38 protein-coding genes are annotated in these 43,752 nt (G+C 68.8%); 35 read left to right on the forward strand and 3 right to left on the reverse strand.

The window, feature by feature from the left end:
* Nucleotides 1-277 precede the first annotated feature (277 nt).
* From EFAMC1_RS07345 to EFAMC1_RS07410, 14 genes are all read left to right on the forward strand, one after another.
* Complete coding sequence (locus tag EFAMC1_RS07345) at nt 278-1,018, forward strand: SDR family NAD(P)-dependent oxidoreductase (protein ID WP_154053647.1); 741 nt, start codon at nt 278-280, stop codon at nt 1,016-1,018.
* 207 nt (nt 1,019-1,225) lie between these two features.
* The gene (locus EFAMC1_RS07350) at nt 1,226-2,215 is read left to right on the forward strand and encodes a 2-keto-3-deoxygluconate permease (RefSeq protein WP_154053648.1); all 990 of its coding nucleotides are present in this window, start codon (nt 1,226-1,228) and stop codon (nt 2,213-2,215) included.
* Nucleotides 2,216-3,060: 845 nt separating this feature from the next.
* Entirely contained in the window at nt 3,061-4,272 is a 1,212-nt protein-coding gene (dpaL, locus tag EFAMC1_RS07355) for a diaminopropionate ammonia-lyase (protein ID WP_154053649.1), read from the forward strand.
* A 105-nt stretch (nt 4,273-4,377) separates the two neighbouring features.
* A complete protein-coding gene (locus tag EFAMC1_RS07360) occupies nt 4,378-5,787 on the forward strand; it encodes a YgeY family selenium metabolism-linked hydrolase (protein ID WP_154053650.1) in 1,410 nt (469 codons plus the stop codon).
* Between the two features lie 184 nt (nt 5,788-5,971).
* Entirely contained in the window at nt 5,972-7,171 is a 1,200-nt protein-coding gene (ygeW, locus tag EFAMC1_RS07365; protein WP_154053651.1) for a knotted carbamoyltransferase YgeW, read from the forward strand.
* 3 nt (nt 7,172-7,174) lie between these two features.
* Nucleotides 7,175-8,116, forward strand: a complete 942-nt coding sequence (gene arcC, locus EFAMC1_RS07370) for a carbamate kinase (protein ID WP_154053652.1) — start codon at nt 7,175-7,177, stop codon at nt 8,114-8,116.
* Nucleotides 8,117-8,124: 8 nt separating this feature from the next.
* The gene (locus tag EFAMC1_RS07375) at nt 8,125-9,135 is read left to right on the forward strand and encodes an NTP transferase domain-containing protein (RefSeq protein WP_154053653.1); all 1,011 of its coding nucleotides are present in this window, start codon (nt 8,125-8,127) and stop codon (nt 9,133-9,135) included.
* A 201-nt stretch (nt 9,136-9,336) separates the two neighbouring features.
* A complete protein-coding gene (hydA, locus tag EFAMC1_RS07380) occupies nt 9,337-10,704 on the forward strand; it encodes a dihydropyrimidinase (RefSeq protein WP_154053654.1) in 1,368 nt (455 codons plus the stop codon).
* A gap of 104 nt (nt 10,705-10,808) precedes the next feature.
* Nucleotides 10,809-11,192, forward strand: coding sequence for a Rid family detoxifying hydrolase (locus EFAMC1_RS07385; RefSeq protein WP_154053655.1), 384 nt, complete (start codon nt 10,809-10,811; stop codon nt 11,190-11,192).
* Nucleotides 11,193-11,766: 574 nt separating this feature from the next.
* On the forward strand, nt 11,767-12,168 hold the full coding sequence (locus EFAMC1_RS07390; protein ID WP_154053656.1) for an acyl-CoA dehydratase activase: 402 nt from the start codon (nt 11,767-11,769) through the stop codon (nt 12,166-12,168).
* Between the two features lie 269 nt (nt 12,169-12,437).
* Entirely contained in the window at nt 12,438-13,472 is a 1,035-nt protein-coding gene (gene selD / locus EFAMC1_RS07395; protein ID WP_154053683.1) for a selenide, water dikinase SelD, read from the forward strand.
* A gap of 83 nt (nt 13,473-13,555) precedes the next feature.
* Complete coding sequence (gene yedF, locus EFAMC1_RS07400; protein ID WP_154053657.1) at nt 13,556-14,182, forward strand: sulfurtransferase-like selenium metabolism protein YedF; 627 nt, start codon at nt 13,556-13,558, stop codon at nt 14,180-14,182.
* Between the two features lie 4 nt (nt 14,183-14,186).
* Nucleotides 14,187-14,552 (forward strand): DUF3343 domain-containing protein, encoded by a 366-nt coding sequence (locus EFAMC1_RS07405; RefSeq protein ID WP_154053658.1) that lies wholly within the window; start codon nt 14,187-14,189, stop codon nt 14,550-14,552.
* The gene (locus EFAMC1_RS07410; protein ID WP_154053659.1) at nt 14,549-15,697 is read left to right on the forward strand and encodes an aminotransferase class V-fold PLP-dependent enzyme; all 1,149 of its coding nucleotides are present in this window, start codon (nt 14,549-14,551) and stop codon (nt 15,695-15,697) included. Before EFAMC1_RS07405 ends, EFAMC1_RS07410 begins: the two co-directional genes overlap by 4 nt.
* A 79-nt stretch (nt 15,698-15,776) precedes the next feature.
* Here EFAMC1_RS07410 and yqeC read toward each other — a convergent pair whose 3' ends face one another.
* Nucleotides 15,777-16,580, reverse strand: coding sequence for a selenium cofactor biosynthesis protein YqeC (gene yqeC, locus EFAMC1_RS07415; protein WP_154053660.1), 804 nt, complete (start codon nt 16,578-16,580; stop codon nt 15,777-15,779).
* A 118-nt stretch (nt 16,581-16,698) separates the two neighbouring features.
* Here yqeC and yqeB point away from each other — a divergent pair, with 118 nt between their 5' ends.
* The 12 genes from yqeB (at nt 16,699) to EFAMC1_RS07475 (ending at nt 30,907) form a co-directional block, all read left to right on the forward strand.
* Complete coding sequence (gene yqeB / locus EFAMC1_RS07420; protein ID WP_154053661.1) at nt 16,699-17,493, forward strand: selenium-dependent molybdenum cofactor biosynthesis protein YqeB; 795 nt, start codon at nt 16,699-16,701, stop codon at nt 17,491-17,493.
* Between the two features lie 2 nt (nt 17,494-17,495).
* On the forward strand, nt 17,496-18,473 hold the full coding sequence (locus tag EFAMC1_RS07425) for an XdhC family protein (protein ID WP_154053662.1): 978 nt from the start codon (nt 17,496-17,498) through the stop codon (nt 18,471-18,473).
* A gap of 324 nt (nt 18,474-18,797) precedes the next feature.
* The gene (gene modA, locus EFAMC1_RS07430) at nt 18,798-19,688 is read left to right on the forward strand and encodes a molybdate ABC transporter substrate-binding protein (protein ID WP_154053663.1); all 891 of its coding nucleotides are present in this window, start codon (nt 18,798-18,800) and stop codon (nt 19,686-19,688) included.
* 98 nt (nt 19,689-19,786) lie between these two features.
* On the forward strand, nt 19,787-20,461 hold the full coding sequence (gene modB / locus EFAMC1_RS07435) for a molybdate ABC transporter permease subunit (protein WP_154053664.1): 675 nt from the start codon (nt 19,787-19,789) through the stop codon (nt 20,459-20,461).
* Nucleotides 20,458-21,669: a sulfate/molybdate ABC transporter ATP-binding protein gene (locus EFAMC1_RS07440; RefSeq protein ID WP_154053665.1), complete on the forward strand. Its 1,212-nt coding sequence runs from the start codon at nt 20,458-20,460 to the stop codon at nt 21,667-21,669. The genes modB and EFAMC1_RS07440 overlap by 4 nt, the downstream gene beginning before the upstream one ends.
* Nucleotides 21,662-22,612 carry a GTP 3',8-cyclase MoaA gene (gene moaA / locus EFAMC1_RS07445; protein WP_154053666.1) on the forward strand — a complete coding sequence of 317 codons (951 nt, stop codon included), beginning with the start codon at nt 21,662-21,664 and terminating at the stop codon, nt 22,610-22,612. The genes EFAMC1_RS07440 and moaA overlap by 8 nt, the downstream gene beginning before the upstream one ends.
* Before the next feature lie 30 nt (nt 22,613-22,642).
* Complete coding sequence (gene moaC, locus EFAMC1_RS11495; RefSeq protein WP_410054786.1) at nt 22,643-23,761, forward strand: cyclic pyranopterin monophosphate synthase MoaC; 1,119 nt, start codon at nt 22,643-22,645, stop codon at nt 23,759-23,761.
* 62 nt (nt 23,762-23,823) lie between these two features.
* Nucleotides 23,824-24,846: a molybdopterin-binding protein gene (locus EFAMC1_RS07455; protein WP_154053667.1), complete on the forward strand. Its 1,023-nt coding sequence runs from the start codon at nt 23,824-23,826 to the stop codon at nt 24,844-24,846.
* Between the two features lie 73 nt (nt 24,847-24,919).
* The gene (locus EFAMC1_RS07460) at nt 24,920-26,173 is read left to right on the forward strand and encodes a molybdopterin-binding protein (RefSeq protein ID WP_154053668.1); all 1,254 of its coding nucleotides are present in this window, start codon (nt 24,920-24,922) and stop codon (nt 26,171-26,173) included.
* Between the two features lie 170 nt (nt 26,174-26,343).
* Nucleotides 26,344-26,748 carry a hypothetical protein gene (locus EFAMC1_RS07465; protein ID WP_154053669.1) on the forward strand — a complete coding sequence of 135 codons (405 nt, stop codon included), beginning with the start codon at nt 26,344-26,346 and terminating at the stop codon, nt 26,746-26,748.
* Between the two features lie 6 nt (nt 26,749-26,754).
* The gene (locus EFAMC1_RS07470; RefSeq protein WP_154053670.1) at nt 26,755-28,677 is read left to right on the forward strand and encodes an ABC1 kinase family protein; all 1,923 of its coding nucleotides are present in this window, start codon (nt 26,755-26,757) and stop codon (nt 28,675-28,677) included.
* A 313-nt stretch (nt 28,678-28,990) separates the two neighbouring features.
* Nucleotides 28,991-30,907, forward strand: a complete 1,917-nt coding sequence (locus tag EFAMC1_RS07475; RefSeq protein ID WP_187324603.1) for a BglG family transcription antiterminator — start codon at nt 28,991-28,993, stop codon at nt 30,905-30,907.
* A 187-nt stretch (nt 30,908-31,094) separates the two neighbouring features.
* Here EFAMC1_RS07475 and EFAMC1_RS07480 read toward each other — a convergent pair whose 3' ends face one another.
* Nucleotides 31,095-32,285, reverse strand: coding sequence for a MalY/PatB family protein (locus tag EFAMC1_RS07480; protein ID WP_154053672.1), 1,191 nt, complete (start codon nt 32,283-32,285; stop codon nt 31,095-31,097).
* Between the two features lie 355 nt (nt 32,286-32,640).
* Here EFAMC1_RS07480 and EFAMC1_RS07485 point away from each other — a divergent pair, with 355 nt between their 5' ends.
* The 9 genes from EFAMC1_RS07485 (at nt 32,641) to htpG (ending at nt 42,149) form a co-directional block, all read left to right on the forward strand.
* Nucleotides 32,641-33,687: a M20/M25/M40 family metallo-hydrolase gene (locus EFAMC1_RS07485; protein ID WP_187324604.1), complete on the forward strand. Its 1,047-nt coding sequence runs from the start codon at nt 32,641-32,643 to the stop codon at nt 33,685-33,687.
* A 129-nt stretch (nt 33,688-33,816) separates the two neighbouring features.
* Nucleotides 33,817-34,143: a PTS lactose/cellobiose transporter subunit IIA gene (locus tag EFAMC1_RS07490; RefSeq protein WP_154053674.1), complete on the forward strand. Its 327-nt coding sequence runs from the start codon at nt 33,817-33,819 to the stop codon at nt 34,141-34,143.
* A gap of 147 nt (nt 34,144-34,290) precedes the next feature.
* Complete coding sequence (locus EFAMC1_RS07495) at nt 34,291-34,653, forward strand: PTS sugar transporter subunit IIB (protein ID WP_154053675.1); 363 nt, start codon at nt 34,291-34,293, stop codon at nt 34,651-34,653.
* Nucleotides 34,654-34,689: 36 nt separating this feature from the next.
* Nucleotides 34,690-36,069: a PTS sugar transporter subunit IIC gene (locus EFAMC1_RS07500; protein WP_154053676.1), complete on the forward strand. Its 1,380-nt coding sequence runs from the start codon at nt 34,690-34,692 to the stop codon at nt 36,067-36,069.
* A gap of 245 nt (nt 36,070-36,314) precedes the next feature.
* Nucleotides 36,315-37,388 (forward strand): M24 family metallopeptidase, encoded by a 1,074-nt coding sequence (locus EFAMC1_RS07505; protein WP_154053677.1) that lies wholly within the window; start codon nt 36,315-36,317, stop codon nt 37,386-37,388.
* 2 nt (nt 37,389-37,390) lie between these two features.
* Nucleotides 37,391-38,002, forward strand: a complete 612-nt coding sequence (locus EFAMC1_RS07510) for an RDD family protein (RefSeq protein ID WP_154053678.1) — start codon at nt 37,391-37,393, stop codon at nt 38,000-38,002.
* A 130-nt stretch (nt 38,003-38,132) separates the two neighbouring features.
* Nucleotides 38,133-38,405 carry an HPr family phosphocarrier protein gene (locus EFAMC1_RS07515; RefSeq protein ID WP_154053679.1) on the forward strand — a complete coding sequence of 91 codons (273 nt, stop codon included), beginning with the start codon at nt 38,133-38,135 and terminating at the stop codon, nt 38,403-38,405.
* 335 nt (nt 38,406-38,740) lie between these two features.
* Nucleotides 38,741-39,349 (forward strand): AbrB family transcriptional regulator, encoded by a 609-nt coding sequence (locus tag EFAMC1_RS07520; RefSeq protein ID WP_154053680.1) that lies wholly within the window; start codon nt 38,741-38,743, stop codon nt 39,347-39,349.
* Between the two features lie 781 nt (nt 39,350-40,130).
* Nucleotides 40,131-42,149, forward strand: a complete 2,019-nt coding sequence (gene htpG, locus EFAMC1_RS07525; protein ID WP_154053681.1) for a molecular chaperone HtpG — start codon at nt 40,131-40,133, stop codon at nt 42,147-42,149.
* A 500-nt stretch (nt 42,150-42,649) separates the two neighbouring features.
* On the opposite strand, the gene EFAMC1_RS07530 is transcribed toward htpG, so the two are convergent.
* Nucleotides 42,650-43,396 (reverse strand): acyl-[acyl-carrier-protein] thioesterase, encoded by a 747-nt coding sequence (locus tag EFAMC1_RS07530; protein WP_187324605.1) that lies wholly within the window; start codon nt 43,394-43,396, stop codon nt 42,650-42,652.
* Nucleotides 43,397-43,752 lie beyond the last annotated feature (356 nt).

Raw genomic sequence — 43,752 nt, forward strand, 5'->3', positions numbered from 1 at the left:
GTTGGCGGTCGCGCGTTGGCGGTCGCGCGTCGGCTTTGGCGCGGGGGGCACAGGGCGAAGCTTGGGGCTGGCGTGTGGCGCGCCTTGGGTGCGTCTCCACAATTGAGCTGTTTACCTCTGTCTTCTCCACGAGTTGAACACCAATGGTCAGCGAATAGTGGCCATATGGCCGCAAATTGCCGCGATATAAGCGCATTGAGCCGTTTGCGGACAACTACCTACTGTCCACGGAAAAACTCGCGGTGTGGGTACGGCAGCGTGCCACCAGGCTCCTATCATGTCGAGTCGCAGGGTGTCCGGCCACTCGGAGGCGGGGACGGGCCCCAAGGGCGCGGCCAAGCTCATCGACGAGGGCGGCGGCCACGTGGTGCTGCTGGCCCGTCACGAGGAGAAGGGCAAGGAGGCCCTCGACAAGCTCGGCGACGAGGGCAGCCGCTTCTACAAGCTCGACGTCTCCAACGCCACCAAGGCCCGCGAGACCGTCGACAAGATCTTCGAGGAGGTACCGGGCGTCAACATCCTGATCAACTGCGCCGGCGTCATCTCCACGAAGAAGTTCGACGAGATCGACGACGCCGAGTGGCGCCGCACCATCGACATCAACCTCACGGGCACCTTCACGATGATGAGCGCCGTGTACCCGCACTTCAAGGCGGCCCACGCCGGCTCGATCGTGAACGTCTCGTCCGTGGCCGGCAAGATCGGCGGCGGCCTTCTGGGCGCCGCGGCCTACGCCAGCTCCAAGGCCGGCGTGAACGGCCTCACCAAGGCTGTGGCCAAGGAGGGCGGCAAGTTCGGCATCCGCACCAATGCCGTCTGCCCGTCGCTCACCCTCACGGACATGACCTCGATCCTGTCCGACGAGAACTCCAAGCGCATCATCGCCGGCATTCCCCTGGGCCGCGCCGCGCAGGCGAGCGAGCCGGCGCAGATGGTGCTGTTCTTCGCGTCTGACGCCGCCTCCTTCGTGAATGGCGAGATTGGCGACTGCGACGGCGGCATCGTGCTGGACGGCTAGGCTGACAGCCTTGCCGCTTCGGGCCTGCACCCTCGCTTCGCTTCGAGCCTGCGAAAATCTCCGCTTCGCGAGGGCGGAGGCCCTTCGCTTATCCGTGGCCTAGCCGGCGGCACGAGAGCCGTCGCGGGCCATCGGGTCGCTGGGCTTCCTTGATGTTGTGCGAGGTCTTGCTTGATGCGGGGATTCACTACGAGAAAGTGGGTTTGTATGAGTGATGCTGCTGTGGCTGGGGAGAAGGAGCCGTTCTTCAAGCTCTCTAAGATTCCCGGCGCCAACATTCTGATTCCGTTGCTTCTGGGCTGTCTGCTCAACACGCTGTTCCCTGACCTGTTCAAGACGCTGGGCAGCTTCACGCTGGGCATGACGCAGCAGGGCGCGAGCCCGCTCGTGGGCGCCTTCCTGCTCATCGTGGGCACCACCATCTCGTTCAAGAGCGCGCCCGCCGCGGCCGCGCGCGGTGCGATCATCATCATCGCCAAGCAGGTCGTGGTCATCGTCGTGGCCCTGCTCGTGCTGTACCTGTGGGGTGATAACCTCTTCGGCCTCTCCGCGATGGTGATCCTCGCCGCCTGCACCGGCGCCAACAACGCCATGTACGCCGGCCTCATGGGTGACATGGGCTCCGAGGTCGAGCGCGGCGCCGTGGCCATCACGACCCTCGTCGTGGGCCCGCCCGTCACGATGGTCGTGCTGGGCGCCGCCGGCCAGGCCCCCATCGGCTGGACGCTCGTAGGCGCCATCCTGCCCATCGTCGTGGGCATCATCCTCGGCAACGTCTTCCCGAGCTTCAAGCGCATGATGGCCCCCGCCCTTGGCGGCATCGTCGTCCTTGTGTTCTTCGCCATGGGCTCCACGATGACGTTTGGCCAGCTCATCGCTGCCGGCGCTCCGGGCATCCTGCTTGGCGTGCTGTGCTCGGTCGTCTTTGCCATCCCGGTCATCTTCGCCGATCGCCTCACGGGCGGCTCGGGCGTTGCCGGTGCCGCCATCTCCAGCTGCGCTGGCGCCAACGTGGCCACGCCTGCCGCCATGGCGACGGTCAACGAGGCCGCCTTCGGCGGTGCCGTGCTTGCCACCGCCACCGCGCAGGTCGCCGCGTGCGCCATCGTGACGGCCATCCTGACCCCGCTCGTGACCGCTTGGGTGTACAAGAACTTCAACGCCAAGCCGGGCACAGCTGTGAAGGCCAAGGCGTAGGCCCCGTCGGTCGCATCCCCGCTTGCGTTTCAGCTCGCCTGTCCCATCTTGAGCCGCGCGCCTCTCTGGTGCGCGGCTCTTTTTGTGATAAGGCAGCGTTCGGCGATGCCCAGTCCACATTGGTTTTCCGGTTGTTGGTCACGAGAGGCGATTTACTGGTTATTACTTGCTACTCCCCGGCCGGTCTTTCGCCTTCCGCGGTCCGTGGGGGGGGCGAAAATGCGGCGGCCGGGGCCCTTCCTCACGGTCAATGGCCGGCGTGCGCCTCCTTTGGGCCTGTGTGCCGGGCGGGAGGTGCAGGGTAAGTCGCCGTGCGTGACCACTTGGGCGAAAACTGGGAGTTCGGGTGGTTGTCGAAGACGCCGAAGCTGGCGTCGCGGGGCCACGAAGCGCTCGAGGCGTGCCTCCTTCCCGTAGGCGCACGTGTGGAGGATGGGTATGCGCACGGAAGACAGGCATGCGCGCGGAAGGCGGGCGTGCGTGCGGGGAGCGGGCATGCGTGCGGTGGGCGGGAATGCGCGCGGAAGACAGGCATGCGTGCGGGGAGCGGGCGTGCGCGAAGCCGGCCCGCGCGCCCTACCGCTCGCGGGCGTAAACGCAACGCTCGCAGAGCGCCGCCAAGGTCGCGGAACTTATGACTTGCGCACCCGTGCGCCCTGCTGTACAAATGGGATAACAAACTTTTTGTTTGGTAAGCGAACAGTAAGTTTGTCTGCTTGGAAACGCCCGGGACATACGCGTGACACACAGGCCGCGCAAGGTATCGGGTGTGCCGGGCACGCGCCTCGGGCGGCGGGGACCTGTCCGGGGCAAACGCAGGACGTCGAGCGAAGGAGGTCGCGCACGTGAGCGAGAAGATCGAGTGGGTCGCCAACAAGATGCCGAGGAGTGACGACGCCAACCTGTCGGTCATGAGCCTCGAGAACGTCAGCAAGGCGCAGGCGTTCCACCGGGGGTTTCCCCAGTACGCGGTGACGCCGCTCGCCAGGCTTGACGGCATGGCCGCCCGACTTGGCCTCGGCGGCCTCTTCGTCAAGGACGAGAGCTACCGCTTTGGCCTCAACGCCTTCAAGGTGCTGGGCGGCTCGTTTGCCATGGCGCGCTACATCGCCGAGGAAATGGGCAAGGACGTCTCCGAGATGACCTACGACTACCTCACGAGCGACCAGTTCCGCTCCGACTTCGGCCAGGCCACCTTCTTCACGGCCACTGACGGCAACCACGGCCGCGGCGTCGCTTGGGCGGCAAACAAGCTACACCAGAAGGCCGTCGTGCACATGCCCAAGGGCTCTACGCAGACGCGGTTCGACAACATCGCCAAGGAGGGCGCCAAGGTCACGATCGAGGACGTCAACTACGACGACTGTGTGCGCATGGCCGCCGCTGAGGCCGCCGAGACCGAGCACGGCGTGATCGTGCAGGACACCGCCTGGGACGGCTACGAGAAGATCCCGTCCTGGATCATGCAGGGCTACGGCACCATGGCCGCCGAGGCCGCAGAGCAGCTGCGCGCCCTCGAGGTCTCGCGCCCCACGCACGTGTTCGTGCAGGCCGGCGTGGGCTCGCTCGCAAGCGCCATGGTGGGCTACTTCGCGAACCTCTTCCCCACGTGCCCGCCCAAGTTCATCATCATGGAGGCCTCCGCGGCCGACTGCCTCTACCAGGGCGCAAAAGCAGCCGACGGGGCGCCGCGCATCGTGGGCGGCGACCTCCAGACCATCATGGCCGGTCTTGCCTGCGGCGAGCCCAACACCATCGGCTGGGACATCCTGCGCAACCACGCCGACGCCTTCGCGAGCTGCCCGGACTGGGTCTCCGCCAAGGGCATGCGCATGCTCGCCGCGCCCGTCAAGGGCGACCCGGCGGTTGTCTCGGGCGAGTCCGGCGCCGTGGGCATGGGCGTCATCTCCAACATCATGACCGAGCCCGAGTACGCGGACTTCCGTGACGCGCTCGGACTCGACAAGAACTCCCAGGTCCTCATGTTCTCGACCGAGGGAGACACCGACCCAGACCGCTACCGCGAGATTGTCTGGGGCGGCGGCTACGCCGAGTAGCAGCGGCGCCTTGCGACGGCAGGCGGCTTCGCCGAGTGGCGGCGCGCCGTCTACCTGCACCTCATTTCCACCTCACGTATAAGGCCATCGAACGAAAGGGCAGACATGGCTAAGGAACTGAACTACGACCTCATCAAGCAGGCGGCGGAGGGCTACCGCAAGGACATGACCAAGTTCCTGCGCGCCATGATCAGCCACCCGTCCGAGAGCGCCGAGGAGGGCGAGGTCATCGCCTGCATCAAGGCCGAGATGGAGCGCCTTGGCTTTGACGAGGTCACGGTCGACGGTCTGGGCAACGTCATCGGCTACGTGGGTGACGGCGACAAGATCATCGCGCTCGACGGCCACACCGATACGGTGGGCATCGGCAACCGCGACAACTGGACGCACGACCCCTACGAGGGCTACGAGGACGATGAGGTCATCTACGGCCGCGGCGGCTCCGACCAGGAGGGCGGCGTGTGCTCGGCCGTCTACGCTGCCAAGATGATGAAGGACCTTGACCTCATCCCCGAGGGCTACAAGGTCATGGTCGTCGGCTCGGTCCAGGAGGAGGACTGCGACGGCATGTGCTGGCAGTACATCGTCAACAAGGACTTCGGCGGCCCGGAGGCGGCGCGCGACAAGATTGCCTTCGTGATCTCGACCGAGCCCACCGACGGCGGCGTCTACCGCGGCCACCGCGGCCGCATGGAGATCCGCGTCGACGTGCGTGGTGTCTCCTGCCATGGCTCTGCCCCCGAGCGCGGCGACAATGCCATCTACAAGATGGCCGACATCATCGCCGACGTGCGCGCCCTCAACAACAACGGCTGCACTGAGTCCACGGCCATCAAGGGCCTCGTCAAGATGCTCGACCCGAAGTACAACCCCGACCACTACGAGGATGCCCGCTTCCTGGGCCGCGGTACCTGCACCGTATCGCAGGTCTACTTTACGAGCCCGAGCCGCTGCGCCGTGGCCGACTCGTGCGCCATCTCCATCGACCGCCGCATGACCGCCGGCGAGACCTACGAGAGCTGCCTCGAGGAGGTTCGCAACCTGCCGGCCGTCAAGAAGTATGGCGACGACGTCAAGGTCTCCATGTACATGTACGACCGTCCCAGCTGGACGGGCGAGGTCTACGAGACCGAGGCCTACTTCCCGACGTGGATCAACAGGGAGAGCGCGCCGCACGTGAAGGCGCTCGTCGACGCGCACAAGGCGCTCTTCGGCGACAAGCGCATCGGCTGCGCGCAGTCCATGGACAAGCGCGAGGGCAGACCCCTGTGCGACAAGTGGACGTTCTCGACCAACTGCGTGGCCATCCAGGGCCGCTATGGCATCCCGTGCGTGGGCTTTGGCCCCGGCGCCGAGAGCCAGGCGCACGCGCCCAACGAGATCACCTACAAGGACGACCTCGTGACCTGCGCCGCGCTCTACACCGCCGCGCTCAACCTCTACGACGGCACCGGCGCGAGCGACGAGGACGCCACCGAGTTCCGCGCATCGCTTACCGACAACGACATCAAGTAACGTCGCTGCCGCTGCGCGGCGGCCGGGCGCCTCGCCTTGGCGCTTGGGCCTCGGCTCGCGTACCGCCGTACGCCTCGCCTTGCCCTCGCGCCAATCCGAGGCAAGGCCGCCGCTCGCTGACGTGACAGCTACCTGCGATTTCATGATTCTTGCCTTTTGGGGACTGACGAGGAGAGGACCACACATGAGCGACTTCCAGAGTTACCTCGACCAGCTTGCCGGCCTTGACTTCTCCGGCATGTACGGCGACGACTTCCTGCACACCTGGGACAAGACCACCGACGAGCTGCGCGCCATGTACGCCGTGGCGGGGGCGCTGCGCAACCTCCGCGAGCGCAACATCAGCCCGCGCATCTTCGACTCGGGTCTCGCGGTGTCGCTGTTCCGTGACAACTCCACGCGCACCCGCTTCTCCTTCGCGAGCGGCACCAACCTTCTGGGCATGCAGCTCCAGGACCTCGACGAGGGCAAGAGTCAGATCGCGCACGGCGAGACGGTGCGCGAGACGGCCACGATGATCTCGTTCATGGCCGACGTCATCGGCATCCGCGACGACAAGTACATCGGCGAGGGTGACGCCTACATGGCCGAGGTCGCCCGCTCGGTTGACGAGGCCTTCCACGACGGCGTGCTCGACCACCGTCCCACCCTCGTGAGCCTCCAGTCCGACTCCGACCACCCCACGCAGTCCTCGGCCGACATGCTCTACCTCATCAACGAGTTTGGCGGCATCGAGAACCTTAAGGGCAAGAAGGTGGCCGTGACCTGGGCCTACTCGCCCTCCTACGGCAAGCCCCTTTCCTGCCCGCAGTCGCTCATCACGCTGCTGCCGCGCTTTGGCATGGACGTGACGCTCGCGCACCCCGAGGGCTACGACCTCATGCCAGAGCTCGTCGAGAAGGCAAAGGGCTATGCCGCCGAGACCGGCGCCACCTTTGCGCAGGCCAACACCATGGCCGAGGCCTTCGAGGGCGCCGACATCGTGATTCCCAAGAGCTGGGCTCCCTATGCCGCCATGGAGCGGCGCACCAAGCTCTACGCGGCTGGTGACGACGAGGGCATCAACAAGCTCGAGAAGGAGCTGCTCGCCCAGAACGCCACGCACATGGGCTGGTGCTCCACGCGCGAGCTCATGGAGAAGACCGCCAAGGGCCAGGACACCATCTACATGCACCCGCTGCCCGCCGACATCGCCGGCGTCTCCTGCGAGCACGGCGAGGTCATGGCCGACGTCTTCGAGGATCACCGCATCGGCATGTACAAGGAGGCCTCCTACAAGCCCTACGCCGTGGCGGCCATGATCTTCCTGCAGAAGGTCAAGGACCCCGTGGCCACCCTCAAGGCGCTCGAGGAGCGCGGCCGCGCCCGCTGGAACCAGGCCTAGGCCATGGCGAGGAGAATCGTCGTCGCCCTGGGCGGCAACGCCCTCGGCAAGAACCTGCCCGAGCAGATGCGGGCGGTGCGCGTCACGGCGCGCGCCATCGTCGACCTCATCGAGCAGGGAAACGAGGTCATCGTCGTGCACGGCAACGGGCCGCAAGTGGGCATGATCGCCAATGCGATGACCGAGCTCACGCGAAGCGACCCCGAGCGCTACATCCCCTGCCCGCTGTCGGTGTGCGGGGCCATGAGCCAGGGCTACATCGGCTATGACCTGCAGAACGCGCTGCGCGAGGAGATGGAGCGGCGCGGCATCGCGAAGGGCGTGGCCACGGTGCTCACCCAGGTGGAGGTCGACCCGGACGACCCCGCCTTCGAGACGCCCACCAAGCCCATCGGCTCGTTCATGACCGAGTCCGAGGCCGAGACGCTTCGCCACGAGCGCGACTACGAGTTCATGCACGACGAGCGCCAGGGGTATCGCCGCGTGGTGGCAAGCCCGCTGCCCCAGCGCATCGTCGAGCTCGACACGATCAGCTCGCTCGTCGAGGCCGACCACGTGGTCATCGCCTGCGGTGGCGGCGGCATCCCGGTGGTGCCCACCGGCAACCACCACCTCAAGGGCGCGGCCGCCGTCATCGACAAGGACTTCGCCGCCGAGCTCCTGGCCGAGTCGCTCGATGCCGACTACCTCGTGATTCTCACGGCGGTGGAGCGTGTGGCCGTGCGCTTCGGCAAGCCCGACGAGCAGTGGCTCGACACGCTCACGCCCGCGCGGGCACACGAGCTGGCCGAGGCGGGGGAGTTCGGCAAGGGCTCGATGGAGCCCAAGGTGCTCGCGGCGGCCAAGTTCGCCGAGAGCAAGCCGGGCCGCTCGGCGCTGATTACCCTGCTCGAGAAGGCCCGCGACGGCCTCGAGGGCCACACGGGCACCACGGTGCGGGCATAATAGGCCCCATGAGACCGACGGTAAGGACATATCTGGTAGACGACGACGGGAACCGGGCCTTCGGGCCCGGTCCTGCCGAGCTCCTGCGTCGCATCCGCGAGCACGGGAGCCTGAGGGCCGCGTCCATCTCGATGAACATGGCCTACACCAAGGCGCTCGCGCTCGTGCGCAACGCCGAGCGGGGCCTGGGGGCGCCGCTCACGAGGCGTGCGGTGGGCGGTGTCGGCGGCGGCGGCTCCACGCCCACGCCAGAGGCGGACGCGCTGCTCGCGGCCTACGAGCGCTGGACCGCCTCGATGGAGGCCGTGGCGCAGGCGCAGTTCGCGGTGGCGTTCGCCAAGGGCGCGGCGGGCTCGGCTACGGCCTGGGCGGCCCCGCTGGCCGTAGATGACGCGGACGACGTCGAGCTGCTCGCGGCGCGCCACGTGGGCGTGTGCGTGCTCGCGGCGGGCCGCTCCACGCGGTTTGGCTCCAACAAGCTCGTGGCGCCGCTTCTGGGCGAGCCCGTGCTTGCCCGCACGCTCGCGGGCGTGCCGGCGGGCCTGCCGATGGTGGTGGCGAGCAACTCTGCCCAGGTGGACGAGCTGGTGGACGCGCGCGGCATCGACCGCGTGAGGCCCTCGGGGCCCGGCCAGGGAGACTCGGTGGCCGCGCTCGCCGCCTACGCCGAGGAGGCGGGCTGGGACGCCTGCGTGTTCCTCCCCGGCGACCAGCCGCTCGTGGAGCAGGGGAGCGTTCGCTCGCTGCTTGCGGTGGCCGCGGCGCGCCCGGAGGCGTGCGTCCGGCTCTCGTGGCGCGGGCGGCTCGCCTCGCCGGCGCTCTTCCCGGCCTCGCTCTTCGGGCGCCTCTCCAGGCTCTCCGACGACGTGGGCGGAAGCGCCGTGCTCTCCGACGACGTGCCCCGCGCGGGCGTCGAAGCCACCTGGCCGTGGGAGCTTTGGGACGTGGACACACCCGACGACCTCGGGCGCGTTCGCGAGATAATGGAGGCCGGGCTGGGGCGGGGCTCGTCCGCCTAGCCTGGTCGCGAGGGAACCCCGCCGCGCACCCTCGCCCGCCTGACGCGGGCGCCCGCGCGGCCTTGGTTTTTCAGGTGGCTTGCCGGGGCACATGCGGCGGGCCGTCCGAGCCACTTGGGCGACTCGTTCGCCCACGCGAAGCCGGGCCCGCATGGGACGGGCCCGCACGCCCTGCGGGGCGGGTACGGAGGAGATGGTTGCATGGTCATCATCCAAGGCGGCGCGCTGGTCACGCCCGAGGGCATCCGCATGGGAGACGTGGCGCTTGCAGGCGACAAGGTCTCGCGCGTCGCGGCCCACATCGAGCCCGCCGAGGGCGACGAGGTCTTTGACGCGGGCGGCTGCTGGGTCTTCCCGGGCTTCATCGACGCCCACACGCACATGCAGTGCTGGACGGGCATGGACTGGACGGCCGACAGCTTCGAGACGGGCACGCGGGCCGCTGCCTGCGGCGGCACCACCACGATCGTCGACTACGCCACGGCCGACCGCGGCGTGACCATGCCCGACGCCCTCGCCGAGTGGCACCGCCGCGCCGACGGCACCTGCACGGCCAACTACGCCTTCCACATGGCCCTCGCCGAGTGGAACGAGCGCAACCGCTCAGACCTCGCCGTCATGCGCGAGCGCGGCGTGTGCAGCTTCAAGACCTACTTCGCCTACGACCACCTGCGCCTCGACGACGCCGAGACCCTCGAGGTTCTCGAGGCGCTCAAGCCACTCGGCGCCACGCTCTGCGTGCACTGCGAGAACGGCACGGTGGTGGACGCCCTGCAGAGGCGCGTGTTCGACGAGGGCATCACCGGTCCCGAGGGCCATCCCCTGAGCCGTCCGGCCGAGTGCGAGGCCGAGGCCATCAGCCGCCTGCTCTACCTTGCGCACCTCGCGGGGGACGCCCGCGTGAACGTCGTGCACCTCTCGACGAGGCTGGGCCTGGAGGCCATCCGCGACGCCAAGGCCCGCGGGCAGAAGAACATCTTCGTGGAGACCTGCCCGCAGTACCTGTTGCTCGATGACACGCGCTACCTCGAGCAGGGCGACGACGGCTTTGCCGGCGCCAAGTACGTGATGAGCCCGCCTCTGAGGAAGTCCTCCGACCGCGCGGCGCTTCGCGAGGCGCTTGTGCGCGGCGAGATCGACACCATCGCCACCGACCACTGCAGCTTCAACCTGTACGGGCAGAAGGACCGCGGCCGCGGTGACTTCCGCAAGATCCCCAACGGCGGCGCCGGCGTGGAGCACAGGCCCGCGCTCGTCGCCACGAGCTTTGTCGGCGAGCTGGGCCCCACCGACCTCTGCCGCCTCATGAGCGAGAACCCCGCCAAGGTGTTCGGCATGTGGCCGGCCAAGGGTCGCCTCGCCGAGGGTGCCGACGCCGACGTGTGCGTGTGGGACCCGAGCGTGGCGTGGACCATCAGTGCGGCCACGCAGCACCAGAACGTGGACCACACGCCCTACGAGGGCTTCGAGTGCCAGGGGCGGGCGCGGCTCACGTTCGTGAACGGCGTGCTGGCGGCGCGCGACGGCGAGCCCACCGGTGAGAAGCCCGGCCGCTTCGTCAAGCGGTAGGGACCGGGGCCAGGCCCCGCAACGCACTTACAAGCGCCCGCCCGAGGTGGCGGGCCGAGCATGCCCGGGACAGCCGCCCCGGGCCCGACGACAAGGAGATTCGCATGACAATCGAGGCAATCGTCACCGACAAGGCGCCCGCCGCGGTGGGCCCGTACTCCGCCGGCACCAAGGCCGCGGGCACGAGCATCCACGTGTCCGGCCAGCTGCCGATCGACCCGGCCACCGGCGAGTTTGCCGGTGCCGACGTGGCTGCGCAGACGCGCCAGAGCCTCACCAACATCAAGGCCGTGCTCGAGGCCGCCGGCGCCACCATGGCCGACGTCGCCGAGGTCACGGTCCTGCTCGACGACATTGCCGACTTTGGCGCGATGAACGAGGTCTACGGCGAGTTCTTCTCCGAGCCCTATCCCGCGCGCGCCGCCTTCGAGGTGGCCGCCCTGCCCAAGGCCGCCAAGGTCGAGATCAAGGCCGTGGCGTACCTGTAGGCCTGGGTCTCCGTCGGTGGCACTTGGCCGGCCAGCTGGTGGGCCTGTGCCTTGCGACGGCCGCGAGGCTTCCGCCAGCGCTCTGGGACTCATTTGGCGACCAGCTCGGACGAAATCAGCCCGATTATCGTTCGAGCTGGTCGCCTTTTTCGTTTCCCCGCATCTCGACCCCCGGCCCTCTGGCCTTGTCGGGTGCGCGACGGCGCCGCTCCTCCAGCCTCGTCACTCCTGCGCCCACACGGAGCGTGCAGTTTGACACGTTGTCACCCTCTCGGATGGCCTTCAACTGCCCTATTTGCACGCTTTGCGCTTGCTGGGCTATCCGGCCGTTGTGTCCTGGGCTATCCCGCCGTTGTGTTTCCCGCGGACAACGCTCGGGGCGTGCTTCGCCGCTTGCCGAGCGTTATCGTCCGGTGACAATAGCGAAACCTGACTTTCTTTAAGGCATCCTGACTTTGATGCTAGGTTGAGGGGAAGGAAGTGCACCCGCGCGGGGACGCGGGCCCGTGAGAGGAGGCGTTATGCCTGAGATGATGGCCGCGCGTGGTGTTGGCGCGGGCGCGGGCAAGAGACCATGTGCCACGGGCGCGGGGCCGCGCGGCTCTTTGGCGCGGACGGCACCGTGGTCGACGTGGGCGGCCAGGACACGAAGGTGATTCGCCTGCGCGGCGGGCGTGTCGCGAGGTTCGCGGTGAACGACAAGTGCGCGGCGCGCACGGGGCGCTTCCTCGAGGTCATGGCCGATCGGCTGGGCGTGAGCCACGACGCGCTCTCGGCGCTCGCGCGCGCCGGCGTCGCCACCATGATTTCGAGCGCGTGCACCGTGTTTGCCGAGAGCGAGGTCATCGGCCTCGTGGGGCGCGGTGAGCCGCGCGAGAGCATCGCGCGTGGGGTCGTCGACTCGGTGGTGTCACGGGTGGCCACGCTTGTCCAGGCCTCGGGCGGCGCGGCGTTCGTGGCGGCCGAGCCTGGGTAGGTGCCGGATGCCCTGGATGCTGGTTGCCATTGGCTGAGAAAACGTGCACTTTGACCAGTTGAGGGGCGCGTGCGGCGCCATCAAGTGGCCAAAGTGCACGGTTTGTGGGAGGTGCGGCGCCGGCGGCGCCGGCGGGCGGGCCTTGTGGACGAGGCGGACGCGGGGTTGCGGCGCTGGCGGTTGGGATACGCGGGCGAGGCGGACGCGGTCGTTGGCGGCGCCGGCGGGGGGCTGCCTGGCGCGAGAGGAATAGGGGGAGCGACATGGATATGGACGGCGTGAGGCTCACGGAGCTGGTGGAGGCGGCGGGGTGCGCGGCCAAGCTGGCGCCCGGCTCGCTCTCGAAGGTGCTCGGCGATCTGCCGCGCGTGGCCGACGAGCGGCTCCTCGTGGGCTTCGACGCCTCGGACGACGCCTGCGTCTTCGACCTGGGCGACGGCCGCGGCCTCGTGGAGACCTGCGACTTCTTCCCGCCGATGGTGGACGACCCTTACCTCTTTGGCCAGGTGGCGGCCGCCAACGCCCTCTCCGACGTCTGGGCCATGGGAGGGGCGCCCACGCTCGCGCTCAACCTGCTGTGCTTTCCCAACTGCCTTGGCATCGAGGTGGCGGGCCAGATTCTGGCGGGCGGGGCCGAGCGGTGCCGCGAGGCGGGCTGCGTGGCGGCGGGAGGCCACTCGATCAACGACCACGAGCCCAAGTACGGCCTTGCGGTGACGGGCTTCGTGCCGCTCGCGCGGATGCTCGCCAACGCGGGGGCGCGTGAGGGCGACGCGCTCGTGCTCACGAAGGCGCTCGGCACGGGCATCCTCACGACGGCCCACAAGGCGGGGCTGCTCGACGAGGCCGGGCTCAAGGTTGCGACCGACTCGATGGTCACGCTCAACAAGGCGGCCGCGGAGGCCCTGGCAGACCTCGACGCGCATGCCGCCACCGACGTCACGGGCTTCTCGCTCATGGGCCACGGCTGCGAGATGGCCGAGGCGAGCGGCGTCACGCTCGAGGTCCGTGCGGCCGACGTGCCCGTCATGGCGCGGGCCCGCGAGATGGCGCGGCTGGGCCTCATCCCGGCCGGCGCCTACCGCAACCGCGACTTCTTCGGGTCGCGCGTGGGGCTCTCGGACGCGCTGCCGCTCGACCTCACCGACGCGCTCTTCGACCCGCAGACCTCGGGCGGCCTGCTCGTGGCCCTGCCCGAGGCCGATGCGGGGCGGCTCGTGGCGCGCCTTCGCGACGGGGGCCAGCCGGCGGCGCTCGTCGGCCGCGCCATCCCGCGCGGCCCCCAATCCGTGGTAGTAAGCTGATGAGCAATTGGGGACGTGTTCGTTTTGCTCACCTGCCAAGGGAGCAAAACGAACACGTCCCCAAATGACCCAAAGGAGAATATATGGCGGAGAACAAGCTGGTCATCGACGCGCGGGGCGACGCGTGCCCCATCCCGGTGGTCAAGACGCTCAAGGCGCTCGGCGCGCTCGAGGGTGCGGGCACGGTCGAGACCATCGTCGACAACGGGATCGCGGTCGAGAACCTCACTCGCATGGGCGAGAACAAGGGCTGCGCGGTCACGACCGACCAGACGGCCGACAAGGAGTGGCACGTCTCGGTCGTCACCGACAAGGCCGTTGAGGTTGCCGAGGGCGAGGCCGAGTCGGCCACGTGCGACGTGCCGGCGTGCCCGCGCAGGGTCGTGGTGCAGGTGGCGTCCGACTCGATGGGCATCGGCGACGAGGGGCTGGGAAAGAAGCTGCTCAAGGGCTTCATCTACTCACTCACGCAGCTCGACGAGCTGCCGGCCACGATGCTCTTCTACAACTCGGGCGCGCACGTGACCTGCGAGGGCTCCGCCTCGCTCGACGACCTCAGGAACCTGGCCGACGCGGGCGTCGAGATCCTCACCTGCGGCACCTGCCTCGAGCACTACGACATCGCCGACAAGCTTGCCGTGGGCGAGGTCACCAACATGTACGTGATCGCCCAGAAGCTCACGGGCGCGAGCGTCGTCGTCCGCCCGTAGCGCCATGGGCTTGAGGCGCGAGAGGAGGCCGTCTCTCGTCATTACGTTTCCCACGACGGCCGCGGCCATGGCGTGCGAGGAGACGTGCCAGCGCCAGGGCCTTCCCGGGCGCATGATTCCCGTGCCGGGCGAGATCTCGGCCGGCTGCGGGCTCGCGTGGAAGGCCGAGCCGGACGCGCGGGGCCACATCGAGGCGGCGCTTGCGGAGGAGGGCGTGGCCGTCGAGCGCTACTCGGTGGTCGAGCTCCTCGAGTTCGTGCGCGAGGGGGCCGAGGCGGGCCGGGCCGAGGCGAGCGGACCCCACGCGGGCGGCCGTTCCGCCTCCGGTGCTGCCGAGGCGCGCGACCGGGTCCCGGAGGAGCGCCCATGATCTACCTCGACAACGCCGCGACCACCCTGCGCAAGCCCCCATGCGTGGTCGACGCGGTCGTGGCGGCGATGGGATCGCTCGGTAACGCCGGGCGCGGGGCGTCGGCGGGCTCGCTCGACGCGGCGCGCGTGGTCGAGGGCTGCCGCGAGCGCGTGGCGGCGCTTCTGGGGTGCGCCCGCGCCGACCACGTGGCCTTTGCCCCCAACTCCACGGAGGCACTCAACTGCGCCATCAACGGGCTCGTGCGCCCCGGCGACCGCGTGGTCACAACGGTGCTCGAGCACAACTCGGTCCTGCGTCCGCTCAATCGGCTTGCCGCCGAGCGGGGCGCCACGGTCGAGTGTGCCGGCTGCGACGCCCTCGGCCGGCTCGACATGGCCGGGCTCGAGCGGCTCGTGACCCCCGGCATCCGCGCGGTGGTGGTGACGCACGCGTCCAACGTGACCGGCAACGTGGTCGACGTGGCATGCGTGGCCGAGCTTGCCCACGCGGCAGGCGCCCTCTGCGTGGTCGACGCGTCGCAGACGGTGGGCTGCGTGCCCGTCGACATGGGCGGGATGGGCCTCGACGTGGTGTGCTTCACCGGGCACAAGGGCCTCATGGGACCGCAGGGCACGGGTGGCCTGGCGGTGGCCGAGGGCGTCGACGTGCGTCCGTGGAACGTGGGCGGCACCGGCGTCCACAGCTTCGACGCGCTCCAGCCCGAGGGCTGGCCCACGCGCCTCGAGGCGGGCACGCTCAACGGCCATGGCCTCGCGGGGCTCTCGGCGGCGCTCGTCTACCTGGCCGAGCGGGGCGGCGTCACGGCCGTGGGCGCGCGCGAGCTCGCGATGGCGCGGCGCCTCTACGAGGGGGTGCGCGGGATCGCCGGCGTCACCGTCTACGGCGACTGGGGGGCGGGCCCGCGCGCGCGCACGGGCGTCGTTGCGCTCAACGTGGGAGGTGTCGACTCGGCCGAGGTGTCCGACGCGCTCATGGCCGGCTGGGGCATCGCCACGCGACCGGGCGCCCACTGCGCGCCGCTCATGCACGAGGCGTTGGGTACCGCGGAGCAGGGCATCGTGCGGCTCAGCACGAGCTGGTTCACCACGGAGGACGAGGTGGACGCGGCGGTGGAGGCCGTCCGGGAGATCGCCGAGAGCTGAGCGGGCGTGCGGCCCTTGGCCGCGACGCCTGGCGCGGCGGGCTGGCCGATGCGTCCGCCACCCTCGGCCTCGTTGCCCTCTACCCAATGCGCTCGAGGTCGTGGGCGCGGATACTGCCGGCGAGGACGAGCGTGCCCACGCCAAGCCGCGCGAGCTCGCGGGCGAGCCGTCCGGCCCGGGCCCGTGCGGCCGCGTCCTCGACCTGGTTCACGACCACGCGGTCGGGCGAGAGCAGCCCAGCCGCGACCTCCGCCGAGATGACCCGCGCGACAAGCTCGGGCGTGGCGGCGTCGTCCGCCGCGCAGCCGGCCCGCTCGCAGAAGAGCTCCGGGCGATGGGCCGCCTTACGCACGGGCGAACCCAGGCCGCTCGCGCCCACGACGAGGATGCGGAGCGCGCTCTCGGGCGGCACCACCGGCTCGTGCTCCGCGTGCGCCTTGAGTGGCAGGTGCCTGGAGCCGTCGGCCTCCACGAGAACGTGGCCTGCCAGCTGGGCCAGCCTGGCGACGGGGATGGGCGAGGGGCCAAGCTTGGGCAGGGCGCGCACGGCGTCCGCGGTGGCCTGGCCACCCGCGGCGCCCGCAGCGGCCTGGTCACCCACGGCGGCGCTTCTCGCCCCGTCTCGGCCTCCCCGCGGCGCCACCGGCACCCCTACGCACGCCACGCCGCGCCGCCCGAGCGCATCCGCGAGCCCTCCCTCGTCGTCCGAGGTCACGAGCGGCATGCCCGCGAAGGCGAGGAAGTGCGTCGTCGTGGCGAGGACCACGCTCTCGTCGCGCGCGGCGAGCTCCTCCGCGATCGCGCGCAGCAGCGTCGTCTTGCCGCCGCTGCCCACCACGGAGGTTACGCCTGTGGGAACGTCGAGCGATTCTAGACAGTTCATGAGCCCACCTGACCTATAGTCGGGTCTGATTGTGGTTTCGCCGGGCGTCTCGCGCGATCCGGCCCTGACCATTGTGCATCTTGCGGCCCGCCGCGTGAGCCGGCCGGAAGGGAGTCCCATGCTCGTAGAGATTCGCGGCGCCGGAGACATCGCCACCGGCATCGCCCTTCGCCTGCACCGCGCGGGCTGCAAGGTCGTCATGTGCGACCTGCCCGTGCCCACGTCCATCCGCCGCACCGTGAGCTTCTCCGAGGCCATCCGGCTGGGCTCCTGCGAGGTCGAGGGCGTGCGCGCCCGCCTCGCGCACGACGTGGCCGAGGCGCGCGCCATCGTCGTCGGCGGCGACGTCGCCGTGCTCGTTGACCCCGAGGCGGCAAGCGTGGCCCAGCTGCGCCCCGCCGTGCTCGTCGACGCCATCCTCGCCAAGCGAAACCTGGGCACGCGCATCGACATGGCGGCCGTGGTCATCGGCGTGGGGCCGGGGTTCACCGCCCCGCGCGACTGCCACGCCGCGGTGGAGACCAAGCGCGGCCACTACCTGGGACAGGTCATCTACGAGGGGTCGCCCGCGCCCAACACGGGCATCCCGGGCGTCATCGCGGGCCACTCGGCCGACCGCGTGCTGCGCGCGCCTGCCGACGGCACCTTCGAGCCAAGGCTCCGGATTGGCGACGTGGTGCGGGCCGGCCAGGTGGCGGCCACGGTGGCGGGCGTGCCCATGCGCTGCACCATCGACGGCGTGCTGCGTGGCCTGCTCCAGGAGGGGGTCGAGGTCACGAGCGGCATGAAGTCCGGCGACATCGACCCGCGCTGCGAGCGGGCGCACTGCCTCACCTCGTCCGACAAGGCGCGCGCCGTGGGCGGCGGCGTGCTCGAGGCCATCTGCGGCCTCACGAAGCGACTGGAGGGCTAACCATGGAGGGAATCGAGCTTTTGCGCCGCGCTGCCGAGGAGCTGCGCGCCGGGCGTCCCCTTGCGGAGAGCGTGGTGCTCTCGAGCGCGGGGTCGGTGGCGCGGCCGGCGGGTGCGCGCATGGTCACCCTCGCGGCCGGGACGAGCCTGGGCACGGTGGGTGGCGGCGCGCCGGAGTACAAGGTGCAGGGCCTCGCGGCCGACTGCATCGCCGACGGCCGCGCGCGCGTGGTGACGCTCGACCGCTCGTCGACGGGTATGGTCTGCGGGGGCTCGCAGCTCGTGGGGATCCGCCGGCTTGGCGCGGACGACCTCGCGGTGCTCGAGGACGCGCTGGCCACGCACGACGCGGGCGGCCGCGGGCGGCTGATGGTTCGCTGGGAGGGCAACGCGGCGACGGCGTCGTTCGAGCGCGAGGATGCCGCCGCGGGTGGCTCGGCGGCGCTGCCCACCTTCGAGACTGGGTGCTACGTGGAGGAGCTCGCAGCCCCCGAGCGCGCCCTCATCTTTGGCGGCGGGCACGTGGGGCGGGCGCTCGCGAGCGCGCTTTCCGCCATCGACTTCGAGGTCACGGTCTTCGATGACCGGCCCGAGGTGGCCCGTCCCGAGAACTACCCCACGGCGCGCCGCGTCATCTGCGGCGACTACGCCAACGTGGCGGCCGACGTCGAGGTGCGCCCGAGCGACTGCGTGTGCGTGATGACGCAGGGCCACGCCGGCGACGAGGAGGTCGTGGCGCAGGTGCTCGCGTGCCACCCGCGCTACGTGGGCTGCATGGGAAGCCGTCGCAAGCGGGCGGTGCTCGAGGGCGTGCTAGCCGGCAAGGGCGTCACCGCCGCCGACGTGGCGCGCGTCGAGCTGCCCATCGGCCTCGAGATCGGCGCGGTGACGCCGGCCGAGATCGCCGTCTCCATCGCCGCCCGTCTCATCGAGGTGCGCCACGGCTCCGACGACGCCACCGCGCATCCCTGCCCCGCGTAGGCCCTCGGATGTGGTCGGATGCCCCGCGGCCTCTGGCCGAGCGGCCCGGGGCTGCGACCAGAGCCGCCCTGGGGCTGCGCTCCCGCCCTCCCGCCCGGCCCCTTCTCTCGTCCGCCTGCCGGCCACGTGGCCTCGCTCGCCGGTCGGGAGGTCGGTGCTGATAGTTTGCTTGGATGCCTAGCTTATAATCAACCTATGGTGTTTCCTGGTCAGCGTTATATATTTATACAAACAACGGTCTGGCAGGCACACGTTCGGGGCGTACCAACAAACACCAGCACGGCGCGCCTCGCGGAAGGGAAGAGCGAGGAAAGGGAGACGAACATGAAACAGCTCACACTCAAGAGGCTCGGGGTCACGGTGGTCTCGGGCATCGCTGCCATCGGCATGGTCGCGGCGCTCGCCGGCTGCGGCGGCTCGGGCAACACCACGCCGACCACCACCGCCGCTGCCTCCGGCTCGGCCGACTCCGGCGAGAAGCTCCAGGTCTTCGCTGCGGCGAGCCTCACCGAGAGCCTTCAGAAGTCGGCCGAGGAGTTCACGAAGGAGACCGGCATCGAGGTCGCCTTCAACTTCGACTCGTCGGGCACCCTCAAGACCCAGATCCAGGAGGGCGCCGAGGCCGACGTCTTCATCTCCGCCGGCCAGAAGCAGATGAACCAGCTCGACGTGGCCGACACGAAGGGCCAGAACACCGAGGGCCTCGACCTCATCGAGAGCGATACGCGCTTCGACATCCTCGAGAACGAGGTGACGCTCGTGGTGCCCGCCGGCAACCCCAAGGGCATCAGGAGCTTCGACGACCTCAAGGCCCACCTCGAGGCCGGCGACATCAAGATGGCCATGGGCAACTCCGACGTGCCGGTGGGCCAGTACACGCAGAAGATCCTGCAGTACCTCGGCCTTGACGAGGCCATGCTCGCCAACTCGGGCGTCATCACCTACGGTTCCAACGTCAAGGAGGTCACCACGCAGGTGAGCGAGGCCGCCGTCGACTGCGGCATCGTCTACCGCACCGACGCCGTGTCCGCCGGCCTCGAGGTCGTGGGCGCCGCCAACTCCGACATGACGGGCGGCAAGGTGGTCTACCCGGCCGCCGTCGTCAAGGGCACCAAGCACGAGGACGCCGCCAAGAAGTACCTCGAGTTCCTCAAGGGCGACATCGCCACCAAGGCCTTCGAGGAGGTCGGCTTCAAGGCGCTCGCCAAGGAGTAAGCTCGCAGGCATCGAGGGTCTGTCATGGGCGGCGGGCTCAGGCGTGGGCCCGCCGCCTCTTGTACGCGGGACCGCCGCTCTTCTCGTTAGGATTGGCCATGGACTGGTTCCCTCTCATAAACTCGCTGCGTATCGCTGCCATCTCCACCGTCGTGGTCTTCTTCCTCGGCGTGGGCGCGGCGCAGCTCATCAAGAAGCTGCCGAGGCTCGTGAAGGGCGTGCTCGACGTGGTGCTCACGCTGCCACTCGTTCTGCCGCCCACCGTCGTGGGCTACCTGCTACTGCTCGTGCTGGGCCCACGCCGCATCATCGGCGCCTGGGCGCTCGAGGCCTTTGGGCTGCGCCTCACCATGACGTGGTGGAGCGCCATCTTCGCCTGTGTGGTGGTGGCATTCCCGCTCATGTACCGCACGGCACGCGGCGCCTTCGAAGCCTACGACTCTGCGCTCACCGACGCGGCGCAGACGCTGGGCAAGAGCCGCCGCTGGGCGTTCTGGCGCGTGCAGATGCCCGTATGCAGGCAGGGGATCCTCGCTGGGGCCGTACTGGCCTTCGCCCGCGCGCTTGGCGAGTACGGAGCCACCTCGATGGTCGCCGGCTACACGCCCGGCGCCACCGCCACCGTCTCTACCACGGTCTACCAGCTGTGGCGCACGGGAGACGACGCGCTGGCGTTCCAGTGGGTGATGGTCAACATCGCCATCTCGGCCGTGGTGCTGCTTGCCATGAACTGGCTCGAGGGCAGGCCCCGCACGCAGGGAGGCCGCGCATGAGCCTTTCCGTCGACATTCGCAAGCGGCTGGGCGCGTTCTCGCTCGACGTTTCGTTCGCCTCGGACGACGCCACCGAGACGCTCGCGCTTCTCGGCGCGTCGGGCTCGGGCAAGAGCGTGGCGCTCAAGTGCATCGCGGGCATCGAGCGGCCCGACGAGGGGTGCATCGTGCTCAACGATCGGGTGCTCTTCGACTCCGCCGCCGGCGTGGACGTGAACGTGCAGGAGCGCCGCGTGGGCTACCTCTTCCAGAACTACGCGCTGTTCCCCACCATGACGGTGGAGCAGAACGTGGCGGCCGGCGTGCGCTCGGGCTCTCGCGCCGAGCGGCGCGCGCGGGCGCGAGAGCAGATTCGCGCGTTTCGCCTGGACGGCCTCGAGCGGCACCGCCCCGCGCAGCTCTCTGGCGGACAGCAGCAGCGCTGCGCCCTTGCGCGCATCATGGCCAACGGCCCCGAGCTGCTGCTTCTCGACGAGCCGTTCAGCGCGCTCGACGGCTATCTGCGCTGGCAGCTTGAGCTGGAGCTCGCCGACACGCTGCGCGCGTTTCCGGGCGGCGTGGTCTTCGTGACGCACAGCCGCGACGAGGTCTACCGCATGTGCGACCGCGTCTGCGTGCTCACGAACGGCCACAGCGGCCGCACCGTGCCCACGCGCGAGCTCTTCGACGCGCCGGCTACCCTGGCCGAGGCCGTCATGAGCGGCTGCAAGAACGCGAGCGCGGCCACGCCGGTGGGCGACCACGCGCTCTCGTGCGTCGACTGGGGCGTCACGCTTGCGTGCGAGCGCGAGGCAGCGGGCTCGGACCACGCGGGCATCCGCGCACACGACCTGCGGCTCGTCGAGGCGGACGGGCGCGCGGTGGGAGACGAGGGCGGCTCGGAGGACGCGGGCGTGGCTGCTGGCGGGACCGCCGCGGCCGGGGATGCCCCTGCCGGTGCTGCCGCGGCCGCGAACCGCATTCCCTGCACCGTGGCCCGCGTCATCGACAACGTCTTCTCGACCATCGTCATGTGTGCCACGCCCGGCGGCGCCCAGCTGCGCCTCGAGCTCGAGAAGGACGCGTGGGCGCGCATCGGCTCGCCCGAGTGCGTCACGCTCGCCGTCGACCCGGCCAGCGTGATGCCGCTCGCGGGCTCGTCTCGTGGGGGCGCATCTGGTGCCGAGGTCGCTGCCGATGCCGGCGTGGAGGCGACGGCGAATGCGTGATGGCTATGGCCGCACCATCCGCTACCTCAGGCTCTCGGTGACGGACAAGTGCAACTGCCGCTGCGTGTACTGCATGCCGGCCACGGGCGTGCCGAGGTGCCGCCACGAGGACCTGCTCAGCTTCGAGGAGCTCACGGAGGTCGTGCGCGCCGCGACGACGCTGGGTGTGCGCAAGGTGCGCGTCACGGGCGGCGAACCCCTGGCTCGCCGCGGCGTGGTCGACCTCTGCCGGATGGTGGCGGCCGTGCCGGGAGTCGAGGAACTCGACATGACGACCAACGCCACGATGCTCGCGCCAGTGGCGGCTGACCTCAGGGCGGCGGGCGTCTCTCGCCTCAACGTGAGCCTCGACACCCTGCGGTCCGAGCGCTATCGCCAAATCACACGCGTGGGCGAGCTTTCGGACGCGCTTGCCGGCATCCGCGCGGCTCGGGTGGCGGGCTTCGGGCACCTCAAGATAAACTGCGTCCTCATGGGTGGCGTCAATGACGACGAGGTTGCCGACTTTGTGGATCTCGCGCGTCGGGAGCCCGTCGAGGTGCGCTTCATCGAGCTCATGCCGATGGGGGAGTGCGCCCTCTGGCCCCGCGAGCGGTTCGTCTCGGCCGACGTGGTGCTCGACGCATGCCCTGAGCTCGTGCGCATTGGCACGGGCGGCGTGGCCGAGCTCTACCGGGGGCCGGGGTTCGCCGGGCGCGTGGGTCTCATCCGCGCGGTGAGCCACCGGTTCTGCTCGGCCTGCGACCGCATCCGCGTCACGGCCGACGGCCGCGTGAAGCCGTGCCTGCACTCGGCCGACGAGGTGAGCGTGCGGGGCCTCCGCGGCGAGGAGCTCGAGCGGGCGCTTGCGCGGGCGATCCTCATGAAGCCCGCGCACCACGAGCTGGCGCCGGGGGCCCGGCCGAGCGCCACGCCGCGTGACATGAACGAGATCGGGGGATAGATGACAGGGATTCGAGGGAAAGGCGATGTCGTGGGCGGGGAGGTCACGTCGGCGAGCCTCCGCGACGTCGAGCTCACGCACGTGAACGCCCAGGGCAGGGCCCGTATGGTCGACGTGGGCGCCAAGCCCGTGACCGCCCGCGTGGCCCGCGCCGCCGGCAAGGTGCTCATGGCACCCAGCACGCTCGAGCTGGTGCGGACGGGCGGCACGCGCAAGGGTGACGTGCTCTCGGTGGCGCAGGTGGCTGGCATCATGGCCGCCAAGCGCACGTGGGAGCTCGTGCCGATGTGCCACCAGGTGCCGCTCTCGGGCGTCGACATCTCGTTTGCCTACGAGGCCGATGGCATTGCCATCGAGGCCACGGCGCGTTGCAAAGGCGAGACGGGCGTCGAGATGGAAGCGATGGTCGCGGTCTCGGTGGCGGGCCTCACCATCTACGACATGTGCAAGAGCCACCAGCGCGATATGGTGGTCGAGGCAGTGCGCCTGCTCGAGAAGGACGGCGGCCGCTCCGGGCACTTCGTGCGTGCGGGCGAGGGCGGGGCGGTTGCGGGTGTGGCTGTCGATCGCACCCCGTCTGTCTCGACAGGCGTTTCGACCAGCCAGGCTGCTGCCCCGGTTTTCTCATCGGGTGCGACGGACCCCTCGCCTTCGCGGCAGAATGTGACGAATCATCCGGAAGAAAGTGTGACGAATCATCCGGAAGAAAGTGTGACGGGCGAGGTGGTGGCGGTGTGCGTGAGTGAGCGCAAGGGTACGCGCAAGCATCCCGTCGATGCCATATCGCTCGAGGTGGGCCTGGGTGTCTCGGGTGACGCCCATGCCGGCGCCTGGCATCGGCAGGTGAGCCTGCTTCCCGAGGAGGCGGTCGACGAGCTGCGCCACGTGCTGCCCGATCTCGCCCCCGGCGACTTTGCCGAGAACGTGCTCACGCGCGGGCTCGACCTCAAGGTGCTGCCGGTGGGAACCACGCTCGAGGTGGGGGCGGCGCTCGTGGCGGTGACGCAGATCGGCAAGACCTGCCACAACGACTGCGAGATAAAGCGGCTCGTGGGCACGTGCGCCATGCCAAGCGAGGGCGTCTTCTCCGTCGTCATCCGCCCGGGCACGGTGCGCCCCGGGGACCCGGTCCGCGTGGTGAGGCCGTAGGACTGCCGCCTGGACCGCAAGCGCGCCTGAGGGGATGGCGCAACCAGAGGAGAGGGGACAGCATGAGGGAGATTCCGGTCGAGCAGGCCGTGGGACACGTGCTTTGCCATGACATGACGCAGATCGTTCCGGGCAGGTTCAAGGGCCCGCGCTTCCGCAAGGGCCACGTGGTCACGGCCGAGGACGTGCCGGTCTTGCTCTCGATGGGCAAGCGCAGCATCTACGTGTGGGAGATGCGCCCCGGCGTGGTGCACGAGAACGACGCGGCGCTGCAGCTGTGCCGCCTTGCCGAGGGCGCGGGCTGCACGCATGCGAGCGACATCAAGGAGGGGAAGATCGAGCTCAAGGCGGCCTCTGACGGGTGCTTTCGCGTGAGAAGTGAGGCCCTTCTCGCCGTGAACTCGGTCGAGCAGGTCATGATCGCGACGCGTCATGGCAACACGGCGGTGCGCGCGGGCGACAAGCTCGCCGGCATGCGCGTGATCCCACTCGTCATCGAGCAGAGCGTGCTCGGCCAGGCTGCTGCGGCGGCGGGGACCGAGCCGCTCTGCGAGGTCGTGCCCTTCAAGCTGCGGCGCGTTGGCATCGTGACCACCGGAAGCGAGGTCAGGGCCGGTCTCATCAAGGACTCCTTCACGCCGGTGGTGGAGCGAAAGCTCGCCGACTTTGGCATGGAGTGCGTGGCGCACGAGCTACCCGGCGACGACGTCGACGACGTGGCTGCGGCCATCGCGCGCGTGCGCGAGCAGGATGTCGACCTCGTGGTCTGCACGGGCGGCATGAGCGTGGACCCCGACGACAACACGCCCGGCGCTATCCAGCGAGCCGGCGCCGAGATGGTGACCTACGGCGCACCGGTGCTGCCGGGCGCCATGCTCTTCGTGGGCTACTTCGACGACGGCACGCCGGTGCTGGGCCTTCCCGGCTGCGTGATGTTTGCGGGTGCCACCATCTTCGACCTCGTGCTTCCCCGCGTGGCGGCGGGCATCCGCCTCACGCGCGCCGACATCGTGGCCTATGGCGAGGGCGGCCTCTGCCTGGGATGTCCCGAGTGCCACTACCCGATCTGCCCGTTCGGGAAGTAGGGCGACGGCGCCTGCCCGGTGGCTGAGCAGGTAACATGTCCTGGGAAAACCGCTCGCGAGCGAGGGGAGAGACATGGCCGAGGAGAAGGCTCAGGCTGCGGACCGCGTCCGGGGCGGACGGCCCCGGGACGGCGAGGGCGAGGACGCGCACACGGTGGCGATCGTCACGGTGAGCGACCGCTCGGCGGCGGGCGAGCGCGCCGACGCCGCCGGACCCGCCCTTCGCGATCTGCTCGAGGGCGAGGGCTACGAGGTCGCGAGCGCCACCGTGGTGCCCGACGACCGACCGCGCATCGAGGCGGCCATCACCGAGGCTGCGGCGTCGGACGTGGCGCTCTGCGTCACCACGGGCGGAACCGGGCTCGGCCCGCGCGACGTCACGCCCGAGGCCACTGCCGCCGTGTGCGACCGGCTTGTCCCCGGCATCGGCGAGGCCATGCGCACGGCATCGGCCCAGATCACGCCCTATGCCTGGCTCTCGCGCGCGACGGCGGGCACGCTCGGCCGCACGCTCGTGGTGAACGTCCCCGGCAGCCCCCGCGCGGCGGTCGAGAACCTCTCGGCCGTGCTCAAGCCCGTGGCGCACGGCATCAGGACGCTTCGTGCCGAGGGTCCGCTCGACTGCGCGAGCGAGCGCGTCGACGCCCCGGCTGACGAGGTCGTCATGGTGCCGCCGCTCTCCGAGCGCCCGTGCGTCCTCTTCGACTTCGACGGCACGCTCGCGGACACCAAGCCCGCCATCGTCGACACCGCCCGTCGCGTGCTTCGCGAGTGGGGCATGACGGACGACGAGATCGCCGACCCGGGCCGCCTCGTGGGCCCGCCCTTCCCGGCGGGCTTCTCGCTCGTCTATGGCATGTCCGACGAGGACGCGGCCGAGGTCACGCGCCGCTACCGGGCCATCTACTCCAAGCTGGGCCTCGAGACGTACATGCTCTTCGATGGCATGGCCGAGCTCCTGCAGAGCCTCAAGGCCGCGGGCAGGCGCCTTGCCATCACCACGTCCAAGCGCGAGGAGACGGCCCACACGATGCTTGCCGACAACGGCGTGGAGCAGCTCTTCGACGTCATCGTGGGCCAGACCGACCCCACGCGCGCCGACAAGACGACGCTCCTGGGAGACACGCTCGCGGCGCTGGGATGTTCGGCTGACGAGGCCGTGATGGTGGGGGACCGCTTCTACGACGTGGAGGGCGCGGCCGCGAACGGCGTGCCCTGCGTGGGCGTCTACCTGGGCGGCACCGCACCCAAGGGCGAGCTCGAGGCTGCCGGCGCGGCGGCGTGCGTGCACTCGGTCGAGGGGCTCGGGAAGGTGCTTCTCGGGTAGCAGGTTGCCCACTTCGTCCGCGCGGCCGGCGCGGCGGCTGCGGAAACCGGGGGAGCGGTCTTCCGTCTCGCGCCGCTGAAGGGGCCGCAAACGGGTAGAAGGTACGGAATGGCATCGGGCGCGGCGTGCGCCCATGGTTGCGCGGGGTCCCGCGCGGGAGAGGAGCCATCATGGCAGACTTCACGGACGGCATTGCCGAGGGCGTGCGCAGGGCGTTCCTGGCCGGGGTGGGCGCGGTTGCCTATGGCGCCGAGAAGACCACGGCGCTCGTCGACGACCTGGTGAAGAAGGGCGAGCTTACGGTCGACCAGGGCAAGGACCTCAACCGCGAGCTCACCGTCAAGGCCAAGGCCACGGTCGACGGCGCCCAGGAGACGGTGCTGCGCGCCCGCCTCGCGACGATGACGCCGGAGGAGCGCGCCGCGTTCGTGGCCCGCGCCCAGTCGCTCGCGAGCGACCTCGATGCCAAGGAGGCCGCTGCCAAGGCCGAGGCCACCAAGGTCGAGGTCGAGGACGGCTCCGACGACGCGGCCGGCAAGTCCGAGGGCGACGACGCCAAGGACGCAGAGGAGTAGCGCCGCGTGGCAGAGGGCTCTTCCAACAAGGTCGACAAGGCTGCGGTGCCGGCTGGCCCGGCACCGCGGGACATTGCGCCGGGCTCGTCCGGGGCTCGCGCTCGCATGGACATCCCCCATGGCGACGCCGGCACGGTGTCGTCCGGGCGGGGCGCGACCGGCGCGTCTGGCGCGGTTGGCGTGGGCGCCCCTGCGGACGGCGCCTCCGAGGACGCCATGTGGGAGGCTGCGCTCACCGGCGTGGAGGGTGACCTCGAGGGCGACGACTCGGTCTCCATCAGCCTCTTGCGCGGCATGCGCAGGGACGATGCGAGCCGCTACGGCATCTCGCGCAAGCGCCGCCACGCGCGCCTGCTGCAGATCTTTGGCATCGTGCGCAAGTACGACGTGTTCCGCGGCATCACGCCCGTCAAGTTCCGCCGCCTGCTCGAGGAGCTGGGTCCCACCTTCGTGAAGGCCGGCCAGATCCTCTCCATGCGCTCCGAGATCTTGCCCGAGCGCTTCTGCCGCGAGCTCACCAAGCTGCGTTCCGACGCCGAGCCCATGCCCTACGAGACGGTCATCGCCGTGCTCGAGCAGGAGTACGGCACGAGCCTCGACACCATCTTCGACGCCATCGGCGAGCATCCGCTGGGCTCGGCCTCGGTGGCGCAGGTGCACCGGGCGCGCCTCGCCAGCGGGGCCGACGTGGCCGTGAAGGTGCAGCGCCCGCACGTCCAGGAGGTGATGGCGCAGGACATCGACATCATGCGCTCGCTCGTGCGGCATCTCCTGCCCTTCGTCAAGGGCGACCAGTTCCTGAACCTCACCGACGTGGTGGAGGAGCTCTGGGAGACCTTCCGCGAGGAGACCGACTTCCTCGTGGAGGCGCGCAACCTCGAGGAGTTCCGCCGCAACAACGAGGACTGCAAGTTCGTCACCTGCCCCAAGCCCTACATGGGCCTCTGCACCAAGCACGTCGTGGTGATGGAGTACATCGACGGCATCACTATCTCCAAGCCGGCCCGCCTCATCGACGCCGGCTACGACCTCAACGAGATCGGCACCAAGCTCGTCGACAACTATGCCTCGCAGCTTCTGGACGACGGCTTCTTCCACGCCGACCCGCACCCCGGAAACATCGTGGTCAAGGGCGGGCAGATCGTGTTCCTCGACCTGGGGATCACGGGGCGCCTCTCGCCGAGCCTGCGCCGCATCATGCGCGACATGATCTTCTCCGTGGCCGAGCGCGACACGCCCAAGCTCAAGAGCGCCCTTTTGCGCCTCTCGTCCACCTCGCCGGAGGACGTCGACCACGCCGAGCTTTTGGCCGACCTCGACGAGGTGGTCGACGAGTTTGGCACGGTCAACCTCTCCGACCTCGACCTGCCGGCGTTTCTCGGCGACATCGTCCAACTGGCCCGCCGCAACGGCATCGAGCTGCCGGGCCAGATCACGAGCATGGCGCGCGGCCTCGTGACGCTCGAGGGTGTGCTCGATGAGTTCCTGCCCGGCGTCAACATGGTCGAGATCATCTCGCAGCACATCCGCGCGCACACCGACCGGCGCGCAAAGGCCAAGCACGACGTGGGCGAGCTCGCGATTCGCGGCAGGGCCGCCGCAAAGGGCCTTCTGGGCGCGGCCGCGCAGGCGGAGCTTGCCATGAGCATGCTCACGCGCGGGCAGCTCAAGCTCAACATGGACTTCGTGGGCTCCGAGGACCCGATCGAGGACCTCTCGCACATCGCCGATCGCCTCACGATGGGCGTGCTGTGCGTGGGCTTCCTCATCGCGGCGAGCGCCGTGGTGATGAGCGGACGGGGCGCTGAGGCGCGCTTCACCCTCTTTGACGTGCCGGCCTTCGCGTTCATCTGCTACGTAATTGCCTTCGCTATCGCGCTGGCCGTGCTCAAGGACATCTGGGGCCGCAACCGCCGCCGTCGTCGCTAGCGCCTGCGCGCGAGTGCAGTTGGGGGTGCAGTTGGGGACGTACCGGGGCCCGTGACGCCCCCGTGATGCCGCAGCGCCGGCCAGCGGCCCCGGCGCACATAGCGCTACGAGCGCACCGCTGCGCTGTGTCGCGGATGAGAGCCCATGGTGCCCTGAACTGTCACCCATAGCATCGGGCCACTCCAGTCCCGATGTCGCGCACCCGCGCGCCGCCCTCGGGCGGCGCCAAGCGTGTCCGTCGCACCCAGGCATGACTTGTGCGAAAGCGCAGAGGGGGCATAATGGCTGTGTCAGTGGGGGCAAGAGGGGCGGTATGGGGCAGCAACGCACGCAACAGCTTGTCGCAATCCTGCAGAGCAGTGCGACGTGGACCACGGCGTTCGCGCTCGCCTCGGAGCTCGGCTGCTCGCCGAGAACGGTGAAGAGCGATGTCGCGGCGCTCAACCGCCAGACGCCGGGGCTCGTGGAGGCCAGCGGCAAGGGCTACCGGCTCGCGGACGCCGGCCGCGCCGCCGAGCTGCTCGTCCCGGCCGTCGCCGACGTGCCGCAGACGGCCGAGGAGCGCAAGCGCCAGATCCTGTTCGACTTGCTCATGCGCCACCGCGATGTGTCGGCCGAGGAGCTGGCCGGGCGACTGTGCATCTCGTTGGCCACGCTCGACAATGAGCTCGTTCCCATAAAGCGCGAGCTTGCGGGCTATGGCCTTACGCTGTGCCAGCGCGCCGGCCGACTGTTTGTGTATGGCTCGCCCGCCAGGGAGAAGAAGCTCGTGAGCCAGCTCATCTTTGATGAGACGAAGGGCTTCTTCACCCAGGTCGACCTTATCAACCAGTACTTTCCGCGCCTTGACCTGCCGGCCCTGCAGCGCCGGGTGGACGGCTGTCTGCGCGACGCCGGCTACTACATCAACGGCTATGCGCTGTCCAACCTCATCCTGCATATTGCTATCTTTGCCGAGCGGACGCTTAACGGCTTTGCGCCCGGCGCAGGGGCCACGGTGCGCGCCAAGCTGGCTGGCGCCCATCATGACGACCAAGCGCTCGACGCCCTCGTGGTGCGCGTGCGCGCGGTCATCGAAGACGTGTGCGGCGTGGGGATCTCGGCGGGTGACATGGAGTCGCTGCGCCTCATGCTGTCGGCCAACCTCATCAACTCCGGCGGCGAGGCTCCCGACGACCCCGAGTTTCGCGCGGCGCTTGAGCTGTTTGGTGGCATCGAGCTGCGCGTGCGCGACGAGTACGGCCTCGACTTCTCCGACCGCGACTTCCAACTGCGCTTCTCCCTGCACCTGGCTAACCTGCTGTCGCGCAGCCGTCAGGGCATGTGGCTGAGAAATCCGCAACTTCGCGACATCAAGGAGGGCTGCCCCTTCATCTACGAGGTGGCCGTATTCGTGGCCGGCGAGGTGCAGGAGGCCACCGGTATCCAGGTGGCCGAGGACGAGATCGCCTACATCGCCCTGCACGTGGGCTGCCTGGCCGAGGAGCAGCAGGCCAACGCCGACAAGCTCCACGCAGTGTTCGTGAGCCTGCGCCACAACGCCACCGACGCCGGGCGCCTTGACGACTTCTCCCGTGAGCTGCGCTCGCGCGTGGTGATTGACGGCGTGGTGTCATCGGTGGCCGACATCGCCGACCCCTCGGGCATCGACCTGTTGGTCTCGAGCGTGCCGGTGGCGCCGGGCTACCCGGTGCCGGTGGTGTCCGTCTCGCCGTTCTTGAGCCATCGCGACCTCGAGGCGGTGTCCGAACGCGTGCGCTCGCTGATGCGTGTCCGACGCCGCTCCGCGCTCGAGTGGGGGATGCGCTCGTTTTTCTCGAAGGAGTTCTTTGCGATCCAGCTGGCCGCGGTCGACTGGCGCGACCTGCTCCTGTCGATGAGCGAGGCGCTCGTGGCGGGCGGCTACGCCTTCGCCGACTTTGGCGAGCGGCTCCTCGAGCGCGAGCGCATGGCTTCGAGCGTCTACGGCGACATCGCGATGCCGCATCCCGTCGACATGGACGCGCGTCGCACGGCCGTGTCGGTGGCGCTGTTCCCCAAGGGCATCTCGTGGGACGGCTCGGTGGTCTACCTCGTGGTGATGCTGGCGATCCGCCGCGCTGACCGTGCCTTCTTCCGCGACATCTTCGACCACATCGCCGGCGTGCTGAGCAGTCCCGGCGCGGTGCGCGCCATCGCCCGTGCCCACGACTACGAGGGCTTTATCGAGGCGCTGCTTTCCTACGTGTAGGGTGCACCTGCCCGCCCGGCCACCTGCCTGGACCGCGCCCGCCCGGTTGCCCTTCTCGGCCTCGCTCGCCTGCCTCAGCTCGCCTGCTGCGCAAAAAACGCCACCCGGAAAGCCTGACTTCCGGGTGGCGCCTTTTTTGGATGCGCACTTGCCACATGCGGCCTGGCGAGCGCGGGGTCACTCTGCGTTAGCCCACGAGCTGATGCGCGGCCATACGCTCGAGGCACTCCATGACGAGGCGGCGCGGCATGCCCACGTTGAGCCGCACGAAGTCGTTGCCGCCAGCCACGTAGTGCGACCCGTCCTCGATGATCACGCCGGCCTCGCGCGCCATGTGGCGCGTGATCTGCCCGCCGTCGTGGCCCGTGCCGGCCACGTTGATCCACGGCAGGTACGACGCCGTCATCGGCATGACCTCCCAGCCTTCCATGTTAGTCTCCACAAAGGTGGCCAGCTGGCGGTACGACTCTCCCAGGTAGGCCGTCACGGCGTCGAGCCAGGTCGCGCCCTCGTTGTAGGCCGCTATGATCGCCGCGCAGCCAAACACGTTGGGCGAGGTGATCGAGTTCATCTCCAGCCGGTGGCGGAAGGTGCGCCGCAGCGCCTCGTTGGGGATAATCGCGTAGGACGTCTTGAGGCCGCCCAGGTTAAATCCCTTGTTGGGCGAGGTGAGCACCACGAGGGTGTTGAGGTAACCAACATCGAGCTGCAGCGCCGAGGTGAACGTGCCGGCAAAGACGTGCTCGGAGTGCACCTCGTCGACCACGAGCAGCACCTGGTGGCGTCGGCACAGCTCGGCGGCGCGCGTGAGCTCGTCTGCGCTCCACACGCGGCCGGCCGGGTTGTGCGGCGAGCACAGCAGGTAGACCTTGGGGTGCTCGGCGGCCATCTGCGCGTCGAGCAGGTCGAAGTCAATCGTGTAGCGCCGGTCCTCGTAGACGAGCGGGCTGGAGATCACGCGCACTCCGTTGTGCCGCGCGGCGTAGCCAAACGGGTCGTAGACCGGCGTGTTGAGGATCACGCAGTCGTTGGGCTGACAAAACGCCTGGTACAGGTAATGGAAGGTGGAGACGCAACCGTACGTGAGCGTGATCCAGTCGCGCTGCACCTCGTTGTGGTGGCGCCGGCTTTGCCACGAGATCACGGCGTCGTAGAAGCCGTCGTGGGCCGACGTGTAGCCGAAGGCGCCGTTGGTGGCCACGCGCGTCAGCGCCTCGCGCACACAGGGGGCGGCGGGAAAGTCCATGTCGGCGATCCACATGGGGATGAAGTCGCGTGGGGTGCCGGGAAACTTTTGCTCGATGATCTGTGCGTCCCACTTGCGGGCGTGGTCGACGCTGCGGTCGGCCATCACGTCGAAGTCGAAGGTCTCGGCCATGCTGCCTCCTTGGGCTTGGGCGGGCCGTCGGTCGGCGGCCCTGTCTGGCTCGGGCGCGGCGTGTACGGCGCATGTGGCCCGGGTGCTCGCCGGCGTTGTGCGGGCGCACTGTGGGCCCCGTCCGCGCGCGACCCTGCGCCGCCCTTCATGCTAGGGCGTTTGCGGCGCGCCGGCGTCACGGACCCTGCACCGCAGGCGTGCAACGGGGCTGCGCGTTGCACCGCGGGCGTGCAAGGGTCGATACAGCCATGAGCTGCGCTCGTGCCTAGACTGCAAGCAGATTGAAGTTGGGCGCGCCTCGCAGCCGGGCATGGACCTGCGGCCGACCGCCGCGCCCCGATCCGAGGAGGAGCCTATGAACGAGGGCCTGATCTGCCGTCTGAGCAACGCTGACGCAATCGCCTGTCGCGAGCACGAGGTGCGTGCCGTGATGCATGACGAGCTCGACGCGCTTGCCGACGAGGTGACCTTCGACCAACTGGGCAGCGTCATGTTCAAGAGTGCCGGCACCGAGGATAACCCCGTGCGCGTGCTTGTCTGTGGGCACATGGACGAGGCCGGCTTCATGGTGCGCTACATCTCCGACATCGGCATGGTGCACGTGATCGGCGTGGGCAACCCGCGCAAGAACAGTGTGGACAGTCAGCTCGTACGCATCACTACCCGCTCGGGTGCCAAGGTGCGCGGCGCCCTGTTTGCCAAGCGCGACGCCGACGGCGCGCCCACTGACCTCTACATCGACTTTGGCTGTGAGACGGCCGAGGAGGTCTACGCGCTGGGCATCCAGGTGGGCGACTGGGGCGTCTTTGACGCGACGTGCGCCCCGCAGCCCGACACCGACATCCTGCTGGGCAAGGCCTTTGACGACCGCGCCGGCGTGTACGTGGTGATCGAGGCCATGCGCCGCCTGGCCGCCACCGGGCACGCCGCCGAGCTGTGGTTTACCGGCTCGAGCAGCGAGGAGGTGGGCTGCCGCGGCGCCCAGACCGCCACGGCGCACCTCGACGCCGACATCGTGATTCCCGTCGACATTGCTAACGCGCCCGAGTTCACCCGCACGTGGGAGAACCAGCGCAAGCTGGGCCACGGCCCGATGGTGGTGCACTACGACCGCATGCACGTGCCCAACGAGCGCCTGTTGCACCACGTGGTCGATACGGCCGAAGCCGCCGGCGTGCCCTTCCAGCGCGACATGTTCAAGGGCGGCGGCACCGACGCCGGCACCGCACACCTCGTGGGCGACGGCAAGCTGGCCTGCGTGATCGGTGTGCCGGTGCGCTACTGCCACGGCTCGTGGTCGGTGATGCGCGGGGGCGACCTCGACGCCGCTGTCGACCTCGTGTGCGCGCTGGCTACCTCGTTCGACCGCGCCACCTACGAACGCCTGTGCAGCTTCGACTAGGTGCGTGGTCGCAGGCGTGGCGGGCCGCCCCGTGCGCTCGGTGGCTGCCGCTCCCTCGTGCGCTGTCCGCGCGCACGCATCTGCCACGACACGCTTGCCCTGAGGGGCCAGGAATCGAAAGGAAGTGCCATGGGCACCAACGAACTTCAGGTAATGGAGATTATCTCGTCTGCAGGTGCCAGCAAGGCCAAGGCGTTCGAGGCCATCTCCTGCGCACGGAGGCGCGACTACGCCGCCGCCCACGCGGCCCTCGAAGAGGCCAAGGCCATCGACCTCAAAGCCCACGAGGCGCAGACCCAGCTCATCACGGCTGCGCTCACTGGCGGCGACGAGGGCGCGAGCCTGTTGACCGTCCACGCGCAAGACCACTACATGTGCGCCCAGCTCGCCCGCGACATGGCTGCCGAGCTCGTGGCGATCCTGGAGGACCGCGACGCGGCCTGCGGCTCCGCCTAGGGCCTCCGAGCTCGCCCGGCGCCCGCGCCCGGCAGGTGCGCCCGCGCCTATCCGTAACGCCTGCACCACCCGGCGCCACCTCGGCGCCCCGGCAACGTGGACCGTGCGGGGCCCTCGCCCCGCGACAAAGGGAAGGAAGGTACGACCATGGCAAAGATGAGGATCGTCCTGTGCTGCGCGGGTGGCTTCTCCACCACCATGCTCATGGACCGCATCAAGTCCACCATCCACGAAAGCGCCAAGCTCAACGACGAAGACTTTGAGCTCAAGGCCATCGCCGCTGACCTGCTCGACCAGGAGGTCGACCACATGGACGCCCTGATCATGGGGCCGCAGGTGGCGCACAAGCTCGAGTCGATCCGCCCGCTCATCGAGCCGCGCCACATCCCCTACGTCATCGTGAGCCAGGAGATCTACGGCAAGATGGATGGCGCCACGGTCCTCAAGCAGGTTCTTATTGCCAAGCGCAAGGCCGACCTGGCCCGCGAGACCGCCGAGGGCACCAACTAGCCGCGCCGCATCCCATCGCTTCCAAGGAGGTTTCCGATGTCCGACACCGCACCGGTCGCCCAAAAGAAGGGCGGCTTCGACCGCTTCGAGGAGCTACTCAACAAGTACCTCGGCCCCATTGCCGAGAAGGTCGACAAGCAGCGCCACCTTGGCGCGGTGAAGAAAGCTATGGTGGCCATGACGCCGCTTCTGCTCATCGGCTCTTTCTGCCTGATCCCGGCCGCCATCCCCAACATGATCGGCGAGGCCAACCCCATCTCGGTGTGGATCTTGGCCAACACGCAGTACTTCGACCTCGCCTACAACGTGTCGATGGGCCTCATGTCGGTGTTCGTGGCGGCCGTGATCGCCTACCACCTGGCCCGCTCCTACGAGCTCGACGTGCCCGGCTCGCTGTCGATGGCGCTCGTGGCGTTTTTGCTGCTGTCGCTCGAGATGGACGAGGCCGGTGGTATCTCGCTGGGACAGCTGGGCTCCAAGGGCCTGTTCGTATCGATGTTTGGCGCGATCGTGGCCGTGGAGGTGTACCGTTGGTGCAAGAAGCGCAACTTCACGATCAAGATGCCCGAGACCGTGCCTGACTTCATCTCCAGCTCGTTTGAGGTGATTCCCGTCACGGCAATCGTCATCGCGGTGTTCCTTGCCATCCGCATCTTTTGCAACGGTGTGCTGGGCATCATGCCCTCGCAGATTTTCACGATGGTGCTGGCGCCGCTCGTGGGCTCCATGGACAGCCCCATCGCGGTCACGTTCTACCACATGCTGCGCTGCTTTATCTTCTTCTTTGGCATCCACCCGTCGGTGCTCTCGCCGATCGTGATGCCCATCGCCACGCAGTTCTTGGCCGAGAACATCGCCGCGGTGCAGGCCGGCGGCGTGGCTACCCATATCTTCACCCCCGGTCCGATGTCGGGCTTTGGTGGCTTCACCGGTCTGGGCGTGACCATGGGCGTGGTGATCTGGTTCCTGTTCTCCAAGTCCAAGGCCCAGCGCGAGATCGGCAAGATCGCCTTCATCCCTTCGCTGTTTGGCGTCAACGAGCCCATCCTGTTTGGCGCGCCCATCGTGCTCAACCCGATCATGTTCATCCCGTTCGTGCTCTTTGGCGGTATCATCTCCTCTATACCGTTCTGGTTTATGAGCTGGGGCTGGTTGGACTGCTCCACTTTTACGCCACCGTATGTGGGCGTGTTCCTCGAGGGCTATCTCACCAATTTCGACTGGCGCTCCATCGTGGCCAACGTGGTGCAGCTCGCGCTCGCGATCGTCGCCTACGGGCCGTTCTGCAAGGTCTACGAGCGCCGTGCGCTGGCAGAAGAGGCGCGCGTTGCCGCCGAGCTGGCCGCCGGATCCGCGGCGTCCGAGGTGTCTGCCGAGGATGAGGCGCTGATCGAAGACCTCGACCTGGACTTCTGACGCGGATGCGGGCCTGCGGACGAGGGCGTCCGTGGGCCCGCGCGTGTCGCGTTGGCCCGACGGGCGGCTTTCGCGCCTGGCGTCTGACGACGCAGGCCTAGCGATCGCCGTGCCACTGTACGCGCCCATCGCCGCCCTGCCCGGCCGCTCCACCGCCACCGCACTGCTGTACCGCACTGCCGTACTGCACCGTCTTGCCGCGCCACCGCACCGCCGCATATTCGCGACTACCAATTGGGGGGTCCATGAACGCCCACGTTGAGAACATCCGCGCCTTTCTCGCCGACAACGGTCTCGACGCCTTTCTCGTCAAGAGTAAGGTGATGAAGCGCTACTTGGGCACGCTCACGGGCAGCGGCTGCAAGGTGCTCATCACGCCGAATGCCGGCTACCTCATCTGCGACGGCCGTTACCTCGTGGAGGCGCAGGAGCGCGAGCACGACCTCACGCTGCGCGTTCATGCCCAGGGCACGAGCTTCCTCGAGCCGCTTGCCGAGGTGCTGGGCGAGCTGGGGTGCGCCACGCTGGCCGTGGAGGCCTCCGAGGTGCTCGTGCCCGAATGGCAGCGCCTGCAGGGCCTGGGCGTGGAGCTGCGCCTGTTGGGCGACGAGACGGCCCAGATGCGCATCCGCAAGGACGATGCCGAGATTGCGGCCGTGCAGCGCGCCGTGGACGCGGCCGATGACATCTATGCGCGCGTGGTCGACGAGCTGCACGTGGGCATGACCGAGTACGAGGTGTCGGCCCTTTTGCAGTATTACGCGATTGCAGCCGGCGCCGACGGCATGTCGTTCGATACGATTGTGGCCACCGGTCCGCGCAGCGCTATGCCGCACGGCCGTCCCACCGAGCGCAAGATCTGCGCCCACGAGCCCATCCTCATCGACTTTGGCGTGCAGCTGGCGGGCTACCAGTCTGACATGACGCGCGTGTGCTTTTTGGGCGAACCCACCGACGAGTTGCGGCGCGCGTACGAGGCCGTACTGGCCGCCAACCTCGCCGGCATCGATGCCATCCGCGTGGGGGCGCTCGCCCGCGACGTCGACGCCGCGGCGCGCGCGGTCATCACGCAGGCAGGCTACGGGGAGTACTTCACTCACGGCCTGGGCCACGGCATTGGCTTGGGCGGCGACCTGCCCCTGCTCAACCAGAGCGGCCAGATTGTGCTCGACAACCGCATGATCATGTCGTGCGAGCCGGGAGTGTACCTGCCGGGCGTGGGAGGGGTGCGCATCGAGGACGACGTCTTGTTGATGGACGGCGTGGCGCGCCCGCTCAACGCTACGAGTAAGGTGCTGCGCGTGCTGGAGGTGCGCTAGTCGTGGGACGGCGGGCGGCGGCGCGCACGGTCAAGCGTCGCGAGCTGCCGGCGGCGCCCCCGGCGTCGCGGCTGTACGCCTACGTGATCGACTGGGCGCTGGGCGGCATCGTGAGCGGCCTGCCTGCGGTTTTGGCATTCGCGGCCCTGCGGCGCGACGGCTCGATGCTGGGCACGCTGTACGACTTTGAGGCCACGGGCTATCCGCAGGCGGTGGGCGTGGCCGTGGCCGTGGCGTGCCTGGCCTGCGCGGTGGCCTACTTCGTGGTGGTTCCGTGGGTCGTGTGGCCGGGACAGACGCCTGGCAAGCGCGTGGCCAAGCTGCGCGTGGTGGGGCCGGGCGACGCGACGGTGGGCCTGGGCCGGCTGCTCGTGCGGCAGGTTTTGGTGGGGCTGGTGCTGGAGGGCAGCGGCTTTGTGGCCGCCCGCTACCTGCGCGAGCTCGCGGTGCTTATCACTCGTGTCGACGTGAACTTCTACTGGGAGTGGGCGGGCCTCGTGATCACGGCGGTGTCGGCCGTGCTGGCCTTTGCGCTGCCCGCGCACCGGGCGCTTCACGACTACGTGGCCGGCACGCGCGTGGTCCCGGCCGAGGGGCACCCGCTCACGGCCTAGGGGCCGCAGGGCGCGCGTCGCACGGTGGCGCGTGGCTGGCGCGCACGGCTGCGTGTCCCTGCGCGTTTGATGCCGCTGACGCCCTCCCCATTCATCCTGACACCCTTTGCAACCTCGTAAGGAGCTCTCCATGTATAGCGAGACCGTTACCGTTGTGAATCCGGCCGGCCTGCATGCGCGCCCCGCGGCGCTGCTTGCGACGAAGGCCAACGAGTATGGGTGCGCCGTACGGATCAAGAACGTCACCAAGGGCGGCGACGCCAAGGACGCCAAGTCCATGATCGCCGTGATGACAGCCCAGGTGAGCCTGGGCAACGAAGTCGAGGTGAGCGCCGAGGGCGACGCCGAGCGGCGGGCCGTCGAGGCGCTCGTCGCCTTCATCGCCTCCGGCTGCGGCGAGTAGGTTCGTCCAGGCGCGCGGACTCAGGCCGTCGTCACTGGAGATCGGTTCGAGGGCACAGGCTCACATCCCGTTGTGGGAGATCGGTTCGAGTGCCGGCGTGCGCCTCGATTCGCATGCCGGCCCCTTTGTGCAGCGTGGGCGCCGCCTCGCCCTCGTGGCTTTCCCGGCCTGCACCCCTCAGCTCCTGCCGCCGCCCCGTTCGTCTCACCGCAGGTATGCCAAAACGGAACACGATGAGGACAGGATGGCATGCCCGCTGGCTGGGGTAGCTTGGCCTAGGCACGGTACAATCAACGCAGCACCTCCACATTGGTTTTCGGGCTGAGGGAGTCGCTGTGCTGGCAGTTGCGCTCACGCTGCTCATAGGGGTCGCAGGCTGGCTCGTCGCTCGCAGGCTCGGCCTGTCCGCCCCCGCGATGCTCGACAGCATGCTGGCCGCGGGTATCACCAACGCACTGTTTGGCCCTGCGAGCATGCTGGCCGAGGTGCGCGTCTTTGCCCAGTCGATCTCGGGCGCCTCCATCGCGATGAGTGTGCGGCGCCGTGACCTCGCAAAAGCGCGTAAGCTCATCGCCCCGGTGCTTATCCTCTTTTCCATGCTCACGATAAACGCGCTGCTGCTAGCCCGCTCGCTCGTAGGGTCTACGACCGCCGCCGAGACCTTCTCCAGCGCGTCGGCCTCGGTGGTGCCGGTGCTGTTGCTGTTCGTGAGCTATTGGCTGGTCAACTTCCTGTTCACGCAGATCGGCCGGCACTGCCGCCTGTTTGACGTCAAGAGCGCGATGTTTGCGAGGGCTCCGGGCGGGGCGTTCGACATGGCCCTCATCGCGGCCGACCTCAATGCTGACCTTGCCAAGATCGCGGCCATCCAGATTATTCGCGCCGTGTGCGCCGTGGCCGTGATGCCCACCGTTGTGCTGCTGTTTGCCGCTGCGCTGGGGTAGGGGGCGTGGCCTTTGTTCGGGGTTCGGGGCGCTTGGGGCGGCGCCGCGAGGTGTGTCTGGACGTGAGTGGGCCTTGGCGCGAGGCATGGCGCTGGCGCCCCGCGGCGCGTAAGCCCTGGTGTGCTCAGCCTGGTGCGGGTGCGTCTGCGCGTATCAGTGTGGCCGAGTGCGCATACCGTCATTTGCCGCGGAGGTTTAAAACATCATGCGACTTCGGGCGCCTGTTGCAACGGCGCGGCCGTCCGGCGGTTATAATCGCGAGGTGTGCACCGTCTTAATTATAGCAGTGTCCGTTCGAGCGGCCTTCTGAGGGGCCTTTGTTGCCATCGGGGCTCATTTTGACAGCTAAATAAGGGTGAAACCGCTCCCAGAGAGGGTTGGGCGCCTGCCCAAAAAAGCGGAGTGCACACTTTGAGTTTTCCCATCGAGGGCGGGTTTGGCTGCATGCCATCGGGGGCAACGGGTGGTGTGGGCCGTTCGGCATGAGATTAAGAGCATCTTTTGGCATTGGGCGTAGCGTGATGCATGGTATGCGGTGTATGCCGACGGACCCAAGCCCCGGAGTCGTCGCGCCCCCGTCGCACCATCCGTCCCGCACTCTCCCCACGTCGGCTCCTGCCCTAGCGCCACACCATCGACAGATTCAAAATCCATCTGCATACATGCGCGCATTTGGGATATAAAATCTAAGTCAATCATTAGTAGGTTTGGCCACCACCGCGTCCTGCCCGGCGTCGGCCACGGGTCGGTGCGGCCGGCCCGAGATCACGTGGAGGCTCACATGCGCAAGTTCAAGACAGAGAGCAAGAAGCTCCTCGACCTCATGATCAACTCGATCTACACCAACAAGGAGATCTTCCTCCGCGAGCTCGTCTCCAACGCGTCCGATGCGGAGGACAAGCTCTACCTCAAGAGCCTCACCGACCCGGACGTCAAGCTCGACCAGGACAGCCTCTCCATCCGCGTCACGCCCGACAAGGACGCCCGCACCCTCACCATCTCGGACAACGGCATCGGCATGACGGCCGACGAGCTCGAGAGCAACCTGGGCACCATCGCCCACTCCGGCTCGGAGCAGTTCAAGGAGGCCAACGCCGAGCACCAGGGCGACGACGTCGACATCATCGGCCAGTTCGGTGTGGGCTTCTACTCCGCCTTCATGGTGGCCAAGCAGGTCAAGGTCGTCACGCGCGCCTGGGGCGAGGACGTGGCGCACGTGTGGGAGAGCGACGGCCTCGAGGGCTACACCATCGAGGACGGCACGCGCGAGCACTGCGGCACCGACGTCATCCTCACGCTCAAGGACGACGTGGAGGGCACGGACGGCCAGGAGAGCGAGCGCTATGGCTCGTACCTCGAGGAGTGGACGCTCAAGGACCTCATCCGCCGCTACAGCAACTACGTGCGCCATCCCATCCAGATGATGGTCACCAAGAGCCGCCAAAAGCCCAAGCCCGACGACGCCCCCGACGACTACAAGCCCGAGTACGAGGACTACACCGAGCTCGAGACCATCAACTCCATGACGCCGATCTGGAAGAAGTCCAAGGCCGACGTCAAGCCGGAGGAGTACAACGAGTTCTACAAGTCCACCTTCCACGACTGGGAGGACCCGGCGCGCACCTTCACCTTCCACGCCGAGGGCGCGCTCGAGTACGACGCGCTGTTGTTCGTGCCGGCCAAGGCGCCGTTCGACCTCTACAGCAAGGACTACGAGAAGGGCCTCGCGCTCTACAGCTCCAACGTGCTCATCATGGAGAAGTGCGCCGACCTTTTGCCCGATTACTACAACTTCGTGCGCGGCATCGTGGACTCGCCGGACGTCTCGCTCAACATCTCGCGTGAGACGCTGCAGCAGAACCGCCAGCTCCACGCCATCGCCAACCGCATCGAGAAGAAGGTCACGACCGAGCTCGAGGCCATGCGCGACCAGGACCGCGACGCCTACGAGAAGTTCTTCGAGAGCTTCGGCCGCGGCCTCAAGTTCGGCATCTACCAGAGCTACGGCCAGAAGGCCGACGAGCTGGCTGACCTCCTGCTCTTCTGGAGCGCGCGCGAGAACAAGCTCGTGACGCTGGCCGAGTACGCCAAGGCCATGCCCGAGGGCCAGAAGGCCGTCTACTACGCCGCCGGCGACTCGCGCGACCGCCTCGCCAAGATGCCGGTGGTCAAGGCCGCGCTCGACCACGGCTATGACGTACTGCTCTGCACGGCCGACGTGGACGAGTTCGCCTTCCAGGCCATGCGCAGCTACACCGCCAAGAGCCTGCCCAAGCACTACGAGGACGAGGCTGCCGCCGAGGCCGCGAAGAAGGCCGTCGCCGACGGCGCCGAGCCCGAGGTGGAGGACCGCACACTCGACCTCAAGAACGTGGCGGCGGGCGACGTGGACTTTGCCACCGAGGACGAGAAGAAGGAGGCCGAGGAGGCCACCAAGGAGAACGAGGGCCTCTTCAAGGCGATCGAGGGGGCGCTGGGTGACAAGGTCACGAAGGTCGCCGTGTCCGCGCGCCTGACCGACGCCCCGGTGGCCATCACGAGCGAGGGTCCCGTGTCGCTCGAGATGGAGCGCGTCATGGCGGCCGGCCCGGATGCCAGCGAGGCGCCCAAGGCCCAGCGCGTGCTCGAGCTCAACGCGAAGCACCCGGTGTTTGCCAAGCTGCAGGCTGCCGAGAAGGCCGGCGACAAGGACAAGCTGGCGCTCTACGCCGGGCTTCTCTACGACCAGGCCCTGCTCGTCGAGGGAATCCTACCGGATGACCCCGTCGCCTTCGCGCAGCAGGTGTGCGAGCTGATGTAGGTCCTGGTTGTGAGGTTGGGGCCCTGGCACCATCCATCTCCCGCCCAGACAGCTCCGGTCGCGAAGGACGCGACCGAAGAACTCGTGGGCGACTGATGGTGCCGGGGCCCTCCTTAACGCGGGTCTGTCGCGGGTTGGGCTGCGCGATGGTGCGGGGTGGGAGCAGCCTCGCCTCTTGATGTGGCCCGGGGCCTATGCCGGCTGCGGGCCTGCCCGTGAGTGTGCGCGATAACGAGCCTGCTAACGAACGTGCGCAAAACCGAGTTGTCCGGCGAACGTGCGGATAACCGAGAAAAACAGCGAGTTGCTCGCCCTTTTTCTCGGTTATCCGCACGTTCGTTTGTGGCTGGGAAGAGGACCAGCGCCGGGATGCGCCGCCTCGAGGGAGGGATGCGTCCAGCAGGGGGGGGGCTGGGAAGCGCCCGGCAGGAGGCGGGACACGCCCGGCAGGAGGTGAGACGCGCTCGTCGAGAAGGCCGGGGCCGCCTCGCTCCCTGGCCCTATCCCCGAATCCGCACGATGGCGTATGGGCGGCCGTCGTCGTTGTCGAGGGTGACGATGGCGGAGCCATCGGGCTCGCGGTGGATGTGGGGGAGAATCGTGTCGCCCAGCTTGGCGGCCTGGCTGTAGTGGACGTCGAGCCAGCGGATGGTGGGTGCCGCCGCGCCCCGCTCCTCGCTGAGCGCGCCGAGCGCCATGTTCACGTACTGGGCGTTGTTGACGTGGTGGTTCGTGTCGAGGTGGGCCGCCGTCACGACGACGGGCGCACCCGGCTCGCCGGGCGTGGTGGCGCGCAGGATGCGGGGGATGGGCGGCAGGTCGAGAGGCTTGTCGTGCTTGATGTCGCTCTCGTAGGGGGCCACCTCGTCGGTGGGGATGCGGATGGGTCGGCCGGCCTTCGAGTCGAACATGAACCAACTCGAGTCTGCTCGTACGAGCGGGTGCTCGCAAGCGGCATCGCCGGCCTCGCAGACACAGAAGTTGCGGTCGGCGCGCAGACCCTTGAAGCCCGTGGCCCAGGTGCTCACGGCAATCTCCTCGCCAAAGCGCGGCAGCCTTTCGATCTCGATCTCCCAGGCGCTCAGCAGCCACGCGAGGCCCGTTTCGCGCGCGTGCTCCGGCCACATGCCCACGCTCTCGGAGTGGAAGGTGCTGCAGTCCTGCAGGTAGTTCACGAGCGCCGGGATCGCGAGGATGCCCCGCTCGTCTATCTCGCTGAACCTGACCCTGCTCGTGAAGGTGTACATGCGCCGTCCCCGCCTCGCGTCTGCCGATCGTGCCGCCCGCCTGGGCCTCGCGGCCCTTTGGCAACGGAGGAGATTGTACCCGTTGGTCGGCTGCCCTCTCCCGGGCGGGAGGGCGCTGCGGTGCCGGGCGTCGCGCTGGCTCAGGCTCAGGCGTGCAGAACGCAGGTGTGCAAAACGAACACGTCCCCAATTGCACACCCATGCGAAAAGCGCATGGAGATTAACGAGGTTCTCGCTGTTTGCTGGGGTTGCCAGCGTCCGTGCGGGGGCGAGGGAAGCGTGGCTCATGGAGGGGCCGTGCGGGGGCGAAGCCTGTGCAGGACGAAAAGGGGGCGCCCGCAGGCTGAGCCTGCGGG

This window comes from Olsenella uli, assembly GCF_901212675.1.
Lineage (GTDB): Bacteria > Actinomycetota > Coriobacteriia > Coriobacteriales > Atopobiaceae > Parolsenella > Parolsenella uli_B.

Excerpts from the sequence above, each read along its gene's own strand:
- EFAMC1_RS07345 (WP_154053647.1), top strand. The coding sequence starts at position 278 with ATGTCGAGTCGCAGGGTGTCCGGCCACTCGGAGGCGGGGACGGGCCCC.
- EFAMC1_RS07350 (WP_154053648.1), top strand. The coding sequence starts at position 1,226 with ATGAGTGATGCTGCTGTGGCTGGGGAGAAGGAGCCGTTCTTCAAGCTC.
- EFAMC1_RS07360 (WP_154053650.1), top strand. The coding sequence starts at position 4,378 with ATGGCTAAGGAACTGAACTACGACCTCATCAAGCAGGCGGCGGAGGGC.
- ygeW (WP_154053651.1), top strand. The coding sequence starts at position 5,972 with ATGAGCGACTTCCAGAGTTACCTCGACCAGCTTGCCGGCCTTGACTTC.
- arcC (WP_154053652.1), top strand. The coding sequence starts at position 7,175 with ATGGCGAGGAGAATCGTCGTCGCCCTGGGCGGCAACGCCCTCGGCAAG.
- EFAMC1_RS07375 (WP_154053653.1), top strand. The coding sequence starts at position 8,125 with ATGAGACCGACGGTAAGGACATATCTGGTAGACGACGACGGGAACCGG.
- hydA (WP_154053654.1), top strand. The coding sequence starts at position 9,337 with ATGGTCATCATCCAAGGCGGCGCGCTGGTCACGCCCGAGGGCATCCGC.
- EFAMC1_RS07385 (WP_154053655.1), top strand. The coding sequence starts at position 10,809 with ATGACAATCGAGGCAATCGTCACCGACAAGGCGCCCGCCGCGGTGGGC.
- EFAMC1_RS07390 (WP_154053656.1), top strand. The coding sequence starts at position 11,767 with ATGTGCCACGGGCGCGGGGCCGCGCGGCTCTTTGGCGCGGACGGCACC.
- selD (WP_154053683.1), top strand. The coding sequence starts at position 12,438 with ATGGACGGCGTGAGGCTCACGGAGCTGGTGGAGGCGGCGGGGTGCGCG.
- yedF (WP_154053657.1), top strand. The coding sequence starts at position 13,556 with ATGGCGGAGAACAAGCTGGTCATCGACGCGCGGGGCGACGCGTGCCCC.
- EFAMC1_RS07405 (WP_154053658.1), top strand. The coding sequence starts at position 14,187 with ATGGGCTTGAGGCGCGAGAGGAGGCCGTCTCTCGTCATTACGTTTCCC.
- EFAMC1_RS07410 (WP_154053659.1), top strand. The coding sequence starts at position 14,549 with ATGATCTACCTCGACAACGCCGCGACCACCCTGCGCAAGCCCCCATGC.
- yqeC (WP_154053660.1), bottom strand. The coding sequence starts at position 16,580 with ATGAACTGTCTAGAATCGCTCGACGTTCCCACAGGCGTAACCTCCGTG.
- yqeB (WP_154053661.1), top strand. The coding sequence starts at position 16,699 with ATGCTCGTAGAGATTCGCGGCGCCGGAGACATCGCCACCGGCATCGCC.
- EFAMC1_RS07425 (WP_154053662.1), top strand. The coding sequence starts at position 17,496 with ATGGAGGGAATCGAGCTTTTGCGCCGCGCTGCCGAGGAGCTGCGCGCC.
- modA (WP_154053663.1), top strand. The coding sequence starts at position 18,798 with ATGAAACAGCTCACACTCAAGAGGCTCGGGGTCACGGTGGTCTCGGGC.
- modB (WP_154053664.1), top strand. The coding sequence starts at position 19,787 with ATGGACTGGTTCCCTCTCATAAACTCGCTGCGTATCGCTGCCATCTCC.
- EFAMC1_RS07440 (WP_154053665.1), top strand. The coding sequence starts at position 20,458 with ATGAGCCTTTCCGTCGACATTCGCAAGCGGCTGGGCGCGTTCTCGCTC.
- moaA (WP_154053666.1), top strand. The coding sequence starts at position 21,662 with ATGCGTGATGGCTATGGCCGCACCATCCGCTACCTCAGGCTCTCGGTG.
- EFAMC1_RS07455 (WP_154053667.1), top strand. The coding sequence starts at position 23,824 with ATGAGGGAGATTCCGGTCGAGCAGGCCGTGGGACACGTGCTTTGCCAT.
- EFAMC1_RS07460 (WP_154053668.1), top strand. The coding sequence starts at position 24,920 with ATGGCCGAGGAGAAGGCTCAGGCTGCGGACCGCGTCCGGGGCGGACGG.
- EFAMC1_RS07465 (WP_154053669.1), top strand. The coding sequence starts at position 26,344 with ATGGCAGACTTCACGGACGGCATTGCCGAGGGCGTGCGCAGGGCGTTC.
- EFAMC1_RS07475 (WP_187324603.1), top strand. The coding sequence starts at position 28,991 with ATGGGGCAGCAACGCACGCAACAGCTTGTCGCAATCCTGCAGAGCAGT.
- EFAMC1_RS07480 (WP_154053672.1), bottom strand. The coding sequence starts at position 32,285 with ATGGCCGAGACCTTCGACTTCGACGTGATGGCCGACCGCAGCGTCGAC.
- EFAMC1_RS07485 (WP_187324604.1), top strand. The coding sequence starts at position 32,641 with ATGAACGAGGGCCTGATCTGCCGTCTGAGCAACGCTGACGCAATCGCC.
- EFAMC1_RS07490 (WP_154053674.1), top strand. The coding sequence starts at position 33,817 with ATGGGCACCAACGAACTTCAGGTAATGGAGATTATCTCGTCTGCAGGT.
- EFAMC1_RS07495 (WP_154053675.1), top strand. The coding sequence starts at position 34,291 with ATGGCAAAGATGAGGATCGTCCTGTGCTGCGCGGGTGGCTTCTCCACC.
- EFAMC1_RS07500 (WP_154053676.1), top strand. The coding sequence starts at position 34,690 with ATGTCCGACACCGCACCGGTCGCCCAAAAGAAGGGCGGCTTCGACCGC.
- EFAMC1_RS07505 (WP_154053677.1), top strand. The coding sequence starts at position 36,315 with ATGAACGCCCACGTTGAGAACATCCGCGCCTTTCTCGCCGACAACGGT.
- EFAMC1_RS07515 (WP_154053679.1), top strand. The coding sequence starts at position 38,133 with ATGTATAGCGAGACCGTTACCGTTGTGAATCCGGCCGGCCTGCATGCG.
- htpG (WP_154053681.1), top strand. The coding sequence starts at position 40,131 with ATGCGCAAGTTCAAGACAGAGAGCAAGAAGCTCCTCGACCTCATGATC.
- EFAMC1_RS07530 (WP_187324605.1), bottom strand. The coding sequence starts at position 43,396 with ATGTACACCTTCACGAGCAGGGTCAGGTTCAGCGAGATAGACGAGCGG.